Here is a 49,502-nt window from a genome sequence, read left to right as displayed (position 1 = left end):
TACCCCACCTTCGCCATCGGCCGCTTCGTGAACTCGTCCGTGTTCACGATGATCTCCGCACCCCGCGGAACATCGGCGATGTTCGCCTTCAAGGCGGCCGGATTCATCGCCACCAGCACGTTCGGCGCGTCACCCGGCGTCAGGATGTCGTGATCGGCGAAATGCAGCTGGAACGACGACACCCCCGGCAGCGTCCCGGCGGGCGCCCGGATCTCGGCCGGAAAGTTCGGCAGCGTCGACAGATCGTTCCCGAAAGACGCCGTCTCCGACGTGAAACGGTCACCCGTCAGCTGCATACCGTCACCCGAATCACCCGCGAAACGGATGATCACGCGGTCGACGCGGCGGATTTCCTTGCCGGCTCCATCGGCCGCGCGCTCACCGCGCTGGCCGCCGATGGACCCACCGGCCCCGTCGGCCTGCTCGGCCGGGCTACTGACCTGGCTGGTCACTGAACTGGACCTCCTTCGAGGCGCGGACGTTCGTTCCCAAGGCCCACCCTACGTCCGTCAGGGTTTCCGGCCCCGGGTCCGCCCGCATTCTGGACCGTCCCTTTCGGGCCGGTCTGTCCGACAGACGTCGTGCTCTACGCGAACATTCCCATCCCCCCGGCCCTCGCCGACGCGCCGCCCTGCCTGACAGAGTGTCAGGTGATCAGGACCTCAGGTAGGTGAGGACGGCCAGTACGCGCCGGTGATCCCCGTCACTCGGGGACAGGCCCAGCTTCATAAAGATATTGCTGACGTGCTTCTCGACGGCGCCGTCGCTGACGACCAGCTGCTTGGCTACAGCGGAATTCGTCCGTCCCTCCGCCATCAGGCCCAGCACCTCCCGCTCGCGCGGGGTCAGGCCGGCCAGCACGTCCTGCTTGCGGCTGCGGCCGAGCAGCTGGGCCACGACCTCGGGATCCAGGGCCGTACCGCCCCGCGCCACCCGCACGACGGCGTCCAGGAACTCCCGGACGTCGGCCACCCGGTCCTTCAGCAGGTACCCCACCCCGGTGCTGGAACCGGCCAGGAGTTCGGTGGCGTACTGCTCCTCCACGTACTGCGACAGCACGAGCACGCCTATCCCGGGGTGCTCGCGGCGCAGGCGCACGGCGGCGCGCACGCCCTCGTCGGTGTGCGTCGGGGGCATCCGTACGTCGGCCACCACCACGTCCGGCAGCGCGTCCTCGGCCGCGAGCTCCGCCACCGTCTTGATCAGCGCTTCCGCGTCCCCGACGCCCGCCACGACGTCATGCCCCCGGTCGGTCAGCAGCCGGGTCAGGCCCTCCCGCAGCAGCACCGAATCCTCGGCGATGACCACCCGCACCCTGTCGTTCACGCTCAGTAGCTCCCGCGTCGCGTCGTCGTTCCGGGACCGTGCCCGGCGGGCCGCAGATCACCGCCCCGCCCAAGCATCCCAGCCCGCCCGCCGATTCCAGCCCGATTCAGCCTCGCCGGCGTTTGAGGCGCGGGGGTCCGGGGGGCCGGCCCCCGGCAGCGGACCGCACCTTCCAGCCGCCCCGGCGCCTGGGGGGAGAACGGGTGAAGGGCGGGGCGGGGAGCAAGCCCCGCGCAGCGGCACCCCGGGGGACCCCCGCGACGGCCGGGCCCGGCCAGGCCGGGGCAGGGGCCCGGGGGATCCGCACCCCGGGATCCCCGTACCTCACCGGCCCGGACGGGCGCGCCCCGAGCGGGCCGGGCAAACGCCCGGCCGGGGCAAGGTCAGGCCCGCCAGGGAAGCTCCGCCGTGACCACCGTGCCCCGCCCCTCCTCCGAGTCGACGAGCAGCACCCCGTCCACCGCGTCCAACCGCTCCGCGAGCCCCGCCAGCCCCGACCCGCCCCGCGGGTCCGCCCCGCCCCGGCCGTCGTCGGAGACCTGCAACAGCAGCCGTCCGCCGGACTTCCAGACGTCGACGCCCGCGCCCCGCGCCCCCGCGTGCTTGCTGACGTTCTGCAGCAGCTCGGAGACCACGAAGTACGCGATCCCCTCGATCGCGGCCACCGGCCGCCCCGGCAGGTCCACCGCCACCTTCACCGGCACCGCGCAGCGGGACGCCACCGACGACAGCGCCGCGTCCAGACCGCGGTCGGTCAGCACCGCGGGGTGGATCCCCCGGGCCAGGTCCCGCAGCTCCTGGAGGGCGACCTTCACCTCCCCGTGCGCCGCGTCGACCATCGCGGCCGCCCCCTCCGGGTCCTCCGTCAGCTTCTCCTTCGCCAGTCCGAGGTCCATCGCGAGGGCCACCAGCCGCGCCTGCGCCCCGTCGTGCAGGTCCCGTTCGATCCGCCGCAGGTCGGCCGCCGCCGTGTCCACGACGACCCCGCGGTCGCTCTCCAGCTCACGGACGCGGTCGTCGAGGCGCGAGCGCCCGAGCAGGCCCCCGATGAGCACCCGGTCGACGCTGGTCAGCGCCCGTACGACCCAGGGGGTGGCGAGGGTGATCAGCAGCCCGGCCAGGCAGGTCGCGGCGATGGCCAGGGGGGAGTCGAGGTAGAAGGAGTAGTCGTCGTTCTGGAAGAGCTGGAGCCCCGGCTGGTCGGTGAAGGCGGGGAAGACCCAGAACCACAGCGGGTACAGCAGGCTGCTCCAGCCGTACGCCCACAGCGTCAGCGCCAGGCAGAAGGAGAACACCGCCCACGGGAAGTGGACCACGCAGTACAGCACGTGGCGCCAGGCGCTGCCGCTCTTGAGCAGCGCCCCCATCGAGGCCAGGGCCCCAGCCCTCCCCCCGGCCCGCACCGGCGCCGGATCGGCGAGCGGCATCCCCAGCAGGGCGCGGGCCCGCCCCCGCTCCAGCCGGCCGAAGCCCCGGCACAGCAGGAGCACGCCCGCCAGCACGGGCACGCCGATGAAGGTGACGAGCAGGCCGGCCCCGAGGGCCACGCCGGTGATGGCGAGCGAGAAGTACAGGGTGCTCAGCGGCAGCCCGACCAGCAGGAACCCCAGTTCCCGCCAGGTCCGCGCCGCCACGGGCGCCCGCAGCACCGTGACGAGCCCGCCCCGGCCACCGCCGTCGCCGCTCCCGCTCATGCCGTTGCCCATGATCCCGACCCGCCCTCTCCTCGTACCGCTCTGCCGGGTCCAGCCTGCCGCCCGGGCCTATCCGGAACCATGCGGCGGGTGGGCGTCCCCACCGGGGGGTTAACCCCACCCCCCGCCCCGCCCCGGACGCGGAAGGGCCCCCGTCCACCCGGACGGGGGCCCTTCCGCGCTCACGGCGGACGGCTACGCGCGGTCGCGCCACGGGAGTTCCGCCGTCACCACCGTGCCCCCGTCCTCCGGGGACTCCACGAGGAACACCCCGTCCACCGCCCGCAGCCGTTCCGCGAGCCCCGCCAGCCCCGACCCGCCCCGCGGATCCGCCCCGCCCCGGCCGTCGTCGGAGACCCTCAGCAGCAGCCGGGACCCCGACCGCCACACCTCGACGCCCGCGCCCCGCGCCCCCGCGTGCTTGCTGACGTTCTGCAGCAGCTCGGAGACCACGAAGTACGCGATCCCCTCGATCGCCTCCGCCGGGCGCCCCGGCAGGTCCACCGCCACCTTCACCGGCACCAGGCACCGGGACGCCACCGACGACAGCGCCGCGTCCAGACCCCGGTCGGTCAGCACCGCGGGGTGGATCCCCCGGGCCAGGTCCCGCAGTTCCTGGAGCGCCAGCTTGACCTCGCCGTGGGCCTCGTCGACCATCGCCGCCGCCCCCTCCGGGTCCTCCGTCAGCTTCTCCTTCGCCAGCCCGAGCCCCATCGCGAGGGCCACCAGCCGGGCCTGCGCCCCGTCGTGCAGGTCCCGTTCGATCCGCCGCAGGTCGGCCGCCGCCGTGTCCACGACCACCCCGCGCCCCGTCTCCAGCTCCGCGATGCGCCGCTCCAGCTCGTCCGAGGGGGACAGCAGGCTCCGTACCATCACCCGGTCCACGTTCGCCAGGCCGCGGACCACGTACGGCAGCACCGGCCACAGGACGAACAGCCCCGCCAGCGTTACCGTGAAGGTCAGCACCCCCCACGGCAGGCGCACCAGCGCGTACAACACCGTCCGCCAGCCCACCGGGTCCTTCACGCCGGCCCACAGCCAGGCGAAGAACCCGCCGGCGCGGCGCGGCCCGGGCAGCGGGGTCGGCTCGGCCACCCGCACCCCCAGCAGGGCCCGCGCCCGCCCGCGTTCCAGCCGGCCGAGCTGGCGGGACCCGTAAAGACCACAGACGAGCAGCGGCAGTCCGACAGCGGTCACGGACAGACCACCGGCGGTCGCGACCATGAACACCGTGTACGTAAAACCGATCAACGCCAGCGGAAGATTGCCCATCAGATGGGCGATCTCCTTCCACGTGACCGCGTCGAACGCGGGCCGCACGGGAGGAGGGGAGGGGGCTTGATCGTTCGCGGTCATGCGGCACAGCCTGCCAATTCCGCCCGCCCGATGCCATGGGGTGGCCCGGCGGCAGTGAACGGGGGATAACCCCACCCCGCGCAGCCCAGGCCCTAGACTCCCGTCCGTACCAGATCATCCAGATCATCGACAGTGGCCGAGGAACGAGGAACGGACGTGTCCGACCCAACGGTATCGACCGTGACCTTGACCGTGACCGCGGCCGACTACTTCCGGAGTTATTCGGTCGTCGGCCTCCTCGCCGTCCTCGGCGTGCTCTTCGTCGCCGTGGCCTTCGGCGCCGGCCGCCTGCTGCGGCCCGTGGTCCCGACGCCCGAGAAGCTGCTGACCTACGAATGCGGCGTGGACCCCGTGGGCGAGGGCTGGGCACACACCCAGGTCCGCTACTACGTGTACGCCTTCCTCTACGTCATCTTCGCCGTCGACTCGATCTTCCTGTTCCCGTGGGCGACGGTGTTCGCCGCCGCCGGTTACGGCGCCACGACCCTGGTGGAGATGTTCGTCTTCCTGGGGTTCCTGGCCGTCGGCCTGCTCTATGCGTACAAGAAGGGCGTCCTCGAATGGACGTGACACCCCAGCCGGCCCCGCCGCAGCTGCTTCCGGAGCCCAAGCGCCTGGGAGTCCTCTCCCGCCTCGCCCCGGAGCCGATGAAGGTGGTCCTGAACTGGGGCCGCCGCTACAGCCTGTGGGTCTTCAACTTCGGCCTCGCCTGCTGCGCCATCGAGTTCATCGCCGCCTCCATGGCCCGCCACGACTTCATCCGGCTCGGCGTCATCCCCTTCGCGCCCGGCCCGCGCCAGGCGGACCTGATGATCGTCTCGGGCACGGTGACGGACAAGATGGCCCCGGCCGTCAAGCGGCTGTACGAGCAGATGCCCGAGCCCAAGTACGTCATCTCCTTCGGCGCCTGCTCCAACTGCGGCGGACCGTACTGGGACTCGTACTCGGTCACCAAGGGCGTCGACCAGATCATCCCGGTCGACGTCTACGTGCCCGGCTGCCCGCCCCGGCCCGAGGCGCTGCTCCAGGGCATCCTCAAGCTCCAGGAGAAGATCGCCCGCGAGTCCCTCGCCGAGCGGTACGCGGCCGCGCCGTCCGTCTCCCAGCTGACCAGCGGGCTCGTCACGCCCCCGCCCGCCCCGGAGGCCGGAGCGTGAACCTCTACGACTCCCTGCCCGACGCCGCCCCGGCGGTCTTCGGTGCCGAGGCCGTGGCCTCGTACGCGTACGAGGTCCTCACGGTCGACGTCCCCGTCGGCTCCTGGATCCCCGCCCTGGAGATCGCCCGCGACAAGCTGGGCTGCACCTACTTCGACTGGCTGAGCGCGGTCGACGAGCCGGGCACCGGATTCCGGATCTGCGCGCACGTCGTCTCCCTGGAGAACCACCGCGTACGCCGCCTCCTGCTGCGCACCACCGTCCCGCACACCGCCCCCGCCGTGGCGTCCGCCGTCGCGGTGTACGCGGGCGCCGAGTGGCACGAGCGGGAGACGCACGAGATGTTCGGGGTCGTCTTCACCGACCACCCCCACCTCGTCCCGCTGCTCCTCCCCGAGAACTTCGAGGGACACCCGCTGCGCAAGGACTTCGTCCTGGCGGCGCGCGTCGCCAAGGCGTGGCCCGGAGCGAAGGAACCGGGCGAGGCCCACGACCCCGACGCCCCCAAGCGCCGCCAGATGCTCCCGCCCGGGGTGCCCGACCCGAACGACTGGGGCCCCCTCAAGGGACAGCTCCCCCCGGCCCCGGCCCGTACCCCCCGCGCCCCGCGCGCGGCGGGAGCCGCCGCCGGAGCCGCCCGCACCCCGCGCGAGGGCGCCCCGCCGCGCCGCACCCGCTCGGTGTCGGAAGGCTCCGCGGGCCAGGCCGCCCCGGCCGCTCCGGCCGAAGGGTCGGCCCCGCCGCGCCCGCCGCGCCGCACCCGCTCGGTGTCGGACGGCTCCGCCAGCCAGGCCGCCCCGGACGCTCCGGCGTCACCGGCCGCTCCGGCCGACGGTGGCCCGGCCGCCCCGGCCGAAGGGTCCGCCCCGCCGCGCCCGCCCCGCCGCACCCGCTCGGTGTCGGAAGGCTCCGCCAGCCAGGCCGCCCCGGCACCCGAGGACCCGGCCCCCCGCCGGACGGCCCCCCGCAGCGCGGACGCGCCCTGGCACCACGCGAAGCCCGCCTTCGAGGACCCCGCGTCCGCGCCGCCCGCCCCGGACCCCGCCGCCCCGGAACCCGGCCCCGCACCCAAGACCGACCCGGCCGACCCGGCCGGCCCCGAACCCGACACCACCGGAGGCGACGCGTGAACGACGTCCTCGACGTCGCCCTGCGACTGATCGTCGTCTTCGCCGTCTTCCTCGTGCTCCCGCTCGTCATCGGGCAGGCCGAGCACAAGGTGATGGCGCACATGCAGGGCCGCCTCGGCCCCATGTACGCGGGCGGCTTCCACGGCTGGGCCCAGCTCGTCGCCGACGGCGTGAAGTTCGCGCAGAAGGAGGACATCGTCCCGGCCAACGCCGACCGGCGGATCTTCCAGCTCGCTCCCGCCGTCGCGCTGCTGCCCTACCTCCTCGTGCTGCTCGCCATCCCCATCGGCCCGGGCGACGGCGCCGTCGGCCAGGTCATCGACGCGGGCCTCTTCTTCGCGCTCGCCGTCATGGGCGTCGGCGTCCTCGGCTCCCTCATGGGCGGCTGGGCCTCCGCCAACAAGTTCTCCCTGCTCGGCGGCCTGCGCACGGCCGCCCAGCTGCTCGCGTACGAGCTGCCCATGCTGCTCGCCGCCGCCTCCGTCGCCATGGCCGCCGGGACGGTGTCCCTGCCCGGCATCGTCGGCGCCTTCGAGTGGTGGTGGCTGCCCTGGCAGATCATCGGCGCCCTGGTCTTCTTCACCGCCGGGCTCGCCGAACTCCAACGGCCGCCCTTCGACATGCCCGTCGCCGACTCCGAGATCATCTTCGGCGCGTACACCGAGTACACCGGCCTGCGCTTCGCGCTGTTCCTGCTCGCCGAGTACGCCGGCATCGTCGTCCTGTGCGCGCTCACCACCGTCCTGTTCCTCGGCGGCTGGCACGGACCCTTCGGCGGCGACGGCCTCGGCTGGGTCTGGACCCTGCTCAAGGTCGCCGTCCTCGCCTTCGTCGTCATCTGGCTCCGCGTGAGCTATCCGCGCCTGCGCGAGGACCAGCTCCAGAAGCTCGCCTGGACCGTACTCATCCCCCTCGCGCTCGCCCAGATCGCGCTCACCGGCATCGTGAAGGTGGCGATCCAGTAATGCCCCCGATCCCCGGATCAGGCCTCGCCAAGGGCCTGGCCGTCACCCTGCGCACGATGACCAAGCGCGCGCACACCGCCCAGTACCCCGAGGTGCAGCCCGAGCTCCCGCCCCGCAGCCGCGGGGTCATCGGCCTGTTCGAGGAGAACTGCACGGTCTGCATGCTCTGCGCCCGCGAGTGCCCCGACTGGTGCATCTACATCGACTCCCACAAGGAGACGGTCCCGGCCGCCGCCCCCGGCGGCCGCGAGCGCAGCCGCAACGTCCTCGACCGCTTCGCCATCGACTTCTCCCTCTGCATGTACTGCGGCATCTGCATCGAGGTGTGCCCCTTCGACGCCCTGTTCTGGTCGCCGGAGTTCGAGTACGCGGAGACCGACATCCACGACCTCACCCACGAGCGCGACAAGCTGCGCGAGTGGATGTGGACGGTGCCGGCCCCGCCCGCCCTGGACCCGGCCGCCGAGGAGCCCAAGGAAGTCGCCGCCGCCCGCAAGGCCGTGGAGAAGGCCGAAGCCGCCGCGGCCACCGCCCGGGCCGCCGCCGAGACCCCGCCCGGCACGCCCCCGACCACCACCCCGGAGGCCGACGCGTGAGCATCGCCACCGCCCCCCTGGCCGCCGCGGCCACGGCGGGTCAGGGCTTCCTCTCGCCGGCCGGCGTCGAGATCGCCTTCGTCCTCGTCGGCCTCGCCACCCTCGGCGCGGCCCTCATCACGGTCACCACCAAGCAGCTCGTGCACGCCGCCCTCTGGCTGGTCGTCGCGCTCGGCGGGATCGCCGTCGAGTACCTGCTGCTGACCGCCGAGTTCATCGCCTGGGTCCAGGTCCTGATCTACCTCGGCTCCGTGGTCGTCCTCCTCCTCTTCGGACTGATGCTGACCAAGGCCCCCATCGGCCGCTCACCGGACGCCGACTCCGACAACCGCCGGGTCGCCCTCGGCGTCGCCGGCGTCGCGGGAGCCGCACTCGTCTGGGTGGTCGTCGACGCCTTCCGCACCACCTGGATCGACCTCGACGGCCCCGCCCAGGGCTCGACGAAGGTCTCCGGCGAGATCCTCTTCCAGCACTGGGTGCTGCCCTTCGAGGCGCTCTCCGTCCTCCTCCTCGCCGCCCTGATCGGCGCGATCGTGCTCTCCCGCCGCAACACCGCCGCCGAGGAAGCCGCCGACGCCGCCGACCGCGCCGCCGCGGCCGGTGCCGCCGCACCCGGCGCAGACGGCCGTACCGGGAAGGGACAGCGCTGATGCACCTCGCCTACCCCGCCGTTCTGGCGGCCCTGCTCTTCGCGACCGGCCTCTACGGAGTCCTCGCCCGCCGCAACGCCATCCTGGTGCTGATGTCCGTCGAGCTGATGCTCAACGCCGTCAACCTCAACCTGGTCGCCTTCGACGTCTGGCTGCGCGACACCCTCCACGCCGGCCAGGCCCTCACCCTCTTCACGATCGCCATCGCCGCCGCCGAGATCGGCATCGGCCTCGCGATCGTGCTGATGGTCTACCGCAACCGCGGCACCTCGGACGTCGACCGGCTCCGCGACACCGCCGAGGCCCGCGAAGGCGCCCGCGCCGACGGCACGGACCCCGACGGCACGGACCCCGACGGCACCAACCCGACCACCACCACCCGGCCGGAGGTCGCCGCGTGAGCACCACGACCCTCGCGGTCCTCGTCCCCCTCCTGCCCTTCCTGGGCGCGGTGGCCGGCCTGCTCCTCGGCCGGACCGCCCCCGGCTTCGTCCGCCCGCTCGCCATCCTGCCGACGCTGGGCGCCGCCGTACTGGCCGTGTTCGTCGCCGTACGCCAGGGCGGCGGAGCGGCGATCGACACCGCCACCGAGCTGACCCCGACCGGCTCCGTGCCGATCGACCTCTCGCTCCACCTGGACGGCTTCGCCGTCCTCGTCGCCGTCCTCGTCGGGGTCGTCGCCACCTGCGTCCAGCTGTACTCGACGGCCTACCTCCGCGAGGACCCCCGCTACCCCTCCTACGCGGCGCTCGTCTCCCTCTTCACCTCCGCCATGCTGCTCGTCGTCTACTCCGGCGACCTGATGGTGCTGCTGGTCGGCTGGGAGGTCATGGGCATCTGCTCCTACTTCCTCGTCGGCCACTACTGGGAGACCGAGGCGGCCCGCTCCGCCTCCCTCAAGGCCTTCCTCGTCACCAAGCTCGGCGACGTCCCCTTCCTCATCGGGCTGTTCGCGCTCGCCGCCGACACCGGCTCCTTCCGCATCACCAAGATCCTGGACGCCGTCGCCTCCGGCGGGCTCGACCACCCGACGCTGATCGCGCTGCTCCTGCTCGCGGGCGTCGCCGGGAAGTCCGCGCAGTTCCCGCTGCACACCTGGCTCCCCGACGCGATGGCGGGCCCCACCCCCGTCTCCGCCCTGATCCACGCCGCGACCATGGTCGCCGCCGGCGTCTACTTCGTCGCCCGCCTCCTGCCCGTCTTCGCGGCCTCCCGCGCCGCACTGGTGGTCATGGCCGTCATGGCGGCCGTCACGATGGTCGGCTCCGCCCTCGCCGCCCTGGCCCAGGACGACATCAAGCGCGTGCTCGCCTACTCCACGGTCGGCCAGCTCGGCTACATGACCGGGGCCCTGGCCGTCGGCGACCGCGGCGCCGCCGTCTTCCACCTGCTGTCCCACGGCGCCTTCAAGGCGCTGCTCTTCCTCGGCGCCGGTGTGATCATCCACGCCGCCGGCACGAACTCCCTGGCCGCCATGTCCCGCATGGACGGCCTCGCCCAGCGCGTCCCCGACGCCTTCTGGACGATGACGATCGCGCTGCTCGCGCTCGCCGCCATCCCGCCCTTCGCCGGCTTCTTCTCCAAGGAAGCCGTCCTCGTCGCCGCCGAGCACGCCGCCGGCGGCCACTCCGACACCGCCCCCAGCGCGGCCGGCTGGCTGGTGCTGGTCGCCGGAGTGCTGACGGCCCTGCTCACCGCCGCCTACGCCACCCGGCTGTGGCTGATGGCCTTCCGCGGCCGGGGCGCCGCCGCCCCCGACCACGGCAGGGAGCCCGTCGCCATGACCGGCGTGCTGTGGCTGCTGGCGATCCCCACGACCGCCTTCGGCCTCGCCGCCGGCCCCCTCGCCGACTGGTTCGACGGCCGGGAGCTCACCCCGTCGGTGACCACCTCGGTCCTCGGCACGGGAGCCGCCCTCATCGGCGTCGTGCTCACCTACGCCCTCTGGCAGCGCGCCACCGCCAGGGCCGCCGCCACCGCCCGCGCCGCCGCGCCCGCCCCCGCGCCCGCCCCCGCGGACGCTTCAGGCGACGTGCCCGCCGCGGTGACGGCCGCCCGTTCCGCCGCCACGGCCGCCGCCGAGTCCGCCGCCGAAGCCCCCGAGGTCGCCGAGGTCGCCCACGACCACCCGGCCGTCCCCGCCGGCCCGGCCCCCGACCCCGGGCGCGCGCTGCTCGGCCCCCTGCACCGGCACGCCGCGGACGGCTTCCACCTCGACGCCGTCTACGACCGGCTCTTCGTCCGACCCGTCCGCGCCGCCGCGAGCCTGGTCCGCTTCCTGGACCGCGAGGTCGTGGACACCTACGTCCGCGGCGCGGGCGCCGGACCCAGGCTGCTCGGCAGCCTGGTGCGCCGGGCCCAGACCGGCAACGTGCAGAGCTACCTGAGCGCCCTGCTCGCCGGCGCCGTGGTCCTGGCGATCGCCACGGCCGTCCTCGCCAACGTCAACGCCGGATCGTGAGCCGAGAGTCAGCCGTGATCGATATCAGCCCGTCCGTGATGCAGTTCCTTCTGGCGTTCATCGTCGCCGCGCCCCTCCTCGGAGCCGTCGCGGCCCTCCTGCCGGCCCCGCCCGGCCTCAAGGGCAAGAGCCCCGGACAGGCCGTGCTCCGCCACGGCGTCACCGTCACCGGTGTCATCCTCGCCGCCGCCATCGCCCTCACCCTGGGCTTCGACCACGACGAACCGTCCCGCTTCCAGGCGACGACGGACATCAGCTGGATCCAGGCGCTGAACATCCGGATCCACCTCGGCATCGACGGCATCTCGCTCCCCCTCCTCCTGATGACCGCGCTGCTGTTCTTCCTCTGCGCGGTGTACAGCTACTTCAAGCTCCCCGAGGGCCCCTCCCCGAAGGCCTTCGTCGCCCTGCTCCTCGTCCTGGAGTCCGGCACCCTCGCCACCTTCGCCGTCCTCGACCTGCTGCTGTTCTTCCTCGCCTTCGAGATGGTCCTCATCCCGATGTACTTCCTCATCGCCCGCTGGGGCGGTGCTCAGCGGCAGGCCGCCGCCTGGAAGTTCATCCTGTACACCCTCCTCGGATCCGTGGTCATGCTCCTCGGACTGCTGCTCATCGGGCTGAACAGCGGCACTTTCGACATGGTGGCACTCGCCTCTGACAACGGCCGCGGACTGACCCACACCACCCAGATCCTCGCCGTCCTCGCCATCGGCACCGGCCTCGCCGTGAAGACCCCGATGTGGCCGCTGCACAGCTGGCTGCCGGACGCCCACACCGCCGCCCCCACCGTCGGATCCGTGCTCCTCGCGGGCGTCATGCTGAAGATGGGCACCTACGGGTTCGTCCGCATCCTGCTGCCCGTCACCCCCGACGGCATGCACACCTTCGCCCCCTACCTCGGCGCCCTCGCCGCCGTCGGCATCGTCTACGGATCCCTCGCCTGCCTCGCCCTCGCCCGCAAGGGCAACAAGGGCGACCTCAAGCGCCTGATCGCGTACTCCTCCGTCGGCCACATGGGCTTCGTCCTCCTCGGCATCGCCTCCATGACCCCCACCGGCGTCAACGGCGCGCTCTTCGCCAACATCGCCCACGGGCTCATCACCGGCCTGCTCTTCTTCCTCGTCGGCGCCCTGAAGGACCGCTACGGCAGCAGCGACCTCGACACCCTCGCCGGAGTCACCGGCGCCGCCCTCTACGGCCGCGCCCCCCGCCTCGGCGCCCTCCTCGCCTTCGCCGCCGTCGCCTCCCTCGGCCTGCCCGGCCTGGCCGGCTTCTGGGGCGAGATGCTCGCCCTCTTCGGCGCGTTCGACCCCGCCGAGGGCCTCTCCCGGCCGGCCTTCCTCACCTACGTGGCCATCGGCGCGTCCGGCACCCTGCTCACCGCCGCGTACCTGCTGATCGTCGTCCGGCGCATCTGCATGGGCGACCCGAAGTCCGGCCCCGAGGTCACGCTCGCGGACGTCCAGCACTACGAGTTCGCCGCCTGGACCCCGCTCGTCGCCCTCACCGTCCTCGCGGGCCTGTGGCCCGCCGTGCTCCTCGGCCTCACCGACCCGGCCGTCCAGAAGCTCCTCGCAGGAGGCAACGCATGACGGCCCCGACGGCCCTCGCCGCCGACACCCCCAGCCTCGTCCAGTCCGTCGACTGGCTCGCGATCGCGCCCGTGGTCACCGCCGCCACCGTCGCGCTCGTCGTCCTGGTCGCCGACCTGTTCGTGCCCGAGCGCCGCAAGCCGCTCCTCGGCTGGATCTCCGTCGCCGGCCTCGCCGCCGCGACCCTCCTGCTGCTGCCGCTGCGCGCCGGGGACCGCGCCACCTTCTGCCTCACCGGCGACCCGGGCACCTGCAGCTACACCGCCGACCACTTCGCCCTCGTCGTCCAGTTCCTCGTGCTGGCGGGAGCCCTGGTCACCGCCCTGCTCTCGGTCACCGCCGTGCGCGAGACGCGCATGCCCGCCGGGGAGTACTGGTTCCTGCTGCTCTCCTCCGCCGCCGGCGCGGCCCTGCTGCCCGCCGCCCGCGACCTCGCGACCCTGATCGTCGCCCTCGAAGTCGCCTCGCTGCCCGCCTTCGCCCTCGTCGGCATGCGCCGCGGCGACCGGCTGTCCTCCGAGGCCGCCCTGAAGTTCTTCCTCTCCTCGGTCACCGCCACCGCCGTGTCCCTGATGGGCGTCAGCTTCGTCTACGCCGCCACCGGCTCCCTGCACCTGACCCAGGTCGCCGACCGGCTCGAAGACGTCCCCGGACAGCTCGACACCCTCGCCATGGCCGGCGTCGCCCTCACCCTCGTCGGCTTCGCCTTCAAGACCGCCGCCGTGCCCTTCCACTTCTGGGTCCCGGACACCTACGTCGGCGCCCCGCTGCCCGTCGCCGGCTACCTCTCCGTGATCGGCAAGGCCGTCGGCTTCACCGGCCTGATCCTCGTCACCGTGATCGCCTTCCCGGCGTACTCCGACATCTGGGGCCCCGCCCTGGCCGTCCTCGCCGCCCTCACCATGACCCTCGGCAACACCGCCGCCCTACGCCAGGCCACCGACCGCGCCCACAGCGCCGTACGGCTCCTGGCCTGGTCCTCCGTGGGCCAGGCGGGCTACCTGCTGGTCCCGATCGCCGCGGCCGCGTACACCGACCGCGACCAGATCGGCTCCACCGTCGCCTACGCGCTGATGTACGCCGCCGTGAACCTCGGCGCCTTCGCCGTCGCCGCGCTGGTCGCCCGCACGAAGCCGCTCAACCGCATCGCCGACTACCGCGGCCTGTACGCCGAGCGCCCCTTCGCCGCCCTCTCCCTGGCGTTCTTCCTGCTCTGCCTGGCCGGTCTGCCGCCGGGCCTCATCGGCCTCTTCGCCAAGGTCACCGTCTTCCGGTCCGCCGTCGACGCCGGCCTTGGCTGGCTCGCCGTGGTCATGGCCGTCAACGTCGTCATCGCCCTGTACTACTACCTGCGCTGGACGGCCCTCCTGTTCCGTCCCGCCCAGGAGGGAGCGGGGGAGCGGAGCACCCCGCAGACGAAGGCCCCCCGGCCGGTCACGGCGGCGATCGCCCTCACCGCCGCCACCGCCCTGGCCCTCTCGGGCGCCCCGCAGCTCGTCCTGCGCTTCGCGGCGGGCACCCTCTTCCCGCAGTGACCCGCGCGCGGCACCCGTACGCGGCACCCGTACGCGGCAACCCGTACGGAGTAACCCGTACGGAGTAACGCCCGCCACCGCCCCCCGGCCCCGCCCCCGGGGGCGGCGGCCCCGTCGTGCCCGGGGAACCAGACGCCTCCACCTCGCGTTGACCAGGAAGGGAGGGTCCACTGGACCGAGGACCCTCCGATCCTGGACGGGGTCCCCTGCGCACCATTTGGAGGGCGTACCGTGCACCGCCGGCACAACGGGCTGAAGACCGCCGTACTCCTCGGCGGGCTGTCCGCACTCATCATCCTGATCGGTAGCTTCTTCGGCCGGGGCGGCCTGATCGTCGCCCTCGTCGTGGCCCTCGGGACGAACGCGTACGCGTACTGGAACAGCGACAAGCTGGCCCTGCGCGCGATGCGCGCCCGCCCCGTCAGCGAGTTCGAGGCCCCCGAGCTGTACCGCATGGTGCGCGAGCTCTCCACCTCCGCGCGCCAGCCCATGCCACGGCTCTACATCTCCCCGACGGAGGCCCCCAACGCCTTCGCCACCGGCCGCAACCCGCGCAACGCCGCGGTCTGCTGCACCGAGGGGATCCTGCGGATCCTCGACGAGCGCGAGCTGCGCGGGGTCATCGGCCACGAGCTGAGCCACGTCTACAACCGCGACATCCTGATCTCGTCGGTCGCCGGCGCGCTCGCCTCCGTGATCATGTTCCTGGTCAACTTCGCCTGGCTGATCCCGATCGGCCGCTCCAACGACGACGAGGGCCCCGGGCTGTTCGGCATGCTGCTGATCATGATCCTCGGCCCGCTGGCCGCCTCCGTGATCCAGCTCGCCATCAGCCGCTCGCGCGAGTACGAGGCGGACGCCTCCGGCGCCCAGCTCACCGGCGACCCCCTGGCCCTGGCCAGCGCCCTGCGCAAGCTCGACGCGGGCACCAAGCAGCTGCCGCTGCCCGCCGAGCCCCGGATCGAGACGGCGAGCCACATGATGATCGCCAACCCCTTCCGCCCGGGCGAGGGACTCTCCAAGATGTTCTCGACGCACCCCCCGATGGCCGAGCGCATCGCCCGGCTCGAACAGATGGCAGGCCGCAGCCAGTGAAAACCATCCTGAACGTCATTTGGTTCGTGCTCAGCGGTGTCTGGCTCTTCCTCGGCTACTGCCTCGCCGGCGTGCTGCTCTGCATCACCATCATCGGCATCCCGTTCGGCATCGCGGCCTTCCGCATCGCGCTCTACGCCCTCTGGCCGTTCGGCTACACCACGGTCGAGCGCCACGACGCGGGCGCCGGCTCCTGCGTCGGCAACGTCCTGTGGCTGATCCTGGCCGGCTGGTGGCTCGCCATCGGCCACATCGTCACCGGCGTCGCCCTCTGCGTCACGATCATCGGCATCCCCTTCGGCATCGCCAACTTCAAGATGGTGCCGCTCTCCCTGTTCCCCCTGGGCCGCGAAATCGTCCCCACGGACGCCCCCTTCGCCTCCCACTGACGGGTGCACCCTGCGGGGCGGGGTGCCACGTGGTGGGACACCTCGCCCCGGAAGGGACGGAATATTGGCGATAGGGGATTGTCAGCCCTTGAGGAATCGCTTTGATGCAGCCAAAGCCTCGGTTGTGCTCAACTTTCGGAGATCTTCTCCGTCTCGAACGTAATAGTCTCCGTTGAATTCAGAGAGCTCTCGTTGAGCGGGGATGCGCATGACGACGTAGGACCTCCCACTGAAGGAGACGGTATCAATATTTGCCAGGAGGTCCCCCTTCAATTCATTTCCGAGAGGGGAGTCCTGGAGTCGTTGCACAATCGTACGAACGTATCCACTCAGGTCGACTCCGAGCACCTTGCATTCGCGATCGACGCCCACGAGGTGTTGCTTTCCCACGCGGAGCGGGATCAGGCCATCAAGATCCTGAATTCGCTGCGCGTCCTCGATGTCGTCGGCAACTCCGAGGACCATGTATCCGTCGCCGTCCGGGCCTACATTCGCGATGGCCGAGGCAAGTTTCGGGATCTTGTTCAGGAGGTTTTGATTGACGGTCCTCTTGGGCGAAAGCGATACGATGCCTTGCTTGAATTCGTATCGTGCGCTCTCGATCGGGGCGCGGCGAATCAAGTTGGGGAATTCGATTTCCATAGCAGGGCCGTGAGTCAAGGGTCCTCGCGGGGAGTCGGTGAAGAACTTTTCCACGAGGCCTCGGACGATGTCGATGTTCGCTTGGCGCTGAGCCTCGGTCGTCGTATTTCGACTGGGCGTGAGTTTGGCGGAAACCTTGTGGATCGCCTTGAATGCGCCCTCGCGATCCGAGAGCTGTTGGCCGCGCCGGATCATCAGATCGTAGAACGCCATAAATACGGCATAGAAAGGTGTCTTGGCTGACGTGAATCCGCTGGTGCTCACATGTGACCGGAAAGCTCCAATAATTCCTGGGCGCATTGACTCGACGATAGATTTCATTGCGCCGAGTACAAGCTTTACGTCCTCTGCGAGCTTGGCCGTTCCGTACGAGTGGAGATCGACTGCCAAGGAGGAGCTTTCTACGGTCTCCATGTCAAAGTACTTGTCCAGTACGTCTGAGCTGACACTGAAAGTGTTTCCTCGGACTACCGAGATGCAAATATCTGCCAGGAGCTGCTCATCTTCGCTCTGCTGGAGCTGTCGAGGGCTGAGGATTCCCAGACTGCACCAGAAGGTCTCTTCCGCAGAGATTCCGTAGCCGAGTCGCTCGCGAGATGAGTCAATTGATACGACAGGCATTCGCGTGAGCGGCAGAATGTCTGGAGATCCGTCGTAGCGGAACTCGGATGCGAGTTTACGCAACATGGAGACAAATTCACTGAGTACGCCGGCTTGCCGCTTCTCTTGCGCGCTCAACTGGCGGCCGCCAGAATTGATTCGCCGAAATACTTCAGTGACTTTCGCCTCTTCGTCGGAGTCGAAGATCGTCACGGCGAGCTGGTAGTCGAGCAGATCTGCGCATGAGCTTGCAGAGATGAGGCCAGGATCACCGGGTTCAGGTTTGAACGCCCCGGACTCGGCAAGCTGGCGGGCGCGAGAGAATTCCTTAAGGTCGAAATACTGCCGGGATTCTTCGCCTTCTAGGATTCCGTAACGCTGCTCGATGAATCCGAAGATGGCGTCGAGTCGCTGCATTCCATCGATGATTTCATATGTCTGATCGGGCGCCTCGGCCAACAAGAAAAGCGGGATCGGAAACCCGCGCAATACGCTGTCGATCAGATGAATCTTCTCGTTGACACCCCAGACCAGCTTTCGTTGGTAATTCCTGTTCACTACCAACTTCTCGCTCCGGTAGAGATTGTATGCCTCTTGGATTGACATACCGCGGGGCGTGATCGACACAGGTTTCCTCGTTTCGCAGGACCATCGGGTGCGACGGCGCGATGTCATGCTAAATCGTAGGCAAGGCGGGTGCGGGATGTTTTCTGAAAGTGCCCTTCAGTAAGCCGGAGACGTACCGCTTGGCTAGATGTTCGTGGGCGGGTGGCAGGCCCCTAGCGACATCCGACCCGAGCGGGCGACGGAGTCCGGGCAGGCCGTCCTAGACGACGCCCTCACGGCCCGGAAGCGGCGTCCGCTTGCGCTCCCACCCCTCCAGGGCCGTCAGACAGGCGTGGTCCATGTGCCGCAGCCCGCTCAGGTCCAGCCGCACCGACGCCGCGTGCGGCACCGCCTCCAGGGAGTCCAGCAGCTTCGGCAGCTTCAGGAAGCTGGCGTTGCCCACCACCCGCACGCACAGCCCCTCGCCCTCCCAGACCTCCTCGATGTGGACGTGCGAGGTCTCCCAGGCCGCCTTCGCGACGGCCAGCCCCAGCCCGAGGAGCACCCCCTCGAAGAGGCTGGTCGCCACGATGGCGACGGCCGTCACCACCAGCACCACCGCCTCCCCCCGGTGCGTGCGCCACAGGGCGGCCACCGCGCGCGCCGGCAGCAGCTTCCAGCCGGCGTGCAGCAGCACCCCGGCCAGGGCCGCCAGCGGCACCACCTCCAGCACCTGCGGGAACGCCGCGGCGAACAGCAGCAGCCAGACCCCGTGCAGGATCCGGGAGGCCCGGGTACGGGCACCGGCCTCCACATTGGCGGCACTGCGCACGATGACGGCGGTCATCGGCAGCGCCCCGAGCACCCCGCAGACGGTGTTGCCCACTCCCTGCGCGATCAGCTCCCGGTCGTACTCGGTCCGCGGCCCGTCGTGCATCCGGTCGACGGCCGCGGCACTGAAGAGGGTCTCGGCGGAGGCGATCAGCGCGAGCGCGACCACGCTTCCGACCGCCCCCACGGAGGCCAGCACCCCGAAGTCGCCCCAATCCGGCGGGGCCACGGCCGCCAGCACCCCGGTCACCCGCACCCGCTCCACCGGCAGCCGCAACAGCTCCGCCGCGCCGGTGGCGAGCGCCACCCCGACGAGCGCCCCCGGCACCAGCCGCAGCCGCGCCGGCATCCGGCGCCACACCACCAGGACCGCGACGGTCCCGGCCCCGAGCGCGACGGCGGCCCAGTCGGCCCGGGCCCCGAGCTCGTGCATCCCGCCCAGCTTGGCCAGGGTCGGCCCCGGGGCGTCGACCCCGCCCAGGGCGTAGAGCTGCCCGGTGATCAGCACGAGCCCGATCCCGGCCAGCATGCCGTGCACCACGGCCAGGGAGATCGCCCGGAACCACCGCCCGAGCCGCAGCGCGCCCATGACCAGCTGGAGCAGCCCGGCCGCCAGCACCAGCACCCCGAGGGCGGGCAGCCCGTAGCTGCTCACCGCCTCGTAGACGAGTACGGTCAGCCCGGCCGCGGGCCCGCTGACCTGGAGCGCGCTGCCCCGGAACCAGCCGGTGACCAGCCCGCCGACGACCCCGGTGACGATGCCGAGCTCGGCCGGCACCCCGGAGGCCACCGCGACCCCCACACAGAGCGGTAGCGCGACCAGCGCGACGACGACGGACGCCCCGAAGTCCGCACGGAAACTGCCGGGCCCAGGCATAAGAGAACCCCCCTGCCACACGGTGATTGACGATTCACCTAGCGTGGTGGGCGGGCCGGGCCGCGCCTAGGGGCCACGAGGGGGCCGCGAAGGAGCGCGCGCCGCTCACGCCGGGCACACACCCCGCCGAGCGCCCGCCCGCCGCCCCCGACGCCCCGGCGGTACGACGAAGGGCACAGCGCGGGCGACCGTCGGGGAAGGCCCCGGCGATCCGCCCCCGCTGTGCCCCGCGGGTCCGCTCAGCGGCGCGTCACGCGCACCGGGCAGCGGAGGTGGTTCAGCGGTAGTTCACGAACTGGATCGCGAAGTCCAGGTCCTTGCCCTTCAGGAGGGCCTGGATGGCCTGGAGGTCGTCGCGGCTCTTGGAGCTGACGCGCAGCTCCTCGCCCTGGACCTGGGCCTTGACGCCCTTGGGACCCTCGTCCCGGATGATCTTCGCGACCTTCTTGGCGTTCTCCTGGGAGATGCCTTCCTCGATCGTGGCGAAGATCTTGTACTCCTTGCCGGACAGCTGCGGCTCACCGGCGTCGAGCGCCTTGAGCGAGATGCCGCGCTTGACCAGCTTGGTCTCGAACACGTCGAGGACGGCCTTGACGCGCTCCTCGGAGTTCGCCTCCATGAGGATCTTCTCGCCGGACCAGGCGATCGACGCGCCCGTGCCCTTGAAGTCGTAGCGCTGCGAGAGCTCCTTCGCGGACTGGTTGAGGGCGTTGTCGACCTCCTGCCGCTCGACCTTCGAGACGATGTCGAAACTGGAGTCGGCCATGTGCTGTGGCTCCTTGAAGTCGGCTGTGGTGTGCCCCGGAGGGCGCGGCCGGACATCCCCGGCCCGCTCGGCAAAGCCTAGCCACCACGCCCGCGCGCGGCGCTGATCAATCCGGTGGCGAACCACCCCCGGGCATCGGGTATCGTTTACGTCGTTGCCAGGGAGCGCCGCCGCAAGGCGGAAATAATGGCAGCGTCTCTTGGCGGTGTGCCCGAGTGGCCAAAGGGAGCAGACTGTAAATCTGCCGGCTCAGCCTACCCAGGTTCGAACCCTGGCGCCGCCACGCGAGTGGAACCCCCGTTCATCTGCGCAAGCGCAGTGAGCGGGGGTTTCTTCGCATGTCCCCCTACGGAACCGGGTCGGTCACCGTCAGGTGGTAGGTGGTGTCCAGCCAGAAGCCGTTCGCGGCCGCGCCGTCGATCTCCAGCACGAACTGACCCGGCGGGAGCGGCGCGAGGGCGCACCACAGACCCCACGCCACCCTGGGTATGCCCGCGCTCTGGAAGGGCTTCGAGGAGAACTCGCTCAACGGCAGCGCAGAGCTGTTCAGCGCGGCCGAGGCCCGGACCGTCTCCAGCCGCCAGGGCTTCGTCACGAAGGGCACCGCCGGGCGCTGCGTGTTCAGCACCGGGAAGAACAGCCGCCGCCCCGCCGGGATGCTGCACCGCCGCACCACCCGTCCCCCGAAACTGCCCGCCAGGAACCACAGCCCGGCCGGCTGGCGCCACCCCGCGTACGCACCCGTCGTGTCCGCCACGGGGCTCGCGTCGGCCGGCGCGGACAGGGCCCACTTCCACCACTTGGCGGCGAGCCGGCCGCCCTCCGCCCCGTCGAGCCGCCAGTCGCCCTCGCCCATGCCCCCACCCCGGTACACCTAGCGGCCCGCCCCCTGCGGCCGATTCCGGGTGACCCTATCGGGCCACTGACGCGCACCGATGAGGGCGGACCGTCGTTCACGGTCCGTGACATGGACATCGGACGGACGAGGGAAGGCCGGAGGCGGGGTACTGCTCACCCTCCTCGGCGCGGGCATCCCGGCCCTGCTGGGAGCGACACTGCACGGCCCGGCCGGCGAGCCCTACCGGGAAACCCGGCTCTCCTTCGCCGCCGACCGCGCAGGCGGCCGGGCACCCGTCCCCGCGGGGGAGTTCACGCGGTTCCTGGACCGGGAGGTCAGCCCGGCCTTCCCCGAAGGCCTGGACGTCCGCGACGCACACGGACAGCGGCGCGCCGCGGACGGCGCCATCCTGCGCCGGACCACGTACGAAGTGGTCCTGCTCTACCCCGAGAACGAGGCCGAGGAGCGCGGCGCACGCATCGAGCGGATCCGGCGGGCCTACGCCGACCAGTTCCGGCAGGAGCCGGTGGCCCGCACCGACGACACGGTGACGTCCGGATTCTGACGGCCGCTCGCGGCGGGCCGGCTCAGTTGCCCGCCACGTCCTTGACCGCCACCGACACCGGCGTCGATCCCGACACCAGCTCCAGCGTCAGACCCGCCGTCGCCGGAGTGTCGACCAGCTCGGCCAGCACCGCGGCCACGTCGTCGCGCGGCACCGGACCCCGGCCGGTGCGCGCCTCCAGCCGGACCAGCCCCGTACCGGCGTCCTCGGTCAGCGCGCCCGGACGCAGCACCGTCCACTCCAGACCGAGCCGCGTGCGCACGTGCTCGTCGGCCTCGCCCTTGGCCCGCAGGTACACGTCGAAGACCTCGTCCCCCTCGTGCCGGGCGTCGGCGCCCATCGAGGAGACCATCAGGAAGCGGCGCACCCGGGCCCGTTCCGCCGCGTCGGCGAACAGCACCGCCGCGCCCCGGTCCACGGTGTCCTTGCGCCCGGCACCGCTGCCCGGACCGGCGCCCGCCGCGAACACCGCCACGTCCGCGCCCTGAAGGATCCCGGCCACGTGCTCGACGGAGGCCGACTCCAGGTCGCACAGAACCGGTTCGGCGCCCGCCTCCCGCAGATCGGCGCCCTGCTCCGGGTCACGGATGATGCCCGCGACCTCGTACCCGCGTGCGGCGAGCAGGCGCTCCAGCCGCAGCGCGATCTGACCGTGTCCACCCGCGATGACGATGCGCATGCCCCGACGGTACGACGAGCCGGACGCCCGCGCCCGCGAACGTCCCGCCCCCGCTCAGGGGCCGGGCTCCGTACGGCCCTGCCGGGGCAGGTCCAGCGCCACCGCCACCGCCGAGTCGCAGTACTCCCGTACGGCACTCGTCCGGGCTACCACTCGGCCCCGGTGGATCACGATCCGGCTGTACGCGAGGGACAGCACCCCCGCGATCCGGTCGCCGCGCACGGCCAGCAGCTCCGCCGGGAACCCCGCCTCCACCCGCACCTCCGGCAGTCCCATCGCCTCCCGGGCGGCGGTGCTCACCGTCTGGTAGGCCTCCGGGGCGCGGAGCCCGCCCTGGGAGGCCAGCAGGTACGCGGCTTCGAGCGGATCGCCCCGGCCGACTGGGTTCCCGGCGTCCCGCAGCGCCCCGCTGCCGGCCGCGACCCGGACCCCGGCCGCGCGCAGCAGGCGTACGGGGGCGGTGCGCAGGCCGCGCCGCTCCAGGGCGGCGCAGTCCCCCTGGGGCAGGCAGGTCACCCGCACCCCGGCCGCCGCGAGCTGGTCGGCGGCCCGGGCGGCCGCCTCCAGCGGCAGCCGGGACAGACCGCCGCAGGGCCCGATGGTCACACCGGGCCGCAGCCCCCCGGCCATCGCCGCCAGCCGGGCCAGCCGGGCCGGATCGTCACCGTCGGTGTGCAGGTCGACGGGACAGCCGTGCTCGGCGGCCAGTTCCAGTACGCCTTCCAGGAAGCCCGTCGGGTCCGGGTCCAGATCGGGGCAGCCGCCGATCACCGAGGCACCCATCTTGACGGCGTCGCGCAGCATGGCGAGCCCGTCGGCACCGGCCACCCCGGTCAGCAGCCGGGGGACGGCCACGGTGGTCAGGTCGGTCAGCCCGCGCAGGGAGCGCCGCGCCTGGAGCGCCGCCTCCATGGGGCCCAGGCCGTGCACGTCCCCGATCCGTACGTGGGAGCGCACGGCGGTGGCACCGTGGCCGAGCTGGAGCAGGGCCGCCTCGGTGGCCCGGCGCTGCACCTCGTCGGGGCTGTACGAGACGGGCCCCTCGCCGTCGGCGGTGAGGGCGGTGTCCCCGTGGGCGTGCGGCTCGGCGGGAGCGGGCAGGAGCAGGTACCCGCGCAGGTCGACCCGGGCCAGGGCGGGCGCCGGGAGACTGCCCGCGGTGCCGACGGCCTGGATGCGGCCCCCGCTGAGCCGCACGTCGACGGTGCGCCCGTCGGTGAGCCGGGCCCCGGACAGGAGCAGGCCGGTCGCCTCCGGCGGAGGGCCGGCGAGGGGATCCCGGGCGGACCCGGGGGCGGGGCGGTGGCCGGATCCGTCGGCGGGGCCGCGGTCCGGACCCCCGGCCGGGTTGCGCGAAGAGGGGGACGGCTGCTGCGGCTGGCTGTCGGACATCGCGCTCCTGCGGGGGCTCGGGCGGTTCCTGGGCCGTGGCCGCAGCCCGCGGCCCAAGATCACGCAGCGTGCTCAGAGCCTAGGGCGCGGGGCACCCCGGGTCGCGGAAGAGCGCAATAGTCGTACCGGTCTGTGGCCGCCGGTGCGGTGCCGTCCCGACCGGGCGTCCGGGCTGTGACCCCGGACACATTTGACCCCCGAAAGGGGTCGGAAGGGGGTGGCGGGCTCCCGGACCCCGTCCGGGGCGAGACGCCCGAGCCCAGTCCTCGCAAAGGATTTGGGCGATCGGCGGGCAACCGTGTAATGTCTTCATCGCTCGCCCCAATAGCTCAGTCGGTAGAGCGTCTCCATGGTAAGGAGAAGGTCTGCGGTTCGATTCCGCATTGGGGCTCTGGTGAGAGAGGTTCCCCACCCTCGGGTGGGGAGCGGATCTCATCAAAGCGGCGTAGCTCAGTCGGTAGAGCAAGCGGCTCATAATCGCTGTGTCACCGGTTCAAGTCCGGTCGCCGCTACAACCAGTAGCCGATTGCGGGGTCGGTCTCCCGATCGGCTACTCTTTTATGCGTTCATCCGTCCCATAGTCCGTCAAGGAGCACTCACGTGGCTGCCACCGACGTCCGCCCGAAGATCACGCTGGCCTGCGTGGAGTGCAAGGAGCGGAACTACATCACCAAGAAGAACCGGCGTAACAACCCGGACCGCATGGAGATGAAGAAGCACTGCCCGCGCTGCAACTCGCACACCGCGCACCGCGAGACCCGCTGATCCTGGCGAAGTCTCGAATATAGGCACCGTCATGAGGTCGTCCCCTTCAATGGGGGGCGGCCTCGTGTCGTTTCTGCGCCAGGGCCTTGATCGGTGATCTCTGTTCGGTGATCTCCGTGGTCTCCGTGATCTCCGTGGTCTCGGTGATCACCGTTATCTGATCTCCGGTCGGCCGTCCGTAGACTTTTCGTGTCCCTTCAACAGGAGGTAGTGAGCCATGGCCCTCGACCAGACCTTCGTGGGGCGGACCTACCCGCCCACCGATCCTTACGAGGTCGGCCGGGAGAAGATCCGCGAATTCGCGGTCGCGGTGGGTGACGAGAATCCCGTCTACACCGACCCCGAAGCCGCCAAGGCGTTCGGTCACCAGGACGTGATCGCCCCGCCGACCTTTGTGTTCGCCATCACGTTCGCGGCCGCGGGTCAGGTCATCGCGGATCCGCAGCTGGGGCTGGACTACAGCCGCGTCGTGCACGGCGACCAGAAGTTCGCCTACGTCCGCCCCGTGCGGGCGGGGGACCGGCTGACGGTCACCTCCACGATCGAGGCCGTGAAGTCGCTCGCGGGCAACGACATCATCGACATCCGTGGCGAAGTCCACGAAGAATCCGGCGAGCACGTGGTGACCGCGTGGACCAAGCTCGTGTCCCGTGCTCCCGAGGAGGCCTGAGATGACCGCACAGATCCAGTACGCGGACGTCGAGGTCGGCACCGAGCTGCCGGCGGCCTCCTTCCCCGTGACCCGCGCCACGCTGGTCCGCTACGCCGGTGCGTCGGGTGACTTCAACCCGATCCACTGGAACGAGAAGTTCGCCAAGGAGGTCGGACTGCCGGACGTGATCGCGCACGGCATGTTCACCATGGCTGAGGCGATCCGCGTGGTGACCGACTGGACGGGCGACCCGGGCGCGGTCGTCGAGTACGGGGTCCGCTTCACCAAGCCGGTGGTCGTCCCGAACGACGACCAGGGCGCACTGATCGAGGTCAGCGCGAAGGTGGCCGCCAAGCTGGACGGCAACCGCGTACGGGTCGACCTGACGGCGATGAGCGCGGGCCAGAAGGTGCTCGGCATGTCCCGCGCGGTGGTCCAGCTGGCGTAGGGGCGGCGGGGGAGCGGGGTCGGGGTCGGGGGAGGGCGGGGTCTCCTTGCTCCGCGTCAGGGAGGGTTTGGTGGTCTCCCGTCAGTCTCATCGTCCTTCCGCGTCGGGCCGGTCCCTCAAGGGCGCTCCTTCGTCGCGTCGCTTCGCGATGGCCTTCGGCCACCCTTGACCGACCGTCCCGCCACGGAAAAACGAAGACTGCCGGGAAACCCCCAAAAGAACGTTCACGGGGCAGGACAAGGGGAGGAGCGACCTCGTCAGGGACCCTCGACCCCTCCCCGCCCGGCCCAGCCGGGCATCCGGGCCCTGGACGTGGCAATCCGCGCCCGAGGGTGGCCAGACCACCCGAAACAGCGACACGACGAGCCTGCGGGCACGGCAGAAGCCCCCGCGCGTCAGATCGCCAGCAATCCCTCCCGGCTTGGCGTCTGCGGCCCGTCTGTGGCCGTACATAAGCCGCCCAGGGCGGCGAAATGGTCCTCCTGGACGGGCGACTGACCCCCGGCAGACGGCAATCGCCCCCAGACCGCAGGAAAAGACACCTGCGTCGCTCTCACTCCACCAAGCACGTCGCCTAGCCGCAGACGCGTGACCACACAGGCAACTGATGGCCGTGGGCGGCTTATGTACGGCCACGGACGGGCCGCAGACGCCAAGCCGGGCGAAGCACGTAGCGATCTGACGCGTCCGACGTGCCGGTTGGTTGTCCTGGTCGCTGTTTGGGGTGGTTTGGCTGCCCCTGGCCCGGGATTTGATGGTCAGGGGTGGATGTCGGGTCCACCCAGACGGCCAGCGGGCGGGGTTGCGCATCGCTGAGGCGGACAGGACAGGTCCACTGCCCCGTGAACGTTCTTTTGGGGGTTTCCCGGCAGTCTTCGTTTTTCCGTGGCGGGACGGTCGGTCAAGGGTGGCCGAAGGCCATCGCGAAGCGACGCGACGAAGGAGCGCCCTTGACGGGCCGGCCCGACGCGGAAGGACGATGAGACTGACGGGAGACCACCAAACCCTCCCTGGCACCGCCCCGCTGGACCCCGCCCTCCCCCGGCCCCGCCGCCTGCACCCCCGCCCACGCCCCTTGACGTAGTTAGTGATTGAGCACTAACTTTGCAGCATGGTCAGGATGAGCGCAGAAGAGCGGCGCGAGAGCGTGATCCGTGCGGCGGCTCGGGAGTTCGCCCGTGGGGGGTACTACGGGACGTCCACCGAGGCGATCGCCAAGCGGGTCGGGGTCTCGCAGCCCTACCTGTTCCGGCTCTTCCCGAGCAAGCAGGCGATCTTCCTCGCGGCCGCCGCTCGCTGCCTGGAGACCACCCGGCGGGTGTTCGCCGAGGCGGCCGAGGGGCTGGAGGGCGATGAGGCCCTGCGCGCCATGGCGGACGCGTACACGCGGCTGATCGCCGAAGACCCGCACGTGCTCCAGATGCAGCTCCAGATGTACGTCACTGTCGCCGCCGCCGAGGCGGCCGGCGACAGCGAGCTCGGCGAGCTCGTGCGCACGGGCTGGCTGGAGTTGTGGGACACCGTCTCGGTGCCGCTCGGCAGCGACGTCAAGGAGACCACCACCTTCATGGCCTTCGGGATGCTCATCAACACCCTCGCCGCCATGGGCTTCCCGCCCGGGCACCGCGTCTGGGAGGGGCTCTACCCGTCGGTCCGCGCCGAGGGGTCCGAGGCGGCCGACGGCGCCACGGGCGCCACGGGGGACCGGTAACCAGGCCGCCCACCGGAAGCCGCCCCGGCGGCCCCCGCGCACTGCGCACCACTCTCCGCGGCTCCGCATGCCCCGCGGCCTCTGCCCGTAGGGACGCCCTCCTGCCCAGCCGGCGTCCTCGCGGGCTCGAAAGTTAGTCAGCAATAACTAACAAACTTCAGGGGGAAACATCGTGAACCAGCGCGACCGGCTCAGCAGGCCCGCGGTCTGGGCCCTCGTCCTCACCGGGGCCGCCAGCTTCATGGCCGCCCTCGACAACCTCGTCGTCACCACCGCCCTCCCCGCCATCCGCGCCGACCTCGGCGGCAAGCTGGAGGACCTGGAGTGGACGGTGAACGCGTACACGCTCACCTTCGCCGTCCTGCTCCTGTTCGGCTCCGCCCTCGGGGACAGGTTCGGGCGCCGCCGGCTCTTCATGGCCGGGCTCGCGACCTTCACCGCCGCGTCCGCGGCCGCCGCGCTCTCGCCCGGCATCGACGCGCTCATCGCCGCCCGCGCGGTGCAGGGCGTCGGCGCGGCCGTGATGATGCCGCTGTCGCTCACCCTGCTCGCCGCCGCCGTTCCGGCCGCCCGGCGCGGCATGGCCCTCGGGATCTACGGAGCCGTCGGCGGCCTGGCCGTCGCCAGTGGTCCGCTGATCGGGGGCAGCCTCACCGAGCACATCTCCTGGCAGTGGATCTTCTGGCTCAACGTGCCGGTCGGCCTCGCCCTGCTGCCGCTCGCCCGGCTGCGCCTCGCCGAGTCCACCGCGCCGGGCTCCCGCCTCGACGTCCCCGGCACCCTGCTGATCAGCGGCGGGCTCTTCGGCATCGTCTACGGCCTGGTCAACGCCAACGCGCACGGCTGGACCAGCGCCCCCGTCCTCACCGGCCTGATCGCGGGCAGCGCCCTGGTCGGCGCCTTCATCCGCCACGGCTTCCGCAGCGCGAACCCCATGCTCCCCATGCGGCTCTTCCGTGACCGGGGCTTCTTCGGGATCAACTTCGCCAGCCTGCTGATGTACCTCGGCATGTTCGGGTCGATCTTCCTGCTCAGCCAGTTCCTCCAGGGTGTCGCCGGTTACTCGCCCACCCAGGCCGGGCTGCGCATGCTCCCCTGGACCGGCATGGCGGTGATCGTCGCCCCGATCGCGGGGATCCTGTCCGACCGGATCGGCGGCCGGCCTGTCGTCGTCGCGGGGCTCGCCCTCCAGGCCCTCGGCCTGGGCTGGTTCGCGACGGTCCTGAGCCCGGACGTCTCCTACGCGACGCAGCTCCCGGCCCTGGTGCTCAGCGGGATCGGCATGTCCCTCTTCTTCGCCCCGGCCAACAACGTCCTGATGTCCACCGTCACCCCCGCCGACCAGGGCAAGGCCTCCGGCGCCAACAATGCCCTCCGCGAGGTCGGCGGTGCCCTCGGCGTGGCGATCCTCGCCTCGGTGTTCTCCGCCCGGGGCGGCTACGAGACCCCGCGGACCTTCACCGACGGCACCGTCCCCGCCCTGTGGATCGGCGCCGCCGCGGTGGCCCTGGCCGCCGGTCTGGCCCTGCTGCTGCCCCGCCGGACCGGGACGGCCTCCACCCCGCAGGCCCCGGCCCCCGCGCCCGCCCCGGCACCGGCCGAGACGCCCGCCCGCCGCTGAGCCCCCGGCCGCCGAGCCCCGCCCCGTACCCGCCGAGGAGAACCCGTCATGCCCGACGTCCCCTGGTCCACGCCCACTCCCGCCGCCCCCGGCACCGAGGTCTACGTCATGGCCTCCCGCTTCGAGACCGAGACCTTCACCGGCGCCCTCAGGTTCTTCCTCAAGGCGCCCGGCATCATCCGCCAGATACGCAAGGCCCCCGGCGCCCACGGCGCGGCCCTCCGGGCCCGCGTGACCCGGCGCACCTTCCTGACCCTGTCCGCCTGGGAGGACCGCGACGCCCTCTACCGCTTCGCCGGCAGCGAGCCGCACCGTACGAGCGCACGCGCGGCCGCCGCCTACACGAAGGAATCGGCCTTCACCTTCTGGACCGTGCCCGCCTCGGAGCTGCCCATCGGCTGGGCCGAGGCCGAGCGCCGTCTGGAGGAGCAGAAGAGGGGCCACTGAGTGCCCCGCCGGGATGCGGGGGAGGCGGACCGTACTCTTGTGCACGTGCAGGAACTCCACGACGCCCCCCTCGCCCCGCTGACCACCTTCCGCCTCGGCGGCCCCGCGGCCCGGCTGGTCACCGCGACCACCGACGCCGAGGTCGTCGCCGCCGTGCGTGCCGCGGACACCAGCGGCACCCCCCTGCTGATCATCGGGGGCGGCAGCAACCTGGTCATCGGCGACCAGGGCTTCGCCGGGACCGCCCTGCGCATCGCCACCACCGGCTTCGCCCTCGACGGCACCACCCTGGAACTCGCCGCCGGCGAGAACTGGAGCGACGCCGTCGCCCGTACCGTCGAAGCCGGTCTCGCGGGCATCGAATGCCTCGCCGGGATCCCCGGATCGGCCGGCGCCACCCCGATCCAGAACGTCGGCGCGTACGGCCAGGAAGTCTGCGACACCATCACCGAGGTCGTCGCCTACGACCGCACCACCGGCGGGACCGTGACCCTCTCCGCCGCCGACTGCGACTTCCGGTACCGCAACAGCACCTTCAAGGACCAGCCCGACCGCTACGTCGTCCTGCGCGTGCGCTTCGCCCTGGAGGACGCCGGCGGGCTCTCCGCCCCGGTCAAGTACCCGGAGACCGCCCGCGCGCTCGGCGTGGAGGCCGGGGACCGCGTCCCGGCCGCCCTCGCCCGCGAGACCGTGCTGCGCCTGCGCGCCGGCAAGGGCATGGTCCTCGACCCCGCCGACCACGACACCTGGTCCGCCGGCTCCTTCTTCCACAACCCGATCCTGACCGACGAGGCCTACGCCGCCTTCCTCGCCCGCGTCCAGGACCGCCTCGGCCCCGGCACCGCCCCGCCCGCGTACCCGGCCGGCGAGGGCCGTACGAAGACCAGCGCGGCCTGGCTCATCGACAAGGCCGGCTTCACCAAGGGCTACGGCAGCGGCCCCGCCCGCATCTCCACCAAGCACACCCTGGCCCTGACCAACCGGGGCGCGGCCACCACCGAAGACCTCCTCGTCCTGGCCCGCGAGGTCGTCTCCGGAGTCCATGCGGCGTTCGGCGTCACCCTCGTCAACGAGCCGGTGACGGTCGGCGTCCGCATCTGAACGTGCACTGCCCGCGGCACGGGGCCGGAAGCGACCCCACGCGCCTGGTGGGCCGCGAGATCAGCCGGGTCGTCGCCTCCTGGCACATCTGCGAGGGCGAGCGGTCCGAGGCGCCCCTCGACGTCTGGCTGATCGACAGCTCCGGCGAGTCCACGCGGATCACCACCGGCTCGGACCAGTGCCTCATCGTCGAGTCTGCCGCGCCCCACGAGCCCTACGACATGGGGGAGTGGGGCCGGGTCGAGGTCGGCGAGGACCTCGGCGACCACCCCTTCCTGCGCCACCTCGGCCAGACCGTCGAGGCGGTCGCCGAGTTCGCCCTGCCCGCACAGGGCCGCACCCACCTGGAGATCGGCTTCCCGGACGGTCGCCGGGTGCGGGCCGACTGCCACGAGGGGGACCTGCGGCTCACCCGCTGAGCCAGTGGTCGATCCCGTCCAGCAGCTTGGCCTGCACCTCGTCGGGCGCCGCGCTGCCGCGCACCGACTGCCGCGCCAGCTCGGCGAGCTCGCGGTCGGTGAAGGCGTGGTGGCGGCGGGCGAGCTCGTACTGGGCCGCGAGCCGGGAGCCGAACAGCAGCGGGTCGTCCGCGCCGAGCGCCATCGGCACCCCGGCCTCGAAGAGGGTGCGCAGCGGGACGTCCTCGTGCCGCTCGTACACGCCGAGCGCGACGTTGGACGCCGGGCAGACCTCGCAGGTGATCTGCCGGTCGGCGAGCCGCTGGAGCAGCCGGGGGTCCTCGGCGGCCCGGACCCCGTGCCCGACGCGCGAGGCGTGCAGGTCGTCGAGGCAGTCCCGGACGGAGGAGGGGCCGCTGAGCTCGCCGCCGTGCGGGGCCGCGAGCAGGCCGCCCTCGCGGGCGATGGCGAAGGCCCGGTCGAAGTCGCGGGCCATGCCCCGGCGTTCGTCGTTGGAGAGCCCGAAGCCGACGATGCCGCGGTCGGCGTAGCGGACGGCCAGCCGGGCCAGGGTGCGGGCGTCCAGGGGGTGCTTCATGCGGTTGGCGGCGATGACGACCCGCATGCCGAGACCGGTCTCCCGCGAGGCGGAGTCCACCGCGTCCAGGATGATCTCGACGGCGGGGATCATCCCGCCGAGGAGGGGCGCGTACGAGGTGGGGTCGACCTGGATCTCCAGCCAGCCGCTGCCGTCCCGGACGTCCTCCTCTGCGGCCTCGCGGACCAGGCGCCGGATGTCGTCGGGCTCGCGCAGGCAGGAGCGGGCGGCGTCGTAGAGGCGCTGGAAGCGGAACCAGCCGCGCTCGTCGGTGGCGCGGAGTTTGGGTGGCTCCCCGGCGGCCAGGGCGTCGGGCAGCCGGACGCCGTACTTGTCGGCGAGCTCCAGCAGGGTCGACGGTCGCATCGAGCCGGTGAAGTGCAGGTGCAGGTGTGCCTTCGGCAGAAGCGTGAGATCGCGTGCGTGCTCCATTTGTTGATCCTGCCGTACCGGCGCGCCCGGCGGGAGGGGATTTTACCGATCGGGGGCTTGCGCGAACGCGTGAGCGGGGCTCCGGGCGGGGGCGGCGGGCCCCGGCGCGGGCCGGGAACGCCCGAGCGGCGGCTCCCGCAGGGGGGAGCCGCCGCTCGGGACGCGCGGTGGAACGGGGGAGCGCCGCAGCCGTCAGGCCTTGGCCTCCGCCAGGAGCTTCTGCAGCCGGGACACGCCCTCGACCAGGTCCTCGTCGCCCAGGGCGTAGGAAAGGCGCAGGTAGCCGGGGGTGCCGAAGGCCTCGCCGGGGACGACCGCGACCTCGGCCTCGTCCAGGATCAGGGCCGCCAGCTCGACGGAGGTCTGCGGGCGCCTGCCGCGGATCTCCTTGCCGAGGAGGTCCTTGACCGACGGGTACGCGTAGAACGCGCCCTCGGGGGTGGGGCAGAAGACGCCGTCGATCTCGTTCAGCATCCGCACGATGGTCTGGCGGCGGCGGTCGAAGGCGGTGCGCATCTCGTGGACGGCGTCCAGGTTGCCGGAGACGGCGGCGAGCGCCGCGACCTGGGCCACGTTGGAGACGTTGGAGGTGGCGTGCGACTGCAGGTTCGTCGCGGCCTTGACGACGTCCTTCGGGCCGATGATCCAGCCCACGCGCCAGCCGGTCATCGCGTACGTCTTGGCGACGCCGTTGACGATGATGCACTTGTCGGCCAGCTCGGGGACGATCGCCGGGAGGGAGACGAACTTGGCGTCGCCGTAGACGAGGTGCTCGTAGATCTCGTCGGTCAGGACCCACAGGCCCTTGTCGGCGGCCCAGCGGCCGATGGCCTCCGCGTCGGACTCGCTGTAGACGGCGCCCGTCGGGTTGGACGGGGAGACGAACAGGACGACCTTGGTGCGCTCGGTGCGCGCGGCCTCCAGCTGCTCGACGGAGACCCGGTAACCGGTGGTCTCGTCGGCGACGACCTCGACCGGGACGCCGCCCGCGAGGCGGATCGACTCCGGGTAGGTGGTCCAGTAGGGGGCCGGGACGATGACCTCGTCACCCGGGTCGAGGATGGCGGCGAAGGCCTCGTAGATGGCCTGCTTGCCGCCGTTGGTCACCAGGACCTGGGAGGCGTCGACCTCGTACCCCGAATCGCGCAGCGTCTTGGCGGCGATGGCGGCCTTCAGCTCGGGCAGGCCGCCGGCCGGCGTGTAGCGGTGGTACTTCGGGTTGCGGCAGGCCTCGACCGCGGCCTCGACGATGTAGTCCGGGGTCGGGAAGTCGGGCTCGCCCGCGCCGAAGCCGATCACCGGACGCCCGGCGGCCTTGAGGGCCTTGGCCTTGGCGTCCACGGCGAGGGTGGCGGACTCGGAAATGGCGCCGATACGGGCGGACACCCGGCGCTCGGAGGAAGGCGTTGCAGAGGTCATGCGGCCAATCGTCCCAGACGGCCGAGAAGCCCCGCACACCGTTTCAGGTACCGGACGGAGCAGGTCCGGATGGCTTCTGTTCGACGTCAGGGCCCGGACCACGTACACTCACCTGTCGTTGGTCCTCGCCGACCGCCCCAGAGCGTGAGCACTCCGTGCACTCGCTCGGATGCGGTAGGTTGGGGAACGCAAAGGGTCGTAGCTCAATTGGTAGAGCACTGGTCTCCAAAACCAGCGGTTGGGGGTTCGAGTCCCTCCGGCCCTGCTCCACACTCCTAGTCGGATGTGTGCGCAGGTACGTACTTCGATGCAACGCCGTGCGGCGCAACCGGGCGCGGCTACGGCCACGACCCGGATTCAGGTGAGAGACGTGACGGACGCCCTGGGCTCCATCGACATGCCTGACGCCGAGGACGACACTCGCGAGAAGAAGGCCCGCAAGGGCGGCAAGCGCGGCAAGAAGGGCCCTCTGGGCCGGCTCGCGCTGTTCTACCGCCAGATCGTCGCGGAACTCCGCAAGGTCGTATGGCCCACCAGGAACCAGCTCACGACGTACACCTCCGTGGTGATTGTCTTCGTCGTCATCATGATCGGTCTGGTGACCGTGATTGACTATGGGTTCCAGGAAGCCATCAAGTTCGTCTTCGGCTGATCCCCGCGGAGGGCGGCGCCTTGATGGGTGCCGCCCGTTTTCGCATGTTCCACCACCTTTTGTATCCAGGAAGAAGCAGCCACCGTGTCTGACCCGAACCTGAACGCGAGCCACGACTCCGTCGAGTCCGTCGAGGACGAGCTCGACATCGTCGAGGCGGCAGACGCTGTGGACCCCGACGAGGCCGAGCTCGCCGATGCCGAGGCCGGCACCGCCGCCGAGGACGCCGCGCTGCACGTCGAGGACGAGGTCGACGCGGAGGCTGACGACGACGCCGAGGCCGGCGACGACGAGGACTCCGAGGGTGACGCGGACGCCGAGGACGCCGAGGACGAGGACGACGCCGAGGAAGAGGGTGACGTCGAGGCCGAAGAGGCCGCAGACGCCGAGCCCGCCGAGCCGGTCGACCCCATCCAGGCCCTCCGCGACGAGCTGCGCCTGCTCCCCGGCGAGTGGTACGTGATCCACACCTACGCGGGCTACGAGAAGCGCGTGAAGGCGAACCTGGAGCAGCGCGCCGTCTCGCTGAACGTCGAGGAGTTCATCTACCAGGCCGAGGTGCCCGAGGAAGAGATCGTCCAGATCAAGAACGGCGAGCGCAAGAACGTCCGGCAGAACAAGCTGCCCGGTTACGTTCTCGTCCGCATGGATCTGACGAACGAGTCCTGGGGCGTCGTCCGCAACACCCCGGGTGTCACCGGCTTCGTCGGCAACGCGTACGACCCGTACCCGCTGACCCTCGACGAGATCGTCAAGATGCTCGCCCCCGAGGCGCAGGAGAAGGCCGCCAAGCAGGCCGCCGAGGACGCCGGTCTGCCGGCCCCCGCGGTCAAGCGCACCATCGAGGTCCTGGACTTCGAGGTCGGCGACTCGGTCACCGTCACCGACGGCCCGTTCGCCACGCTCCAGGCGACGATCAACGAGATCAACCCGGACTCGAAGAAGGTCAAGGGTCTCGTCGAGATCTTCGGCCGCGAGACCCCGGTCGAGCTGAGCTTCGACCAGATCCAGAAGAACTGATCCAGGGCTTCTGAACGACGCTTCCGAAACAGGTCAGATCGCCCCGCGAAGGGCGGTCTGACCTGCTCGGTTTTTAGCCCCGCACCTATACCCGCTATCGTGGTGCGGTATGCCTCCATCCGGATGACCGGTTGGCGGCTGAAAACTCTCACTAGGACCCGGAGAGAGCAATGCCTCCCAAGAAGAAGAAGATCACGGGGCTTATCAAGCTCCAGATCAAGGCCGGTGCGGCCAACCCGGCTCCGCCGGTCGGCCCCGCGCTCGGTCAGCACGGCGTCAACATCATGGAGTTCTGCAAGGCCTACAACGCCGCGACCGAGTCGCAGCGTGGCATGGTCGTGCCGGTGGAGATCACGGTCTACGACGACCGTTCCTTCACCTTCATCACCAAGACTCCGCCGGCCGCGCGCCTCATCCTGAAGAGCGCGGGCGTGGAGAAGGGCTCCGGCGAGCCGCACAAGACCAAGGTCGCGAAGCTGACGCGTGACCAGGTCCGCGAGATCGCCACGATCAAGATGCCCGACCTGAACGCCAACGACATCGACGCCGCCGAGAAGATCATCGCCGGCACCGCGCGTTCGATGGGCATCACGGTCGAAGGCTGATCCAGCCACCCCAGCACCACAGTGGTAGGACCAAGCGCTGGTCCGCACCACGACTCCACGCCTGAAGCCACAACACAGGAGCAGAAGTGAAGCGCAGCAAGACTCTCCGCGCTGCGGACGCCAAGGTCGACCGGGAAAAGCTGTACGCCCCGCTCGAGGCCGTCCGTCTCGCCAAGGAGACCTCCGCGACCAAGTTCGACAGCACCGTCGAGATCGCCTTCCGCCTGGGTGTCGACCCGCGCAAGGCCGACCAGATGGTCCGCGGCACCGTGAACCTCCCGCACGGCACCGGCAAGACCGCCCGGGTCCTGGTCTTCGCGACCGGTGACCGTGCTGCGGCCGCGGAAGCCGCCGGCGCCGACATCGTCGGCGACGACGAGCTCATCAACGAGATCGCCAAGGGCAACCGCCTCAACGAGTTCGACGCCGTTGTCGCCACCCCGGACCTCATGGGCAAGGTCGGCCGCCTCGGCCGCGTGCTCGGTCCCCGTGGCCTCATGCCGAACCCGAAGACCGGCACCGTCACGATGGACGTCGCCAAGGCTGTCACCGAGATCAAGGGTGGCAAGATCGAGTTCCGCGTCGACAAGCACTCGAACCTGCACTTCATCATCGGCAAGGTCTCCTTCTCCGATGAGCAGCTGGTCGAGAACTACGCGGCGGCCCTGGACGAGATCATCCGTCTGAAGCCGTCCGCCGCGAAGGGCCGCTACATCAAGAAGGCCGCCCTGAGCACCACGATGGGTCCCGGCATCCAGCTGGACTCCAACCGCACCCGGAACCTCCTCGTCGAGGAAGACCCGGCTGCCGTCTGATCCGGCTGACGCCTGATCGGACCACCGAGTGGTCGAACGGGCCCCGTGCCCCCCTCACCGGGGGGCGCGGGGCCCGTTTTCGTCGTCCGGGCCCTTACCGCCGTGCGGGCGCGTGTGTGTGCCACGTAAGGTCGAGGTGCAATCGAACAACGATCACACAGCAATCACACAGGGGTGGGGACTCCATGCTGACGTACCGCAAGAGGGCCGCAGGGGCCGCGCTGGCCGCCGTACTGCTCGCTGCCGGGGCCACGGCCTGTGGGGGCGCCGCGAAGGACGGCGCGGGCAAGGCGGCTCCTTCGGCGGCCTCCGTCCGTCCGTCCGCGCCGGCTCCGGCCGCGGGGAACGCGACCGAGGCGCTCACGGCCGCGTACAAGAAGACCTCGGCCGCGAAGTCGGCCAAGGTGCGCATGACGATGAAGACGTCCGGCGCCCTCGGTGACGAGACCGTCGAGATGACAGGCGTCCAGGGCTGGGACCCGCAGGTCATGGACATGACGATGAAGGGCGGGTTCGGGGTGTCCGGCATCGACTCCATGCGCATGATCATGGACAAGGACGTCATGTACATGGAGCTGCCGGCCGACGCGGAGACGGCCGCGCTCATGGACGGCAAGCGCTGGATGAAGATCGACGTGAAGGCCGCGGCCGAAGCCTCGGGCGACGCCGAGGCGCTGAAGAAGCTCGGCGGCGTCGGCGACCTCGGCGGGGTCGAGCAGAGCCAGGACCCGGCCAAGCAGCTCGGCCTGCTGCTCGCCTCCCCGAACGTGAAGCTCCTCGGCTCCGAGAAGGTCGGGGGCGCCGACGCCCAGCACTACAAGGGCACCCTGTCGTTCGAGGAGATGCTCGCCGCGAACAAGGGCGCCACGGCGCTGCCCGAGGCCGACCGGACCCAGCTCGTCGAGGCGATGAAGAAGGCCGGGATCAAGGGCTACGACATGGACGTCTGGGTCGACAAGGACGGCTACCCGGCCCGCATGAAGGTCTCCATGGGCATGGCCGAGGGCACCCTCGACATGGACGCCTCCTACTCGGACTACACCTCGACCGCGACCGTCCAGGCCCCGCCGGCGAACGAGACCGTCGACCTGTTCGGGATGCTCTCGAAGATGGGTGAGGGCGCGTGAACCGGACGGCGGCCAAGCGGGCGGGCGCGGCGCTCGCGGGCGCGATCCTGCTCATCGGCGGGCTCGGCGCCTGCGACGGCGGGAAGAAGGACGGGACGGCCAAGGAGGCGGCGGACACGGGCGCGGGCACCGGGGCCCCGGCTCCGTCGCCCGCGGAGGCGGTGAAGGCGTCCTGGCTCAAGACGGCCGCCGCGAAGTTCGCCATGGCCGAGATGCGCACCACCACGGGTGACGGCACGACCACGACCCAGACCGGCACGAAGGGCTGGTACCCGTCGTCCCACGACCTGACGGTCAAGGGCCCCACGTCCGAGGGGCGCTCGGTCATGACCGGGGACGTGGTCTACACGCAGCGCAAGGAGCCGGTCAACGGCAAGGCGTGGATGAAGCTGGACCTGTCCGTGGACGGCAAGCCCGGGGTCCGGATGAACGAGGACCCGGCCGAGTACCTCGCCCTCCTCCTGGGCCAGTCCAAGCTCGCCGCGGTCGGGGCGCAAAATACCGACGAACCCGGGACCCGCCACTACCGGGCCTCCCTCACCGGCGCCGACCTCCAGGCGGCCGACGAGTCCAGCAAGGTCATGCCGGACAAGGACCGCCAGTACCTGCGCGAGTCCGTGAAGCACCTCACGGCCCTGGAGGCGGAGGTGTGGATCGGCAAGGACGGCTACCCGGTGCGCGCCGTCATGGTCAGCAAGGACGACAAGGGCACCACCAGCACCACCCAGGCCACCTTCGACGGCTTCGGTCAGGTCGCGCCGGTCGCGGTCCCGCCGGCCGACCAGGTCGCCGACTTCGACGAGGTGCTGAAGGGCGGCTGAGGGCGATTTGCTTCGTCCGGTTGCCTTCGCGTACGCTTCCGGAGAAGCCAAAGACCGCTGGTCGTTGCCGTGCTCGAAAGAGTGCGGTGGCCGAAGGATTCGCTGCGAGCGGACGTCCTGCGCAGGTGTTCGAGGAAAGTTCCCGGAATTCATTTCGGTCGAGCTGTGCCCCGTGCGCCACGCGCCGGGGCGTTTTGTTTGTCCAGCCCCTTCTGAGCGGTCCTCATCACCCGGAAGGAGGCCGACGCTCTATGGCAAGGCCCGACAAGGCTGCTGCGGTAGCCGAGCTTGAGGACCAGTTCCGCAGCTCGAACGCCGTTGTGCTGACCGAGTACCGGGGTCTCACCGTTGCGCAGCTCAAGACGCTGCGTCGTTCGCTCGGTGAGAACGCCCAGTACGCCGTGGTGAAGAACACGCTGACCAAGATTGCGGCCAACAACGCCGGGATCACCTCGCTCGACGACCAGTTCACCGGTCCGACGGGCGCCGCCTTCATCACCGGTGACCCGGTGGAGTCGGCGAAGGGTCTTCGTGACTTCGCCAAGGAGAACCCGAACCTCATCATCAAGGGCGGTGTCCTTGACGGTAAGGCGCTGACCGCCGATGAGATCAAGAAGCTCGCGGACCTCGAGTCCCGCGAGGTTCTGCTCAGCAAGCTGGCCGGCGCGTTCAAGGGCAAGCAGTCCCAGGCTGCCTCGCTCTTCCAGGCGCTGCCGTCGAAGTTCGTCCGCACTGCGGAAGCGCTTCGCGTCAAGCTCGCCGAGCAGGGCGGTGCCGAGTAATTCGGCTCGCGCACTGATCTACGCCGCCTAGTGCGTGGGTCGTAGCGGGCCGTTACGCCCGCCTCTCAATACATCCGGCACCTGCCGAATTAGTGGAAGGATCGCCCATCATGGCGAAGCTCTCTCAGGACGACCTCCTCGCCCAGTTCGAGGAGATGACCCTCATCGAGCTCTCCGAGTTCGTGAAGGCCTTCGAGGAGAAGTTCGACGTCACCGCCGCCGCGGCCGTCGCCGTTGCCGCCCCGGGTCAGGGTGGCCCCGCCGCCGAGGCCGCCGAGGAGCAGGACGAGTTCGACGTCATCCTCACCGGTGCCGGCGACAAGAAGATCCAGGTCATCAAGGTCGTGCGCGAGCTGACCTCCCTGGGTCTGAAGGAAGCCAAGGACCTCGTTGACGGTGCCCCGAAGCCCGTCCTCGAGAAGGTCGCCAAGGAGGCCGCTGACAAGGCCGCCGAGGCCCTCAAGGCTGCCGGCGCTGGCGTCGAGGTCAAGTAACACCTCAGGGGCCCTCTGAGGCCCCTTCCAAGGGCGATCACCCGTAAGGGTGGTCGCCCTTTGGCGTACCCGCAGTGCCTGACTTGCCCTGGTCTCGTTGGGGAGTAGGGTGATCATCGTTGCTCCGGAGCAGGGTCCCGAGATGATCCGCTCGGAGCACGGGGCCTTGACGAACGGCCAGCGGCGCGCAATTCTCAGAGCCGTCGCCAGCTCGGTCGGTCCGATCCGGGATCCGAGGCATGGATCGACTACGAAGAGGGCAGTACTGATACGCGCTCTGTATGCGAGGGCGTCGCTAGCGTGGGACGCAGGGTTGGTTCGAAACAACATGGGGAAGGCCTGTTGCCGGTTTCCGGAAACCTGGTCTGGACATCAGTGAGCCGAGTGGCTACACTGACCCTTTGCGCTGCCTGTTAGCTGACCCCTGCCCGTCGCCAGGGTCATGCCCACGCTTGAGCACACCTGATTGATACGCCCTGACCTGGTCTTTCCGGCCGGCTGGGGGGAGTCCGTCTTCTGTGTCGGCTGGGACCGGTACGCGCGTAGTGAGTCCGAGCCCTCGGAAGGACCCCCTCTTGGCCGCCTCGCGCAACGCCTCGACCAATACGAACAACGGTGCCAGCACCGCCCCGCTGCGCATCTCCTTTGCAAAGATCAAGGAGCCCCTCGAGGTTCCGAACCTCCTGGCGCTGCAGACCGAGAGCTTTGACTGGCTGCTCGGCAACGCCGCCTGGAAGTCCCGCGTCGAGTCGGCTCTTGAGAGTGGACAGGACGTCCCCACCAAGTCCGGTCTGGAAGAGATCTTCGAGGAGATCTCGCCGATCGAGGACTTCTCCGGGTCGATGTCGCTGACCTTCCGCGACCACCGTTTCGAGCCGGCGAAGAACTCTGTCGACGAGTGCAAGGACCGCGACTTCACGTTCGCGGCGCCGCTGTTCGTCACGGCCGAGTTCACGAACAACGAGACCGGAGAGATCAAGTCTCAGACGGTCTTCATGGGCGATTTCCCGCTCATGACCAACAAGGGCACCTTCGTCATCAACGGCACCGAGCGTGTCGTCGTGTCGCAGCTCGTCCGCTCCCCCGGTGTCTACTTCGACTCCTCCATCGACAAGACGTCCGACAAGGACATCTTCGCGGCCAAGATCATCCCGTCCCGGGGTGCCTGGCTGGAGATGGAGATCGACAAGCGCGACATGGTCGGTGTCCGCATCGACCGCAAGCGCAAGCAGTCCGTCACCGTCCTCCTGAAGGCTCTCGGCTGGACCACCGAGCAGATCCTCGAGGAGTTCGGCGAGTACGAGTCCATGCGCGCCACCCTGGAGAAGGACCACACCCAGGGCCAGGACGACGCGCTCCTCGACATCTACCGCAAGCTGCGTCCGGGCGAACCGCCGACCCGCGAGGCCGCTCAGACGCTGCTCGAGAACCTCTACTTCAACCCGAAGCGCTACGACCTCGCCAAGGTCGGCCGCTACAAGGTGAACAAGAAGCTCGGCGCCGATGAGCCGCTGGACGCCGGTGTGCTCACCACCGACGACATCATCGCGACGATCAAGTACCTCGTCCGCCTCCACGCGGGCGAGACCGAGACCATCGGTGAGTCGGGCCGTTCGATCGTCGTCGAGACCGACGACATCGACCACTTCGGCAACCGTCGTCTGCGCAACGTCGGCGAGCTCATCCAGAACCAGGTCCGCACGGGTCTGGCTCGTATGGAGCGCGTCGTCCGCGAGCGGATGACGACCCAGGACGTCGAGGCGATCACGCCGCAGACCCTGATCAACATCCGGCCGGTCGTCGCCTCCATCAAGGAGTTCTTCGGCACCAGCCAGCTGTCGCAGTTCATGGACCAGAACAACCCGCTGTCGGGTCTGACCCACAAGCGCCGCCTGTCGGCGCTGGGCCCCGGCGGTCTGTCCCGTGAGCGGGCCGGCTTCGAGGTCCGAGACGTCCACCCGTCGCACTACGGCCGCATGTGCCCGATCGAGACCCCCGAAGGCCCGAACATCGGTCTGATCGGCTCGCTCGCGTCCTACGGCCGCGTCAACGCGTTCGGCTTCGTGGAGACCCCGTACCGCAAGGTCATCGACGGTGTCGTCACCGACGACGTCGACTACCTGACGGCCGACGAGGAAGACCGCTTCGTCATCGCCCAGGCCAACGCCGGCCTGTCCGAGGACATGCGCTTCACCGAGAACCGCGTGCTGGTCCGCCGTCGTGGCGGCGAGATCGACTACATCGCCGGCGACGACGTCGACTACATGGACGTCTCCCCGCGCCAGATGGTGTCCGTCGCGACCGCGATGATCCCCTTCCTGGAGCACGACGACGCCAACCGCGCCCTCATGGGCGCGAACATGATGCGCCAGGCCGTTCCGCTCATCAAGGCGGAGGCGCCGCTCGTCGGCACCGGCATGGAGTACCGCTGTGCGGTCGACGCCGGTGACTCGATCCGTGCGGAGAAGGACGGTGTCGTCCAAGAGGTCTCGGCCGACTACATCACCGTCGCCAACGACGACGGCACGTACACCACGTACCGCGTCGCGAAGTTCTCCCGCTCGAACCAGGGCACCTCGGTCAACCAGAAGGTCATCGTCAACGAGGGCGACCGGATCATCGAGTCCCAGGTCCTCGCCGACGGTCCCGCGACCGAAGAGGGCGAAATGGCCCTCGGCAAGAACCTGCTCGTCGCGTTCATGCCCTGGGAAGGTCACAACTACGAGGACGCGATCATCCTGTCGCAGCGCCTCGTGCAGGACGACGTCCTCTCCTCGATCCACATCGAGGAGCACGAGGTCGACGCCCGTGACACCAAGCTGGGCCCCGAGGAGATCACCCGGGACATCCCGAACGTCTCCGAGGAGGTCCTCGCCGACCTCGACGAGCGCGGCATCATCCGCATCGGTGCGGACGTCGTCGCCGGCGACATCCTGGTCGGCAAGGTCACGCCCAAGGGCGAGACCGAGCTGACCCCGGAAGAGCGCCTGCTCCGCGCGATCTTCGGTGAGAAGGCCCGCGAGGTGCGCGACACCTCGCTCAAGGTCCCTCACGGTGAGATCGGCAAGGTCATCGGTGTCCGCGTCTTCGACCGCGAGGAGGGGGACGAGCTTCCCCCGGGCGTGAACCAGCTGGTCCGCGTCTACGTCGCCCAGAAGCGCAAGATCACCGACGGTGACAAGCTCGCCGGCCGCCACGGCAACAAGGGTGTCATCTCCAAGATCCTTCCGATCGAGGACATGCCCTTCCTGGAAGACGGCACGCCGGTCGACATCATCCTGAACCCGCTGGGTGTCCCGTCCCGAATGAACCCGGGACAGGTCCTGGAGATCCACCTCGGCTGGCTCGCCAGCCGCGGCTGGGACGTCTCCGGCCTCGGCGAGGAGTGGGCCGAGCGTCTGAAGGTCATCGGGGCCGACCGCGTCGAGCCCGGTACCAACGTCGCCACCCCGGTGTTCGACGGTGCCCGTGAGGACGAGCTCGCCGGCCTGTTCGAGCACACCATCCCGAACCGCGACGGTGACCGCCTGGTCCTCCCGTCCGGCAAGGCGCGCCTGTTCGACGGCCGCTCCGGTGAGCCGTTCCCGGACCCGATCTCGATCGGGTACATGTACATCCTCAAGCTCCACCACCTGGTCGACGACAAGCTCCACGCCCGGTCGACCGGTCCGTACTCGATGATCACGCAGCAGCCGCTGGGTGGTAAGGCACAGTTCGGTGGTCAGCGCTTCGGTGAGATGGAGGTGTGGGCGCTCGAGGCTTATGGCGCCGCTTACGCCCTCCAGGAGCTCCTGACCATCAAGTCCGATGACGTCACCGGCCGCGTGAAGGTCTACGAGGCCATCGTCAAGGGCGAGAACATCCCCGAGCCGGGCATTCCCGAGTCCTTCAAGGTGCTCATCAAGGAAATGCAGTCGCTCTGCCTCAACGTGGAGGTGCTGTCCTCGGACGGCATGTCCATCGAGATGCGCGACACCGACGAGGACGTCTTCCGCGCGGCGGAGGAGCTCGGTATCGACCTGTCCCGGCGTGAGCCGAGCAGCGTCGAAGAGGTCTGACGGGCCTGACGGGGGGCTCGCTCAAGAGCCCCCCGTCATCCCCGGGACCGTTCAGACCATGATTGAGACTCGACCCCGAAAGAGGGATTGACGCACAGTGCTCGACGTCAACTTCTTCGACGAGCTGCGGATCGGCCTTGCCACCGCGGACGACATCCGAACCTGGTCGCACGGCGAGGTCAAGAAGCCGGAGACCATCAACTACCGCACGCTCAAGCCCGAGAAGGACGGACTCTTCTGCGAGAAGATCTTCGGTCCGACCCGGGACTGGGAGTGCTACTGCGGCAAGTACAAGCGTGTCCGCTTCAAGGGCATCATCTGCGAGCGCTGCGGCGTCGAGGTCACGCGCGCCAAGGTGCGTCGTGAGCGGATGGGCCACATCGAGCTTGCCGCTCCCGTCACCCACATCTGGTACTTCAAGGGCGTCCCGTCGCGCCTGGGCTACCTGCTGGACCTCGCGCCGAAGGACCTCGAAAAGGTCATCTACTTCGCCGCGTACATGATCACGTTCGTCGACGACGAGCGCCGCACCCGCGACCTCCCGTCGCTGGAGGCGCACGTCTCCGTCGAGCGCCAGCAGATCGAGAACCGCCGTGACGCGGACCTCGAAGGCCGTGCCAAGAAGCTCGAGACCGACCTGGCCGAGCTCGAGGCCGAGGGCGCGAAGGCCGACGTACGCCGCAAGGTGCGCGAAGGTGCCGAGCGCGAGATGAAGCAGCTCCGTGACCGCGCCCAGCGCGAGATCGACCGCCTCGACGAGGTGTGGGCCCGCTTCAAGAACCTCAAGGTCCAGGACCTCGAGGGCGACGAGCTGCTCTACCGCGAGCTGCGCGACCGCTTCGGTACGTACTTCGACGGCTGCATGGGCGCCGCGGCGCTGCAGAAGCGTCTGGAGTCCTTCGACCTCGACGAGGAGGCCGAGCGCCTCCGCGAGATCATCCGTACCGGCAAGGGCCAGAAGAAGACCCGTGCGCTCAAGCGCCTCAAGGTCGTCTCCGCGTTCCTGCAGACCAGCAACAAGCCCAAGGGCATGGTTCTGGACTGCGTGCCGGTGATCCCGCCGGACCTGCGTCCGATGGTGCAGCTGGACGGTGGCCGCTTCGCGACCTCCGACCTGAACGACCTGTACCGCCGCGTGATCAACCGCAACAACCGCCTGAAGCGCCTTCTCGACCTCGGTGCCCCCGAGATCATCGTGAACAACGAGAAGCGCATGCTCCAGGAGGCCGTCGACGCCCTCTTCGACAACGGTCGTCGTGGTCGTCCGGTGACCGGTCCCGGCAACCGTCCGCTGAAGTCCCTGAGCGACATGCTCAAGGGCAAGCAGGGTCGATTCCGTCAGAACCTCCTCGGCAAGCGCGTGGACTACTCCGCGCGTTCCGTGATCGTCGTCGGTCCGCAGCTGAAGCTGCACCAGTGTGGTCTGCCCAAGGCCATGGCGCTGGAGCTCTTCAAGCCGTTCGTGATGAAGCGCCTGGTGGACCTGAACCACGCGCAGAACATCAAGTCGGCGAAGCGCATGGTCGAGCGCGGCCGCACGGTCGTCTACGACGTCCTCGAAGAGGTCATCGCCGAGCACCCGGTCCTCCTGAACCGTGCGCCCACGCTGCACCGCCTCGGCATCCAGGCCTTCGAGCCCCAGCTGGTCGAAGGCAAGGCCATCCAGATCCACCCGCTCGTCTGCACCGCGTTCAACGCGGACTTCGACGGTGACCAGATGGCCGTGCACCTGCCGCTCTCCGCGGAGGCGCAGGCCGAGGCCCGCATCCTGATGCTGTCCTCGAACAACATCCTGAAGCCGGCCGACGGCCGTCCGGTCACGATGCCGACCCAGGACATGGTCCTCGGTCTGTTCTTCCTGACCACCGACGGTGAGCTCCGTGACGTCAAGGGCGAGGGCCGCGCGTTCGGCTCGACCGCCGAGGCGATCATGGCGTTCGACGCCGGCGAGCTCGCGCTGCAGTCGGCCGTCGACATCCGCTTCCCGGTGGGCACCATCCCGCCGCGCGGCTGGGTGGCGCCGGTCGCCGAAGAGGGCGAGCAGGAGTTCCAGCCGGGCGACAGCTTCCGTCTGAAGACGACCCTGGGCCGCGCGCTCTTCAACGAGCTGCTGCCCGAGGACTACCCGTTCGTCGACTACTCGGTGGGCAAGAAGCAGCTCTCCGAGATCGTCAACGACCTGGCGGAGCGCTACCCCAAGGTCATCGTGGCGGCGACGCTCGACAACCTGAAGGCGGCCGGCTTCCACTGGGCGACCCGTTCGGGCGTCACCGTGGCCATCTCCGACGTCGTCGTTCCCGAGGCGAAGAAGGAAATCGTCGCGGGCTACGAGGCCAAGGACGAGAAGGTCCAGAAGCAGTACGAGCGCGGTCTGATCACCAAGGAAGAGCGCACGCAGGAGCTCATCCAGATCTGGACGCAGGCGACCAACGAGGTCGCCGAGGCGATGAACGCGAACTTCCCCAAGACGAACCCCATCTTCATGATGGTTGACTCGGGTGCCCGAGGAAACATGATGCAGATGCGACAGATCGCCGGTATGCGTGGTCTGGTGTCGAACGCGAAGAACGAGACCATCCCGCGTCCGATCAAGGCGTCCTTCCGCGAGGGCCTCACCGTTCTGGAGTACTTCATCTCCACGCACGGTGCCCGTAAGGGTCTGGCGGACACCGCCCTGCGTACCGCCGACTCGGGTTACCTCACCCGTCGTCTGGTGGACGTCTCGCAGGACGTCATCATCCGCGAGGAGGACTGCGGCACCGAGCGCGGCCTCAAGCTCAAGATCGGTGTCAAGGACGAGGCGGGTGTCCTGCGCAAGGCGGACGACGTCGAGACCTCCGTGTACGCCCGCATGCTGGCCGAGGACGTCGTCATCGACGGCAAGGTCATCGCGCCGGCGAACGTGGACCTCGGTGACGTGCTCATCGACGCCCTCATCGCGAACGGCGTCGAGGAGGTCAAGACCCGCTCGGTCCTGACCTGCGAGTCCGCGGTCGGCACCTGTGCCTTCTGCTACGGCCGCTCGCTGGCCACCGGCAAGCTGGTCGACATCGGTGAGGCGGTCGGCATCATCGCCGCCCAGTCCATCGGTGAGCCCGGCACCCAGCTGACGATGCGTACCTTCCACACCGGTGGTGTGGCCGGTGACGACATCACGCAGGGTCTGCCGCGTGTCGTCGAGCTCTTCGAGGCCCGTACCCCGAAGGGTGTCGCCCCGATCTCCGAGGCCGCCGGCCGCGTGCGGATCGAGGAGACCGAGAAGACGAAGAAGATCGTCATCACGCCCGACGACGGCAGCGAGGAGACGGCGTTCCCGATCTCCAAGCGCGCCAAGGTCATCGTGCACGAGGGCGACCACGTCGAGGTGGGCCAGAAGCTCACCATGGGTGCCACCAACCCGCACGACGTGCTGCGCATCCTCGGCCAGCGTGCCGTCCAGGTCCACCTGGTCGGCGAAGTCCAGAAGGTCTACAACTCGCAGGGCGTGTCGATCCACGACAAGCACATCGAGATCATCATCCGGCAGATGCTGCGCCGCGTGACGATCATCGAGTCCGGCGACGCGGAGCTCCTGCCGGGCGAGCTCGTCGAGCGCTCGAAGTTCGAGACCGAGAACCGTCGCGTGGTCACCGAGGGCGGTCACCCCGCCTCCGGCCGTCCGCAGCTGATGGGTATCACCAAGGCCTCGCTGGCGACGGAATCCTGGCTGTCGGCCGCCTCCTTCCAGGAGACGACCCGAGTCCTGACGGATGCGGCGATCAACGCCAAGTCCGACAGCCTCATCGGCCTCAAGGAGAACGTCATCATCGGTAAGCTCATCCCGGCCGGTACGGGCCTCGCCCGCTACCGCAACATCCGGGTCGAGCCCACCGAGGAAGCCAAGGCCGCGATGTACTCGGCCGTCGGTTACGACGACATCGACTACTCGCCCTTCGGCACCGGCTCCGGCCAGGCTGTCCCGCTGGAGGACTACGACTACGGCCCGTACAACGGCTAAGTCGCAGCAGAGCACCAACCGCAGGGCGGTCACCCGACAGGGTGGCCGCCCTGCGGCGTTGTGCGGTGCCTCACAGATGGCGCCGGAGGTGGTGCAGGCGGGTGCGGTGGTCGGGGTGGGAGGCGAGGAGCAGCCTCAGGAGCCCTGTCCCGTCCTCCTCGGGCTGCTCCACGAGCACCCGGACGAGATCCGGGCCGAACCCCAGCACGGCGGCGTACCGATCCGCCCGCAGCTCGGTGCGGCGGCTGACGGCGGCGATGAGGAACGGCAGGGACGCCAGGAGCATCGGCAGCCCGAAGGTGAGGACCAGGACCCGGCAGGCGGCCAGGGCGAGGAGCACGGCCGACAGCACGACCGCGTAGCCCGGCACGCTCCGGACCGTTTGCCGGACCGAACGAGCCGCTGCGGCCAGGGCCCGCCAGGCGATCCTGCCGGGGAGGGCGTACCACCAGACGAGCAACTGTGCCCAGGAGTGCCCCGCCGTGTGGTGTCCGAGCTCGTGGGCGAGGACCGCCGCCAGCTGTGACGTCGGCAGGGTCTCCAGCGCCCGCCTGGTGATGATGACGAGGTGGCCGCCGGCGCCCGAGGCCATCAGCTCCTCGCCCTCCTCGATCCAGAGCCGGTAGCGGCCGCCGTCCACCCCGGCACGGGCCGTCACCTCGCGCCACACGGGTGCCAGCACGGAGAGTTCGTCCGGCAGGGGACGCCCGAGCCGCAGCAGGTACCGGGCGAGCAGGGCTTCGGTGGGCCGGTGGAAGGCGAGGGCCCCGGCCGCCAGCCACAACCCGAGGGGTATCCCGTACGGGAGTCCGGTGGCGGACTGCAGCCCGCGGGCCGCCAGACAGGTGAGGAGCAGGCCGAGCAGCGCGCCGGGCAGGTGCAGGGCGAGGCGGCCGACGGCCGCGAGGTCGGTGGCGCGGTTCCGGGCCCGGTAGTGGACCCGGGTACCGGGAGTGTGTCGGTAGTCGAGGTCGTCGCCGTGACCGGAGTCCTTGTCCACGGCCGTCACCCCTCGGCCGGGTCGACGGGTGTCCGTCCGTAGCCGGGCGGCAGGTCCCTGGTGGGAGGTCCGTCGGCTGCCGAGCCGCCGGCGTCCGTGGAGGTGCCGGGGAAGCGCTGGGTGAGCACCTCGGTCAGCGCGCGGACGGCGTGCCTGCGGGGTTCGGCCAGCTCGTGGGTCTCGGCCTCCGCCGAGTCGAACAGCTTCGTGACCAGCTCCAGCTGCTTTTCGACGAGTTGCCGCTGGTCCTCCCGCAGGTTGGCCATGACCTCCTGTCCCGCTCCTGGGTGCCGGCTCAGGTACCAGGCCGAGGCCCTGATCCCACCCTGTTCCAGGTAGTCCTCGTACAGGCCGACCTTCTCGGACTGGAGCCGCAGGAGGGCGGCCTCCCGCTGTTCGGCGGCGGCGTCCGTGTCCCTCCCGAGCACGTCGCCGAGGATCTTCGCTTCGGCCTCCTGACCGATGGCCTGGAGCCGGATCTGGTGGGCGATCGCCTGCTGGTTGCGGCGCAGCCGCAGGGTCCAGGACGTCGTGAGGCCGGCCGCGGCCCCCAACTGCGGCCAGCCGGCAGCGGATCGCAGCAGTTCCGCTTCGGCGACGGCGCTGTCGGTGACGGCGTGCAGTCGTACGAGATCCCGTGAGCGCCGTTCGAGCTCGTTGCGCAGCAGCCGCGGCACGTCGCGTTCCCCGCTGCGGACGAAGGCGACCGGATCGGCCACCTGCCAGCGGAACTCGGCCTCGGCCTGGAACTCCAAGGCGTCGTTGGAACTGGGCAGCGCCACCTCGTCGCGGACGAGGTGGACTCCCAGGTCCACCTCGTACACGGCGCTGTAGCGGGTGGTCGCTCTGGGCCGGCG

The 49,502-nt window shown here is 70.3% G+C and carries 45 protein-coding genes and 4 tRNA genes (1 of these 49 running past the window's edge); 35 read left to right on the top strand and 14 right to left on the bottom strand.

Translation table 11 applies throughout. The features are described 5' to 3' along the window. From ACGFXC_RS12940 to ACGFXC_RS12925, 4 genes are all read right to left on the bottom strand, one after another. Positions 1 to 452, bottom strand: a 452-nt coding sequence (locus tag ACGFXC_RS12940; protein WP_393712170.1) for a 2-oxoacid:acceptor oxidoreductase family protein, incomplete at its 3' end; no start/stop codon positions are given. Positions 453 to 654: 202 nt separating this feature from the next. Continuing rightward, positions 655 to 1,314, bottom strand: a complete 660-nt coding sequence (locus ACGFXC_RS12935; RefSeq protein WP_030161942.1) for a response regulator transcription factor — start codon at positions 1,312 to 1,314, stop codon at positions 655 to 657. Positions 1,315 to 1,709: 395 nt separating this feature from the next. Beyond that, the gene (locus ACGFXC_RS12930) at positions 1,710 to 3,020 is read right to left on the bottom strand and encodes a sensor histidine kinase (protein ID WP_393712168.1); all 1,311 of its coding nucleotides are present in this window, start codon (positions 3,018 to 3,020) and stop codon (positions 1,710 to 1,712) included. A gap of 195 nt (positions 3,021 to 3,215) precedes the next feature. After that, positions 3,216 to 4,376 carry a sensor histidine kinase gene (locus ACGFXC_RS12925; RefSeq protein WP_393712167.1) on the bottom strand — a complete coding sequence of 387 codons (1,161 nt, stop codon included), beginning with the start codon at positions 4,374 to 4,376 and terminating at the stop codon, positions 3,216 to 3,218. Positions 4,377 to 4,532: 156 nt separating this feature from the next. Between ACGFXC_RS12925 and ACGFXC_RS12920 the strand changes: the two genes are divergently transcribed. The 12 genes from ACGFXC_RS12920 (at position 4,533) to ACGFXC_RS12865 (ending at position 15,946) form a co-directional block, all read left to right on the top strand. Then, complete coding sequence (locus ACGFXC_RS12920; RefSeq protein ID WP_351831421.1) at positions 4,533 to 4,946, top strand: NADH-quinone oxidoreductase subunit A; 414 nt, start codon at positions 4,533 to 4,535, stop codon at positions 4,944 to 4,946. Next, on the top strand, positions 4,937 to 5,533 hold the full coding sequence (locus ACGFXC_RS12915) for an NADH-quinone oxidoreductase subunit B (protein ID WP_393712165.1): 597 nt from the start codon (positions 4,937 to 4,939) through the stop codon (positions 5,531 to 5,533). The genes ACGFXC_RS12920 and ACGFXC_RS12915 overlap by 10 nt, the downstream gene beginning before the upstream one ends. Next, positions 5,530 to 6,663 carry an NADH-quinone oxidoreductase subunit C gene (locus ACGFXC_RS12910; protein ID WP_393712163.1) on the top strand — a complete coding sequence of 378 codons (1,134 nt, stop codon included), beginning with the start codon at positions 5,530 to 5,532 and terminating at the stop codon, positions 6,661 to 6,663. The genes ACGFXC_RS12915 and ACGFXC_RS12910 overlap by 4 nt, the downstream gene beginning before the upstream one ends. Continuing rightward, a complete protein-coding gene (locus tag ACGFXC_RS12905) occupies positions 6,660 to 7,628 on the top strand; it encodes an NADH-quinone oxidoreductase subunit H (RefSeq protein WP_393712162.1) in 969 nt (322 codons plus the stop codon). Before ACGFXC_RS12910 ends, ACGFXC_RS12905 begins: the two co-directional genes overlap by 4 nt. After that, positions 7,628 to 8,224, top strand: coding sequence for a NuoI/complex I 23 kDa subunit family protein (locus tag ACGFXC_RS12900; protein ID WP_393712160.1), 597 nt, complete (start codon positions 7,628 to 7,630; stop codon positions 8,222 to 8,224). Before ACGFXC_RS12905 ends, ACGFXC_RS12900 begins: the two co-directional genes overlap by 1 nt. After that, on the top strand, positions 8,221 to 8,874 hold the full coding sequence (locus ACGFXC_RS12895; RefSeq protein ID WP_393712159.1) for an NADH-quinone oxidoreductase subunit J: 654 nt from the start codon (positions 8,221 to 8,223) through the stop codon (positions 8,872 to 8,874). Before ACGFXC_RS12900 ends, ACGFXC_RS12895 begins: the two co-directional genes overlap by 4 nt. Further along, entirely contained in the window at positions 8,874 to 9,275 is a 402-nt protein-coding gene (gene nuoK / locus ACGFXC_RS12890; protein ID WP_393712158.1) for an NADH-quinone oxidoreductase subunit NuoK, read from the top strand. The genes ACGFXC_RS12895 and nuoK overlap by 1 nt, the downstream gene beginning before the upstream one ends. After that, positions 9,272 to 11,335, top strand: a complete 2,064-nt coding sequence (locus tag ACGFXC_RS12885) for an NADH-quinone oxidoreductase subunit L (RefSeq protein ID WP_393712156.1) — start codon at positions 9,272 to 9,274, stop codon at positions 11,333 to 11,335. The genes nuoK and ACGFXC_RS12885 overlap by 4 nt, the downstream gene beginning before the upstream one ends. A gap of 38 nt (positions 11,336 to 11,373) precedes the next feature. After that, entirely contained in the window at positions 11,374 to 12,927 is a 1,554-nt protein-coding gene (locus tag ACGFXC_RS12880; protein WP_393712233.1) for a NuoM family protein, read from the top strand. Further along, the gene (locus ACGFXC_RS12875) at positions 12,924 to 14,462 is read left to right on the top strand and encodes an NADH-quinone oxidoreductase subunit N (RefSeq protein WP_393712154.1); all 1,539 of its coding nucleotides are present in this window, start codon (positions 12,924 to 12,926) and stop codon (positions 14,460 to 14,462) included. The genes ACGFXC_RS12880 and ACGFXC_RS12875 overlap by 4 nt, the downstream gene beginning before the upstream one ends. A gap of 231 nt (positions 14,463 to 14,693) precedes the next feature. Further along, on the top strand, positions 14,694 to 15,557 hold the full coding sequence (gene htpX, locus ACGFXC_RS12870; protein ID WP_393712152.1) for a zinc metalloprotease HtpX: 864 nt from the start codon (positions 14,694 to 14,696) through the stop codon (positions 15,555 to 15,557). Then, complete coding sequence (locus ACGFXC_RS12865; protein WP_393712151.1) at positions 15,554 to 15,946, top strand: YccF domain-containing protein; 393 nt, start codon at positions 15,554 to 15,556, stop codon at positions 15,944 to 15,946. The genes htpX and ACGFXC_RS12865 overlap by 4 nt, the downstream gene beginning before the upstream one ends. A gap of 81 nt (positions 15,947 to 16,027) precedes the next feature. Here the strand turns inward: ACGFXC_RS12865 and ACGFXC_RS12860 are convergent, their stop codons facing one another. The 3 genes from ACGFXC_RS12860 to ACGFXC_RS12850 all read right to left on the bottom strand — a co-directional run bounded on the left by ACGFXC_RS12860 (position 16,028) and on the right by ACGFXC_RS12850 (position 20,208). Beyond that, positions 16,028 to 17,815: a DUF262 domain-containing protein gene (locus ACGFXC_RS12860; RefSeq protein ID WP_393712149.1), complete on the bottom strand. Its 1,788-nt coding sequence runs from the start codon at positions 17,813 to 17,815 to the stop codon at positions 16,028 to 16,030. 199 nt (positions 17,816 to 18,014) lie between these two features. Then, on the bottom strand, positions 18,015 to 19,442 hold the full coding sequence (locus ACGFXC_RS12855) for a SulP family inorganic anion transporter (protein ID WP_393712148.1): 1,428 nt from the start codon (positions 19,440 to 19,442) through the stop codon (positions 18,015 to 18,017). A 277-nt stretch (positions 19,443 to 19,719) separates the two neighbouring features. Continuing rightward, positions 19,720 to 20,208 (bottom strand): YajQ family cyclic di-GMP-binding protein, encoded by a 489-nt coding sequence (locus tag ACGFXC_RS12850; protein ID WP_281204205.1) that lies wholly within the window; start codon positions 20,206 to 20,208, stop codon positions 19,720 to 19,722. 201 nt (positions 20,209 to 20,409) lie between these two features. On the opposite strand from ACGFXC_RS12850, the gene ACGFXC_RS12845 reads away from it, so the two are divergent. Beyond that, a tRNA-Tyr gene (locus ACGFXC_RS12845) sits at positions 20,410 to 20,491 on the top strand. 63 nt (positions 20,492 to 20,554) lie between these two features. On the opposite strand, the gene ACGFXC_RS12840 is transcribed toward ACGFXC_RS12845, so the two are convergent. Then, complete coding sequence (locus tag ACGFXC_RS12840) at positions 20,555 to 21,064, bottom strand: hypothetical protein (protein ID WP_393712146.1); 510 nt, start codon at positions 21,062 to 21,064, stop codon at positions 20,555 to 20,557. A gap of 106 nt (positions 21,065 to 21,170) precedes the next feature. Here ACGFXC_RS12840 and ACGFXC_RS12835 point away from each other — a divergent pair, with 106 nt between their 5' ends. Next, positions 21,171 to 21,611 carry a DUF3574 domain-containing protein gene (locus ACGFXC_RS12835; RefSeq protein ID WP_393712144.1) on the top strand — a complete coding sequence of 147 codons (441 nt, stop codon included), beginning with the start codon at positions 21,171 to 21,173 and terminating at the stop codon, positions 21,609 to 21,611. Between the two features lie 22 nt (positions 21,612 to 21,633). Here ACGFXC_RS12835 and ACGFXC_RS12830 read toward each other — a convergent pair whose 3' ends face one another. Next, positions 21,634 to 22,290: an SDR family oxidoreductase gene (locus tag ACGFXC_RS12830; protein WP_393712143.1), complete on the bottom strand. Its 657-nt coding sequence runs from the start codon at positions 22,288 to 22,290 to the stop codon at positions 21,634 to 21,636. A gap of 54 nt (positions 22,291 to 22,344) precedes the next feature. After that, positions 22,345 to 23,682, bottom strand: coding sequence for an amidohydrolase family protein (locus tag ACGFXC_RS12825; RefSeq protein WP_393712141.1), 1,338 nt, complete (start codon positions 23,680 to 23,682; stop codon positions 22,345 to 22,347). Positions 23,683 to 24,000: 318 nt separating this feature from the next. Between ACGFXC_RS12825 and ACGFXC_RS12820 the strand changes: the two genes are divergently transcribed. From ACGFXC_RS12820 to ACGFXC_RS12775, 10 genes are all read left to right on the top strand, one after another. Next, positions 24,001 to 24,073: transfer RNA gene (locus tag ACGFXC_RS12820), tRNA-Thr, on the top strand. 48 nt (positions 24,074 to 24,121) lie between these two features. Further along, positions 24,122 to 24,194, top strand: a tRNA-Met gene (locus ACGFXC_RS12815). Positions 24,195 to 24,282: 88 nt separating this feature from the next. Beyond that, positions 24,283 to 24,447, top strand: a complete 165-nt coding sequence (rpmG, locus tag ACGFXC_RS12810) for a 50S ribosomal protein L33 (RefSeq protein WP_007265873.1) — start codon at positions 24,283 to 24,285, stop codon at positions 24,445 to 24,447. 217 nt (positions 24,448 to 24,664) lie between these two features. Next, the gene (locus tag ACGFXC_RS12805; RefSeq protein WP_362136491.1) at positions 24,665 to 25,117 is read left to right on the top strand and encodes a MaoC family dehydratase N-terminal domain-containing protein; all 453 of its coding nucleotides are present in this window, start codon (positions 24,665 to 24,667) and stop codon (positions 25,115 to 25,117) included. 1 nt (position 25,118) lies between these two features. Then, the gene (locus tag ACGFXC_RS12800; RefSeq protein ID WP_393712139.1) at positions 25,119 to 25,547 is read left to right on the top strand and encodes a MaoC family dehydratase; all 429 of its coding nucleotides are present in this window, start codon (positions 25,119 to 25,121) and stop codon (positions 25,545 to 25,547) included. 1,111 nt (positions 25,548 to 26,658) lie between these two features. After that, positions 26,659 to 27,258, top strand: a complete 600-nt coding sequence (locus ACGFXC_RS12795; protein ID WP_393712138.1) for a TetR/AcrR family transcriptional regulator — start codon at positions 26,659 to 26,661, stop codon at positions 27,256 to 27,258. Between the two features lie 172 nt (positions 27,259 to 27,430). Continuing rightward, on the top strand, positions 27,431 to 28,879 hold the full coding sequence (locus ACGFXC_RS12790) for a DHA2 family efflux MFS transporter permease subunit (RefSeq protein ID WP_393712136.1): 1,449 nt from the start codon (positions 27,431 to 27,433) through the stop codon (positions 28,877 to 28,879). A gap of 48 nt (positions 28,880 to 28,927) precedes the next feature. Next, positions 28,928 to 29,326 (top strand): DUF3291 domain-containing protein, encoded by a 399-nt coding sequence (locus ACGFXC_RS12785; RefSeq protein WP_393712134.1) that lies wholly within the window; start codon positions 28,928 to 28,930, stop codon positions 29,324 to 29,326. Beyond that, the gene (locus ACGFXC_RS12780; RefSeq protein ID WP_393712132.1) at positions 29,327 to 30,427 is read left to right on the top strand and encodes a UDP-N-acetylmuramate dehydrogenase; all 1,101 of its coding nucleotides are present in this window, start codon (positions 29,327 to 29,329) and stop codon (positions 30,425 to 30,427) included. A gap of 2 nt (positions 30,428 to 30,429) precedes the next feature. Then, the gene (locus ACGFXC_RS12775) at positions 30,430 to 30,846 is read left to right on the top strand and encodes a hypothetical protein (RefSeq protein WP_393712131.1); all 417 of its coding nucleotides are present in this window, start codon (positions 30,430 to 30,432) and stop codon (positions 30,844 to 30,846) included. Here ACGFXC_RS12775 and ACGFXC_RS12770 read toward each other — a convergent pair. Together ACGFXC_RS12770 and ACGFXC_RS12765 are read right to left on the bottom strand one after the other, a co-directional pair. Further along, positions 30,836 to 31,855: an adenosine deaminase gene (locus ACGFXC_RS12770; RefSeq protein ID WP_393712129.1), complete on the bottom strand. Its 1,020-nt coding sequence runs from the start codon at positions 31,853 to 31,855 to the stop codon at positions 30,836 to 30,838. The two genes, ACGFXC_RS12775 and ACGFXC_RS12770, sit on opposite strands and share 11 nt — an antisense overlap. A gap of 192 nt (positions 31,856 to 32,047) precedes the next feature. Beyond that, a complete protein-coding gene (locus ACGFXC_RS12765) occupies positions 32,048 to 33,274 on the bottom strand; it encodes a pyridoxal phosphate-dependent aminotransferase (RefSeq protein ID WP_393712127.1) in 1,227 nt (408 codons plus the stop codon). A 192-nt stretch (positions 33,275 to 33,466) separates the two neighbouring features. On the opposite strand from ACGFXC_RS12765, the gene ACGFXC_RS12760 reads away from it, so the two are divergent. From ACGFXC_RS12760 to ACGFXC_RS12710, 11 genes are all read left to right on the top strand, one after another. Beyond that, positions 33,467 to 33,539 (top strand) — tRNA-Trp (locus tag ACGFXC_RS12760). Positions 33,540 to 33,644: 105 nt separating this feature from the next. Continuing rightward, entirely contained in the window at positions 33,645 to 33,926 is a 282-nt protein-coding gene (gene secE, locus ACGFXC_RS12755; RefSeq protein ID WP_243333337.1) for a preprotein translocase subunit SecE, read from the top strand. Positions 33,927 to 34,010: 84 nt separating this feature from the next. Further along, entirely contained in the window at positions 34,011 to 34,946 is a 936-nt protein-coding gene (nusG, locus tag ACGFXC_RS12750; protein WP_393712125.1) for a transcription termination/antitermination protein NusG, read from the top strand. A gap of 170 nt (positions 34,947 to 35,116) precedes the next feature. Then, positions 35,117 to 35,551, top strand: a complete 435-nt coding sequence (rplK, locus tag ACGFXC_RS12745) for a 50S ribosomal protein L11 (protein ID WP_351821568.1) — start codon at positions 35,117 to 35,119, stop codon at positions 35,549 to 35,551. An 86-nt stretch (positions 35,552 to 35,637) separates the two neighbouring features. Beyond that, on the top strand, positions 35,638 to 36,366 hold the full coding sequence (rplA, locus tag ACGFXC_RS12740) for a 50S ribosomal protein L1 (protein WP_351821571.1): 729 nt from the start codon (positions 35,638 to 35,640) through the stop codon (positions 36,364 to 36,366). A gap of 185 nt (positions 36,367 to 36,551) precedes the next feature. Continuing rightward, the gene (locus ACGFXC_RS12735) at positions 36,552 to 37,493 is read left to right on the top strand and encodes a hypothetical protein (protein ID WP_393712123.1); all 942 of its coding nucleotides are present in this window, start codon (positions 36,552 to 36,554) and stop codon (positions 37,491 to 37,493) included. After that, on the top strand, positions 37,490 to 38,314 hold the full coding sequence (locus tag ACGFXC_RS12730) for a hypothetical protein (protein ID WP_393712121.1): 825 nt from the start codon (positions 37,490 to 37,492) through the stop codon (positions 38,312 to 38,314). The genes ACGFXC_RS12735 and ACGFXC_RS12730 overlap by 4 nt, the downstream gene beginning before the upstream one ends. A gap of 251 nt (positions 38,315 to 38,565) precedes the next feature. Next, on the top strand, positions 38,566 to 39,096 hold the full coding sequence (rplJ, locus tag ACGFXC_RS12725; RefSeq protein WP_266574556.1) for a 50S ribosomal protein L10: 531 nt from the start codon (positions 38,566 to 38,568) through the stop codon (positions 39,094 to 39,096). A 110-nt stretch (positions 39,097 to 39,206) separates the two neighbouring features. After that, complete coding sequence (gene rplL, locus ACGFXC_RS12720; protein WP_393712119.1) at positions 39,207 to 39,590, top strand: 50S ribosomal protein L7/L12; 384 nt, start codon at positions 39,207 to 39,209, stop codon at positions 39,588 to 39,590. 575 nt (positions 39,591 to 40,165) lie between these two features. After that, positions 40,166 to 43,648, top strand: a complete 3,483-nt coding sequence (gene rpoB / locus ACGFXC_RS12715; protein ID WP_351821582.1) for a DNA-directed RNA polymerase subunit beta — start codon at positions 40,166 to 40,168, stop codon at positions 43,646 to 43,648. 97 nt (positions 43,649 to 43,745) lie between these two features. Further along, positions 43,746 to 47,645: a DNA-directed RNA polymerase subunit beta' gene (locus ACGFXC_RS12710; RefSeq protein ID WP_393712117.1), complete on the top strand. Its 3,900-nt coding sequence runs from the start codon at positions 43,746 to 43,748 to the stop codon at positions 47,643 to 47,645. 70 nt (positions 47,646 to 47,715) lie between these two features. On the opposite strand, the gene ACGFXC_RS12705 is transcribed toward ACGFXC_RS12710, so the two are convergent. Both ACGFXC_RS12705 and ACGFXC_RS12700 read right to left on the bottom strand, forming a co-directional pair. Next, positions 47,716 to 48,645 carry a M48 family metalloprotease gene (locus tag ACGFXC_RS12705; protein ID WP_393712115.1) on the bottom strand — a complete coding sequence of 310 codons (930 nt, stop codon included), beginning with the start codon at positions 48,643 to 48,645 and terminating at the stop codon, positions 47,716 to 47,718. Between the two features lie 5 nt (positions 48,646 to 48,650). Further along, positions 48,651 to 49,502, bottom strand: the 3' portion of a protein-coding gene (locus ACGFXC_RS12700; RefSeq protein WP_393712114.1) for a hypothetical protein. 180 nt of this gene lie beyond the right edge of the window; 852 of the gene's 1,032 nt are visible here — the last part of the coding sequence; the start codon falls outside the window, past its right edge; it ends in the stop codon at positions 48,651 to 48,653.

The sequence above is a fragment of the Streptomyces sp. NPDC048507 genome (assembly GCF_043199995.1).
GTDB lineage: Bacteria > Actinomycetota > Actinomycetes > Streptomycetales > Streptomycetaceae > Streptomyces.
Note: the sequence above shows the minus strand (reverse complement) of the source record. Positions and strands in the feature narration are given on the sequence as shown.

Coding starts and splice junctions, on each gene's coding strand:
- ACGFXC_RS12735 (WP_393712123.1), top strand. CDS start 36,552: ATGCTGACGTACCGCAAGAGGGCCGCAGGGGCCGCGCTGGCCGCCGTA.
- rplK (WP_351821568.1), top strand. CDS start 35,117: ATGCCTCCCAAGAAGAAGAAGATCACGGGGCTTATCAAGCTCCAGATC.
- ACGFXC_RS12875 (WP_393712154.1), top strand. CDS start 12,924: ATGACGGCCCCGACGGCCCTCGCCGCCGACACCCCCAGCCTCGTCCAG.
- rplJ (WP_266574556.1), top strand. CDS start 38,566: ATGGCAAGGCCCGACAAGGCTGCTGCGGTAGCCGAGCTTGAGGACCAG.
- ACGFXC_RS12925 (WP_393712167.1), bottom strand. CDS start 4,376: ATGACCGCGAACGATCAAGCCCCCTCCCCTCCTCCCGTGCGGCCCGCG.
- ACGFXC_RS12795 (WP_393712138.1), top strand. CDS start 26,659: ATGGTCAGGATGAGCGCAGAAGAGCGGCGCGAGAGCGTGATCCGTGCG.
- ACGFXC_RS12900 (WP_393712160.1), top strand. CDS start 7,628: ATGCCCCCGATCCCCGGATCAGGCCTCGCCAAGGGCCTGGCCGTCACC.
- nuoK (WP_393712158.1), top strand. CDS start 8,874: ATGCACCTCGCCTACCCCGCCGTTCTGGCGGCCCTGCTCTTCGCGACC.
- ACGFXC_RS12785 (WP_393712134.1), top strand. CDS start 28,928: ATGCCCGACGTCCCCTGGTCCACGCCCACTCCCGCCGCCCCCGGCACC.
- ACGFXC_RS12850 (WP_281204205.1), bottom strand. CDS start 20,208: ATGGCCGACTCCAGTTTCGACATCGTCTCGAAGGTCGAGCGGCAGGAG.
- ACGFXC_RS12840 (WP_393712146.1), bottom strand. CDS start 21,064: ATGGGCGAGGGCGACTGGCGGCTCGACGGGGCGGAGGGCGGCCGGCTC.
- ACGFXC_RS12825 (WP_393712141.1), bottom strand. CDS start 23,682: ATGTCCGACAGCCAGCCGCAGCAGCCGTCCCCCTCTTCGCGCAACCCG.
- rplL (WP_393712119.1), top strand. CDS start 39,207: ATGGCGAAGCTCTCTCAGGACGACCTCCTCGCCCAGTTCGAGGAGATG.
- ACGFXC_RS12855 (WP_393712148.1), bottom strand. CDS start 19,442: ATGCCTGGGCCCGGCAGTTTCCGTGCGGACTTCGGGGCGTCCGTCGTC.
- ACGFXC_RS12805 (WP_362136491.1), top strand. CDS start 24,665: ATGGCCCTCGACCAGACCTTCGTGGGGCGGACCTACCCGCCCACCGAT.
- ACGFXC_RS12765 (WP_393712127.1), bottom strand. CDS start 33,274: ATGACCTCTGCAACGCCTTCCTCCGAGCGCCGGGTGTCCGCCCGTATC.
- ACGFXC_RS12770 (WP_393712129.1), bottom strand. CDS start 31,855: ATGGAGCACGCACGCGATCTCACGCTTCTGCCGAAGGCACACCTGCAC.
- ACGFXC_RS12830 (WP_393712143.1), bottom strand. CDS start 22,290: ATGCGCATCGTCATCGCGGGTGGACACGGTCAGATCGCGCTGCGGCTG.
- ACGFXC_RS12880 (WP_393712233.1), top strand. CDS start 11,374: ATGCAGTTCCTTCTGGCGTTCATCGTCGCCGCGCCCCTCCTCGGAGCC.
- ACGFXC_RS12915 (WP_393712165.1), top strand. CDS start 4,937: ATGGACGTGACACCCCAGCCGGCCCCGCCGCAGCTGCTTCCGGAGCCC.
- ACGFXC_RS12930 (WP_393712168.1), bottom strand. CDS start 3,020: ATGAGCGGGAGCGGCGACGGCGGTGGCCGGGGCGGGCTCGTCACGGTG.
- ACGFXC_RS12800 (WP_393712139.1), top strand. CDS start 25,119: ATGACCGCACAGATCCAGTACGCGGACGTCGAGGTCGGCACCGAGCTG.